This window comes from Tychonema sp. LEGE 07196 (genome assembly GCF_963890365.1).
In the GTDB taxonomy this organism is placed as follows: Bacteria; Cyanobacteriota; Cyanobacteriia; order Cyanobacteriales; family Microcoleaceae; genus Microcoleus.
In genome coordinates this window covers 1-43,872 of the sequence record NZ_CAWPRX010000192.1, presented here as the reverse complement: position 1 = coordinate 43,872, position 43,872 = coordinate 1, and the positions used below count along the sequence as shown (strand labels likewise).

Annotated in this window: 42 protein-coding genes and 1 pseudogene; 17 read left to right on the top strand and 26 right to left on the bottom strand. The window is 45.5% G+C overall.

What is annotated here, in order from left to right; translation table 11 throughout:
* Positions 1–72: 72 nt before the first annotated feature.
* The 10 genes and pseudogenes from AACV78_RS22935 to AACV78_RS22890 form a co-directional block, all read right to left on the bottom strand.
* A pseudogene (locus AACV78_RS22935) lies at positions 73–279 on the bottom strand (reverse transcriptase N-terminal domain-containing protein); the annotation flags it as partial.
* A gap of 620 nt (positions 280–899) precedes the next feature.
* Entirely contained in the window at positions 900–2,006 is a 1,107-nt protein-coding gene (locus AACV78_RS22930) for an RNA-guided endonuclease InsQ/TnpB family protein (RefSeq protein ID WP_228042415.1), read from the bottom strand.
* Positions 2,007–2,357: 351 nt separating this feature from the next.
* The gene (locus AACV78_RS22925) at positions 2,358–2,981 is read right to left on the bottom strand and encodes a cell division protein SepF (protein ID WP_194011439.1); all 624 of its coding nucleotides are present in this window, start codon (positions 2,979–2,981) and stop codon (positions 2,358–2,360) included.
* A 77-nt stretch (positions 2,982–3,058) separates the two neighbouring features.
* Positions 3,059–3,736 (bottom strand): YggS family pyridoxal phosphate-dependent enzyme, encoded by a 678-nt coding sequence (locus AACV78_RS22920; protein ID WP_194011440.1) that lies wholly within the window; start codon positions 3,734–3,736, stop codon positions 3,059–3,061.
* Between the two features lie 294 nt (positions 3,737–4,030).
* Positions 4,031–4,300, bottom strand: a complete 270-nt coding sequence (gene pipX / locus AACV78_RS22915; RefSeq protein ID WP_194011441.1) for a transcriptional coactivator PipX — start codon at positions 4,298–4,300, stop codon at positions 4,031–4,033.
* Positions 4,301–4,335: 35 nt separating this feature from the next.
* Positions 4,336–4,596: a 4'-phosphopantetheinyl transferase superfamily protein gene (locus AACV78_RS22910; protein WP_228042417.1), complete on the bottom strand. Its 261-nt coding sequence runs from the start codon at positions 4,594–4,596 to the stop codon at positions 4,336–4,338.
* Between the two features lie 213 nt (positions 4,597–4,809).
* On the bottom strand, positions 4,810–5,805 hold the full coding sequence (locus AACV78_RS22905; protein ID WP_194011442.1) for an energy-coupling factor transporter transmembrane component T family protein: 996 nt from the start codon (positions 5,803–5,805) through the stop codon (positions 4,810–4,812).
* A 132-nt stretch (positions 5,806–5,937) separates the two neighbouring features.
* A complete protein-coding gene (locus AACV78_RS22900; RefSeq protein ID WP_194011443.1) occupies positions 5,938–6,309 on the bottom strand; it encodes a four helix bundle protein in 372 nt (123 codons plus the stop codon).
* 190 nt (positions 6,310–6,499) lie between these two features.
* Entirely contained in the window at positions 6,500–7,861 is a 1,362-nt protein-coding gene (gene der, locus AACV78_RS22895; protein WP_194011444.1) for a ribosome biogenesis GTPase Der, read from the bottom strand.
* 193 nt (positions 7,862–8,054) lie between these two features.
* Positions 8,055–8,243 (bottom strand): hypothetical protein, encoded by a 189-nt coding sequence (locus tag AACV78_RS22890; RefSeq protein WP_339383778.1) that lies wholly within the window; start codon positions 8,241–8,243, stop codon positions 8,055–8,057.
* Between the two features lie 5 nt (positions 8,244–8,248).
* Between AACV78_RS22890 and AACV78_RS28795 the strand changes: the two genes are divergently transcribed.
* Both AACV78_RS28795 and AACV78_RS22885 read left to right on the top strand, forming a co-directional pair.
* Entirely contained in the window at positions 8,249–8,440 is a 192-nt protein-coding gene (locus AACV78_RS28795) for a nucleoside transporter C-terminal domain-containing protein (RefSeq protein WP_368666970.1), read from the top strand.
* A 349-nt stretch (positions 8,441–8,789) separates the two neighbouring features.
* Positions 8,790–9,332: an acireductone dioxygenase gene (locus AACV78_RS22885; protein ID WP_194011446.1), complete on the top strand. Its 543-nt coding sequence runs from the start codon at positions 8,790–8,792 to the stop codon at positions 9,330–9,332.
* A gap of 376 nt (positions 9,333–9,708) precedes the next feature.
* On the opposite strand, the gene AACV78_RS22880 is transcribed toward AACV78_RS22885, so the two are convergent.
* The 4 genes from AACV78_RS22880 to AACV78_RS22865 form a co-directional block, all read right to left on the bottom strand.
* Positions 9,709–10,518 (bottom strand): CBS domain-containing protein, encoded by an 810-nt coding sequence (locus AACV78_RS22880; protein WP_194011447.1) that lies wholly within the window; start codon positions 10,516–10,518, stop codon positions 9,709–9,711.
* A gap of 74 nt (positions 10,519–10,592) precedes the next feature.
* A complete protein-coding gene (locus AACV78_RS22875; protein WP_194011448.1) occupies positions 10,593–11,063 on the bottom strand; it encodes a DUF732 domain-containing protein in 471 nt (156 codons plus the stop codon).
* A gap of 143 nt (positions 11,064–11,206) precedes the next feature.
* Entirely contained in the window at positions 11,207–11,827 is a 621-nt protein-coding gene (locus tag AACV78_RS22870) for a cupin domain-containing protein (RefSeq protein WP_194011449.1), read from the bottom strand.
* 122 nt (positions 11,828–11,949) lie between these two features.
* Positions 11,950–12,516 carry a sigma-70 family RNA polymerase sigma factor gene (locus AACV78_RS22865; protein WP_194011450.1) on the bottom strand — a complete coding sequence of 189 codons (567 nt, stop codon included), beginning with the start codon at positions 12,514–12,516 and terminating at the stop codon, positions 11,950–11,952.
* 217 nt (positions 12,517–12,733) lie between these two features.
* Here AACV78_RS22865 and AACV78_RS22860 point away from each other — a divergent pair, with 217 nt between their 5' ends.
* The 4 genes from AACV78_RS22860 (at position 12,734) to AACV78_RS22845 (ending at position 18,104) form a co-directional block, all read left to right on the top strand.
* The gene (locus AACV78_RS22860; protein WP_194011451.1) at positions 12,734–13,408 is read left to right on the top strand and encodes a DUF4439 domain-containing protein; all 675 of its coding nucleotides are present in this window, start codon (positions 12,734–12,736) and stop codon (positions 13,406–13,408) included.
* A gap of 208 nt (positions 13,409–13,616) precedes the next feature.
* Positions 13,617–14,831: a DUF4331 family protein gene (locus AACV78_RS22855; RefSeq protein WP_194011452.1), complete on the top strand. Its 1,215-nt coding sequence runs from the start codon at positions 13,617–13,619 to the stop codon at positions 14,829–14,831.
* Positions 14,832–15,058: 227 nt separating this feature from the next.
* Entirely contained in the window at positions 15,059–16,465 is a 1,407-nt protein-coding gene (locus AACV78_RS22850) for a tetratricopeptide repeat protein (protein ID WP_194011453.1), read from the top strand.
* A gap of 118 nt (positions 16,466–16,583) precedes the next feature.
* A complete protein-coding gene (locus tag AACV78_RS22845) occupies positions 16,584–18,104 on the top strand; it encodes a nickel/cobalt transporter (protein ID WP_194011454.1) in 1,521 nt (506 codons plus the stop codon).
* A 470-nt stretch (positions 18,105–18,574) separates the two neighbouring features.
* Here the strand turns inward: AACV78_RS22845 and AACV78_RS22840 are convergent, their stop codons facing one another.
* Together AACV78_RS22840 and AACV78_RS22835 are read right to left on the bottom strand one after the other, a co-directional pair.
* On the bottom strand, positions 18,575–19,012 hold the full coding sequence (locus AACV78_RS22840) for a DUF6918 family protein (protein WP_194011455.1): 438 nt from the start codon (positions 19,010–19,012) through the stop codon (positions 18,575–18,577).
* 376 nt (positions 19,013–19,388) lie between these two features.
* Positions 19,389–19,604 (bottom strand): hypothetical protein, encoded by a 216-nt coding sequence (locus AACV78_RS22835; protein WP_228042414.1) that lies wholly within the window; start codon positions 19,602–19,604, stop codon positions 19,389–19,391.
* Between the two features lie 363 nt (positions 19,605–19,967).
* On the opposite strand from AACV78_RS22835, the gene AACV78_RS22830 reads away from it, so the two are divergent.
* From AACV78_RS22830 to AACV78_RS22820, 3 genes are all read left to right on the top strand, one after another.
* Positions 19,968–21,596, top strand: coding sequence for a Ycf66 family protein (locus AACV78_RS22830; protein ID WP_194011456.1), 1,629 nt, complete (start codon positions 19,968–19,970; stop codon positions 21,594–21,596).
* Between the two features lie 549 nt (positions 21,597–22,145).
* Entirely contained in the window at positions 22,146–23,612 is a 1,467-nt protein-coding gene (gene cobQ / locus AACV78_RS22825; RefSeq protein ID WP_194011457.1) for a cobyric acid synthase CobQ, read from the top strand.
* Positions 23,613–23,687: 75 nt separating this feature from the next.
* Positions 23,688–23,924 (top strand): 2Fe-2S iron-sulfur cluster-binding protein, encoded by a 237-nt coding sequence (locus tag AACV78_RS22820; RefSeq protein WP_194011458.1) that lies wholly within the window; start codon positions 23,688–23,690, stop codon positions 23,922–23,924.
* A gap of 175 nt (positions 23,925–24,099) precedes the next feature.
* Here the strand turns inward: AACV78_RS22820 and AACV78_RS22815 are convergent, their stop codons facing one another.
* Positions 24,100–25,437, bottom strand: a complete 1,338-nt coding sequence (locus tag AACV78_RS22815; RefSeq protein ID WP_194011809.1) for a hypothetical protein — start codon at positions 25,435–25,437, stop codon at positions 24,100–24,102.
* 511 nt (positions 25,438–25,948) lie between these two features.
* Between AACV78_RS22815 and AACV78_RS22810 the strand changes: the two genes are divergently transcribed.
* Entirely contained in the window at positions 25,949–27,649 is a 1,701-nt protein-coding gene (locus AACV78_RS22810) for an ABC-F family ATP-binding cassette domain-containing protein (RefSeq protein ID WP_194011810.1), read from the top strand.
* A gap of 310 nt (positions 27,650–27,959) precedes the next feature.
* On the opposite strand, the gene AACV78_RS22805 is transcribed toward AACV78_RS22810, so the two are convergent.
* From AACV78_RS22805 to AACV78_RS22780, 6 genes are all read right to left on the bottom strand, one after another.
* Positions 27,960–28,388 (bottom strand): hypothetical protein, encoded by a 429-nt coding sequence (locus tag AACV78_RS22805; protein WP_194011811.1) that lies wholly within the window; start codon positions 28,386–28,388, stop codon positions 27,960–27,962.
* A gap of 35 nt (positions 28,389–28,423) precedes the next feature.
* Positions 28,424–29,341 carry a fructosamine kinase family protein gene (locus AACV78_RS22800; protein ID WP_194011812.1) on the bottom strand — a complete coding sequence of 306 codons (918 nt, stop codon included), beginning with the start codon at positions 29,339–29,341 and terminating at the stop codon, positions 28,424–28,426.
* A 437-nt stretch (positions 29,342–29,778) separates the two neighbouring features.
* On the bottom strand, positions 29,779–30,030 hold the full coding sequence (locus AACV78_RS22795) for a TIGR02450 family Trp-rich protein (RefSeq protein ID WP_194011813.1): 252 nt from the start codon (positions 30,028–30,030) through the stop codon (positions 29,779–29,781).
* Positions 30,031–30,456: 426 nt separating this feature from the next.
* The gene (locus tag AACV78_RS22790) at positions 30,457–30,582 is read right to left on the bottom strand and encodes a hypothetical protein (protein ID WP_255513014.1); all 126 of its coding nucleotides are present in this window, start codon (positions 30,580–30,582) and stop codon (positions 30,457–30,459) included.
* A gap of 170 nt (positions 30,583–30,752) precedes the next feature.
* Entirely contained in the window at positions 30,753–30,920 is a 168-nt protein-coding gene (locus AACV78_RS22785) for a hypothetical protein (protein WP_228042412.1), read from the bottom strand.
* A 1,994-nt stretch (positions 30,921–32,914) separates the two neighbouring features.
* Positions 32,915–34,738 carry a caspase family protein gene (locus AACV78_RS22780; protein WP_228042411.1) on the bottom strand — a complete coding sequence of 608 codons (1,824 nt, stop codon included), beginning with the start codon at positions 34,736–34,738 and terminating at the stop codon, positions 32,915–32,917.
* Between the two features lie 292 nt (positions 34,739–35,030).
* Here AACV78_RS22780 and AACV78_RS22775 point away from each other — a divergent pair, with 292 nt between their 5' ends.
* The 6 genes from AACV78_RS22775 (at position 35,031) to AACV78_RS22755 (ending at position 39,720) form a co-directional block, all read left to right on the top strand.
* On the top strand, positions 35,031–35,732 hold the full coding sequence (locus AACV78_RS22775; RefSeq protein ID WP_194011815.1) for a V4R domain-containing protein: 702 nt from the start codon (positions 35,031–35,033) through the stop codon (positions 35,730–35,732).
* 93 nt (positions 35,733–35,825) lie between these two features.
* On the top strand, positions 35,826–36,092 hold the full coding sequence (locus AACV78_RS22770; RefSeq protein ID WP_194011816.1) for a hypothetical protein: 267 nt from the start codon (positions 35,826–35,828) through the stop codon (positions 36,090–36,092).
* A 220-nt stretch (positions 36,093–36,312) separates the two neighbouring features.
* Positions 36,313–36,543, top strand: a complete 231-nt coding sequence (locus tag AACV78_RS28790; protein WP_194011824.1) for a zinc ribbon domain-containing protein — start codon at positions 36,313–36,315, stop codon at positions 36,541–36,543.
* A 106-nt stretch (positions 36,544–36,649) separates the two neighbouring features.
* A complete protein-coding gene (locus tag AACV78_RS22765) occupies positions 36,650–37,123 on the top strand; it encodes a globin family protein (RefSeq protein WP_194011817.1) in 474 nt (157 codons plus the stop codon).
* Between the two features lie 46 nt (positions 37,124–37,169).
* On the top strand, positions 37,170–37,835 hold the full coding sequence (locus AACV78_RS22760; RefSeq protein WP_194011818.1) for a V4R domain-containing protein: 666 nt from the start codon (positions 37,170–37,172) through the stop codon (positions 37,833–37,835).
* A gap of 718 nt (positions 37,836–38,553) precedes the next feature.
* Complete coding sequence (locus AACV78_RS22755; protein WP_194011819.1) at positions 38,554–39,720, top strand: pentapeptide repeat-containing protein; 1,167 nt, start codon at positions 38,554–38,556, stop codon at positions 39,718–39,720.
* 17 nt (positions 39,721–39,737) lie between these two features.
* Here the strand turns inward: AACV78_RS22755 and AACV78_RS22750 are convergent, their stop codons facing one another.
* The 3 genes from AACV78_RS22750 to AACV78_RS22740 form a co-directional block, all read right to left on the bottom strand.
* Positions 39,738–40,208 (bottom strand): globin family protein, encoded by a 471-nt coding sequence (locus tag AACV78_RS22750; RefSeq protein WP_194011820.1) that lies wholly within the window; start codon positions 40,206–40,208, stop codon positions 39,738–39,740.
* A gap of 206 nt (positions 40,209–40,414) precedes the next feature.
* Entirely contained in the window at positions 40,415–40,897 is a 483-nt protein-coding gene (locus AACV78_RS22745) for a 2Fe-2S iron-sulfur cluster-binding protein (protein ID WP_194011821.1), read from the bottom strand.
* A gap of 171 nt (positions 40,898–41,068) precedes the next feature.
* Positions 41,069–41,290 (bottom strand): hypothetical protein, encoded by a 222-nt coding sequence (locus tag AACV78_RS22740; RefSeq protein WP_228042410.1) that lies wholly within the window; start codon positions 41,288–41,290, stop codon positions 41,069–41,071.
* A 93-nt stretch (positions 41,291–41,383) separates the two neighbouring features.
* Here AACV78_RS22740 and AACV78_RS22735 point away from each other — a divergent pair, with 93 nt between their 5' ends.
* On the top strand, positions 41,384–43,318 hold the full coding sequence (locus tag AACV78_RS22735) for a serine/threonine-protein kinase (RefSeq protein WP_194011822.1): 1,935 nt from the start codon (positions 41,384–41,386) through the stop codon (positions 43,316–43,318).
* The last annotated feature ends 554 nt before the right edge of the window (positions 43,319–43,872 follow it).

Below are 43,872 nucleotides of genomic sequence, written 5' to 3'. Positions count from 1 at the left end.
CTTCCCTATTGACCTGCTTTCAGCAGGTGTGACGCTTTCGGATTTCTCCTTGGCGCGTCAACGAGCCGCACTGCCGCAATTATCCTGGGTAACTCTACGCACCGCTAATGCTTTTGCTGCCCAAGAACTTATCAACAGTTTCTGGAGTCTGCGTACTAGCTTGACATCACCACGATTAGACGCTTGATATATCCGCTTTTGCAATTTAAAAACGTTACGCTCTAGCTTTCGCCAGTTGATAGCGTTCCATTCATACATCGGTTTTTCTGCCGTGTTCATAACATATTCATTGCTACTTGTCGCTATACCATCCGTATTACCGTAAGTCCGTTAGCATATCCTCACCATTACAGTGAGGCGTTGGCTTTTGACTCAATCTCTACCATCTGTTACCTGGGAATCCAGATGTTTCGTCTTGGCTGACTGCTCGAAGTATTCGACCTCTCCGAGAGTAATCAGATGGGTTACTTCGTTCCTCATAACCATTGTTTTGTTCCGTTAGGATGTCACCTTTTCACCGAGTTTTTGGGTAACGTAGGTATGCCAATAGAAATCTTCATACCACCCTGTACTAATGCCCTTTTGGGACTCCCAGCGCATAAAGCCTTATTTCGCTGGTTTGCCGTAACGGTGATTCAGGCAGTGACTTCGCATTTGCTATCCATAGGAACTTGCTCACGGGATACCACTTTAGGCTAGTAGTTCTTTCCGCTTTTATCCCCGCTTCACCGATTGAGGGCTAGTCGCTACAGTGGGGGATATGCTTTCACCTCTACGTCTGAGGGGCAGGGCTTAACGATTTCTAGGATACTGACGCTCACCTGCAAGGGTATGAAGTTGTCATCTACAAGGGATTAAAGTGCGAACTCAATCCCGATGGATTACCCTGTAGAAGCCAGTCATCCCCCGATTTCTCGGTTTCGACTGAACGAATCGCACTTTGTTGCAGCATTGCCATCTCTGTCGTGATGAGTGCCACAGTAAGAGCAAGTCCACTCGCGCACATCTAAAGACATTTCCGAGACTTGATGCAAACAAACTGAACAGGTTTTAGAGCTAGGGAACCATCGATCAATTTCTACTAGCTTACCGCCTTTGCGGTCTAATTTGTAGCTCAGGAAATTGACAAAAATTCCCCAACCAGCATCAGAAATAGCTTTAGCTAAGCAATGATTACGAACCATGCCTTTAACATGAAGATTTTCTACTATGACAACTTGGTTTTTGTTGACCAGCTTTGCGCTGAGTTTATGCAGAAAATCATGCCGAAAATTGGCTACCCGTTCGTATATCTTAGCCAGTAATTTTTTAGCTTTTTTGCGAGAATTACTGCCATCCTTTTTACGCGCTAACTTTTGCTGCTTACGCTTGAGATTTTGTTGATGTTTTACAAAATGTTGAGGGTTCTCAAACTTAGAAATCTTAGTGCCATCGGCAACGATTGCAAACTGTTTTAATCCTAAGTCAATCCCAAGGATTTTGCCAGAAGTAGAAAATTCTGGATTTTCACCTTCAATCTCAAATAAAATTGCAGCAAAGTATTTACCTGAAGGGTTTTGGCTAACTGTGACAGTTTTGATTTTTCCGTCAATCGGTCTATGTAATTTTGCTTTGACTACTCCAAGTTTAGGGAACTTGAGTTCAGCGTCAGAAATGACTTGAACATTTTGGGGGTATTGAATCGACTGCTTATGCTTTTTTGACTTGAACTTAGGAAACTGAGCTCTTTTGTCAAAAAAGTTTTTATAGGCAGTCGTGAGATTAAGCGTGGCCGCCTGTAGCACTTGAGTGTAGCAGTCACTTAACCATTCATATTCCTTTTTTAGCCCTGGCAGTAAAGCATTTAATGCAGATTGTCCAAGCCCTTTGCCAGTCTCTTGATAGACTTCAATGGACTTATTAAGCGCGTAATTCCACCACCAACGAGCGCAACCAAAGCTCTGTGCCAGATGCTTGCACTGCCGATCGGTAGGGTATAAACGAACTTTGACAACCTTGCGTAGCATTTAGTTACTGCTAATTCCTAATTAATAGTAAATATTAGATCAAAGGTTTTGCCGATCTGCAAATATCGCAGAGCGAACAAGTGGGCATAGAACCCAATTGTTCTGTACGCTTTTATCCCGGCACTCAACGGACTACCATTAGAGTGCGGGACTTCCCGCTTGTTAGTTAATCTGCAGTCTTGATTCCACAGTTAAGCTGCTTCGCATCTAATTTGACAGTCAATTTTTCTACAATTATTGTGGGATGGGCAGGAGAGCCCGTCTTTGTATTCAATTTAGATGCGTAGCAGCTTATTAGTTGTCAACTGTCAACTGTCAACTGTCAACTGTCAGTTGACAACTGACTACTGACTACTGAGCCATTGGAGCTTGTTCTGCCGGCCAGACAGTCGGTGCAGGAGCAGCAGCAGGGCGGGGTCGTCCTTGGGCTGGGGGCACCTCGTGAACCACACCAGACTGAGTTCTCACCTGCACGCAGCTAGGCGTAAACAAGAAAATGCTTTCGCCAATTCGCTCTTGATGACCGTCAAGGGCGTAAGTACCACCCGCTACAAAGTCTACAGCTCTTTGCGCTTGGTCTGGATCCATCACAGTCAGGTTCAAAACCACAGACTTGCGCTCTTTCAGCGCTCGAATTGCTGCCGGCATCTCTTCAAAAGTGCGCGGCTCCATTACTACTACTTCCGAAATCCCGTTCATAGCTCCAGGCATTCCAATCACGTTATTCATTACTGACCCTACTCCCCCGGTTGGTGCAACAACATCCGTACCTGTAGATCCTACTACTGACCGCTCCCGCATTCTGCGATTTTGGCGGCGTTCTTCTTCTGCTGCAGCGGCTGCAGCGGCGTTCGGTTCGGGCGGTTGGTAGACGGTTTGAAAACGATCTCCATCCGCTTCGTCGTATTCGTAATCGTATTCACTTTCATTGTTGAAGCCTACAAAATCTCGTAGCTTAGAAAAAATGCTCACCATTTAAGCTCCTTCACGACTGTACTGCCCCGACTATACTCGCGTTGCGGGTTAGCCGCGGGTCGCTAACTACTCTATTTTTAACCCAAGTTGTCCTCTCTTCTAGAGCCAAACAAGCTTGTTCCTAGCCGTATCATAGTAGCACCTGCTTGAATTGCCAAATTATAATCTCCCGACATCCCCATCGAGAGCTGCTGCATTTGGATGTGGGGCAAATTTTGCTGCTGGATTTTATTAGCAAGTTCGCGGGTGCTGTTAAACAATTCTAGGATTTGCGCCTCATCTAATCCTAGCGGAGGTATTGTCATCAAACCTTGAATTTTGAGATTCTGACATTTATTCAGTTCTGGGAGGTCGGCAAGCAGTTCTGGGACTGTCCAGCCGTATTTGTCGGGATCTGGCAACATTTTGACTTGCAGGCAGACTTCCCGAGAGCAGGACTGTTCGCCCGCTATGCGATCGAGCCTAGCTGCCAATTTTAAGTTATCCACAGAATGAATCCACTGGAAATGCTCTAGGGCTTTGGCTGCTTTGTTGGCTTGCAAGTGCCCGATGAGGTGCCAGTTGATGCCGGGTAAATCTTGCAGGTGGTTTTGTTTTTCGACAGTCTCTTGAACCTTGCTCTCCCCAAAATCTCGGATGCCCGCCTGGTATGCTTCGCGGATAGCATCAGTCGATACCTGTTTGGTAACGGCAATTAACCGCACTGATTCGGGCAAGTGTTGGCGAATGCTGTTAATTCGAGAGGTAATGGTCATAGTTACTCAATGCTCGGAAGTGGAGGGAAGGAAAGTTAGGAACGAAAATTGATATCAGTAGGGCGTGCTGAATTAATTACACTTGCATATCGCCCCAGGGCCCAATCAGCGTCAAGAGTCTTTTTGTAATTAATGATGCCCGGTTACTTAATTTAAACATCTGCTACACTTCTGTGTTTCCAGAAGCGGCGAGGTAAAGAGAGGCAGAGCCTGGTAACGAGGAATTTCCAATTACGAAATTCCCAATTACCAATGACTAATGACCAATGACTAATGACCAATGACAGATTTTCGCTATTGAAATGTACGCTGGTGAATGGCTTGCAATTGGTCGTAATCTTTGTATTGCCCGTTGCGGCGGAGCGTTCGCAGGCGAATTTCTACCATCAGGCGAGCGTCGGAGCGGCTGATGGGTTCAAATCTCAGGCCGCCTGGGCCGTTTGTCACTAAGAAGAATAGGCGTTGGGCGTATAGTGTGGTGAATAATTCTTGGCTGTCTTCAACCTGGGATACCCTGAAGAGGAGACCGAAGTTTGGATGGTTCAGGTAGGTTTCTGTAGTCATTTATGCTCACAGTCGATCGATTTTAGTTTAAAGATTTAGATTTTAGATTTAAGTTTCGCTGGCGAATCACGGGAGGGGGTTGTTTTCTGGCGGGGTACAAAGGGCGATCGCCCTAGCGGTGCAGTAGTCTCCGTCGTGGCTGAGGCTCGTGCTGCTGCTGTTCCGTGCAGTTGCACGTTTGGAGCACCGCGATCGTCCCGCCGAACGTCCACATCTGCATATCGTATTCCCCGCCATCCGGTGCCTAGAGCTTTGACAACAGCGTCCTTGGCGGCCCAGCAGCTAGCTAGTTGCAGGAAACTCGATTCATTTTACCTTTAATGCTGCTGTGTTGAGAATTTTATTGCCCGCAATCCCTGCGTTCGGCGGGCGTGTAAACTTTTTCGAGGAAGCGATCGCCAAACCGGTCTAATGCGGCGTCAACTACCCATCAATCAATCACTCAATCCCCAAATCTAAAATCTAAAACTTGTTCCCTCGCGAAGTCGAAGAATCTAAAATCTAAAATCCTAACTGTCCCAACCCCAAACCAAGCGGGCGCTCCAGAGAAGGATCAAGCAACCGAGGGCGATCCAGTCTCGGATTTTGAAGTGCAACTGATGCCATTCTACACGGTGTCGATCGGGACTTGTGAAGCCACGAACAGTCATGGCGCTGGCTATTTGTTCGGCTCGCAACAGCAAGTTTTCTAACAGCCGCTCGGCGATGAGCAACCAAACTTGAGCGGCGCGGCGAAATCCGAGTTTTTTCCAGTTTATGGCTCTGGTGCTGACCGATCGCACTAAATTTTGTATTTCTTCCAACACTAGGGGAATGAAGCGCAAAGATAACGTTAATGTTAGCGCTATTTCGGTGACAGGCCAGTGCAAGCGGCGCAGCGGGCTCATTAAATTTTCAATAGCGCAGGTGATTTCTTCGCTGGCTGTGGTGAGTAGATAGAGGTTGGTGCTGTAAATTACTGTGAAAAATAAGGTGCTGACGTTGATAGCTAAATCTATGGATTTGCGGGTGATTGTGATCGGGCCGCCTTTAAATAAAACGTAACGGTAGTTTGTGGGTTGGGGGAGTTTAGTTTGCGGTTGAGATTTGGAATTTTGGGTTGGGGAGTTTGAGCCTAAATTAAAAGGTTTGTACCACGCTTTCGGCTCTGGAGGGGGTGGAAGGGTTGCGGGCTGTTGGGAAAAGGTTAATTCGTCGGCGGGGATGCGGGGCTGGTGTTCTGAGGGGAGTGCATCGGGGGCGATCGCGCTGAGGCAAAATACTAAAAGGCAGAATAGCAGCAGCAGTCCCATTTGCTGTTTCCACACGCGCAGGGGAATGGCTGCGGTTAGTGTCAGTACGATTAACATTCCTACTAGCATCAACCGCCAAGCGGGGTTGGCGAGTATGGGCGCGATTAGGAATGTCATCAACCAGGCTAGTTTGACGCGGGAGTCTACGCGGTGCAGCCAGGTTACGGGTTGTTCTAGGTAAAGTCCTATCGGGAGCGATCGAAGTAAATCCATGTTGCGATTTTAGATTTTAGATTTTAGATTTTAGATTTTAGATTGTTTGAATTGTTTAATTATTTGATTGGACTTTATTTTATTGTTTAATTTTTGAGGGAATTTTTTTTTTGTTGGGGATTTGAGATTGTTTTATTTGCGACTTGCTGTTGGGTTTTTAGCAATTAAAGTTTTGATTGAAGCAACTGTCATTGCTAAAATTTCATTCGTTTCTGACATGATACTCCTCAAATTAGTGACATCTACTAATTTAGCTTCAACTATCAGCTCCATCCAGTAAAGACATTCATCTGCTTCTTCTTCCACTATTCTGAGTTTTGCAATTAAGTCTGCTGTCGATCTAGCGCGACAAGCTGCTCGATAGTTAGCCCCTACAGAAGTTCCTGAACGAATTAACTGCTTGCCAATTACCTCAGAAACGGTATTTTTGGGCAGTGAACTTACTAGCTTAATAAGTCTTAATGCTAGAGCCTTCGTTCTTTGTTTAAACTCTTGTTCGTCCATCTTGGGATTTTAGATTTTAGATTTTAGATTTTTTCATTGGAATTTTAAATTTTAGATTTTAGATTGGGTCTTTGACATTGGGATTTTGCAATTGTTTGATTTTTGATGAAACAAAAAAACGCAATTCATTAATTTTATCATTAAATTGCGTTTTTTCTTCAATCTAAAATCCAAAATCTAAAATCGAAAATTACTTGACTCGGAGTGCTCTGTTTGTTGTGCTGACTTCGGTGGCTCGAACTTTTTTGCCTCTCCACAGCAGCCGCATTGGTGTGCCGGTAAAGCCTAGGTGTTTGCGAAATTGGCTTTCCATGTAACGGCGGTAGTTTTCGGTGAACCGTTTGGGATCGTTGACAAACAATGCAATTGTTGGCGGCTGCGATCGCACTTGGGTTCCGTAATAGATTTTACCTTGTTTTCCTTGGCGGGTAACGGGCGCTGAGTGCCAGCTTGTGGCTTCTTCTATGACTTCGTTAATCACGGCGGTGGGGACGCGACGCTTGTGTTCGTCGGAGGCTTTGTCTACTAATTCAATGATTTTTTCAACTCGCTGTCCGCTCATGGCGCTGACGAAAATCATTTCTGCCCAGTCGAGGAAATAAAGTCTGCTTCTTACTTCTTTTTCGTACTCGTAGATGGTGTCGTTATCCTTTTCTATGGCATCCCATTTGTTGACGACCATGATGCAGGCTCGACCTTCTTGGCTGATGCGATCGGCTAATTTTTGGTCTTGATCCGTAACGCCATCAATTGCGTCAATTACTAGCAGTATAACGTCGGCGCGGCGGATGGCTTTAAAAGCGCGGTTGATGCCGAAGAATTCTGCGCCGTATTCGACGTTTTTCTTTTTGCGAATTCCGGCGGTGTCGATCAGGCGGTAGGTTTGACCGTTGCGTTGTACTATGGTGTCGATCGCGTCGCGGGTTGTGCCGGAAATTGGGCTGACTATGGCGCGGTTTTCTCCGAGAAATGCGTTTAGCAAGCTCGATTTTCCGACGTTAGGACGACCGATAATTGCTACTTTAATTTCATCTACTTCTGGCTCTATTTCTGTGGGAAGGTGAGTCATTAGTTCGTCTAGCAATTCGCCGGTGCCGTTACCGTGAATCCCGGAAATTGGGAAAGGTTCTCCCAGTCCCAATGTCCAAAAGTCTGCTGCTTGCGTGAGTCCGGTATTTTCCGATTCGCACTTGTTGACGGCTAGAATGATGGGGACTTTTTGCAGGCGCAGCCAAGATGCGATGGATTCGTCGCCGCCTGTGAGTCCGGTTTTTCCGTCTACTACAAAAATGGCTGCGCTGGCTTCTGCAAGCGCCGCCAGTGCTTGTTCCCGGATTAATGGCAGAAATTCGGTTTCGTCGTCGAATACTAGCCCGCCTGTGTCTACGATTTGATATTCGCGATCGCCCCAGTATGCTGGTCTGTAGGTGCGATCGCGCGTGATTCCCGGTTCGTCGTGGACGATCGCGTCTTGGCTGTTGGCTAAACGGTTGACGATCGTCGATTTGCCTACATTGGGGCGTCCAATAATAGCAACTATAGGTAGAGGCATAAATGTAGCAGCAATTATGCTGCGCCGTAATTTTGAGCTTTAGTCTCTGATTATAAGGGAATCTGACTGAAATGGACAGACTTATTTCTCTCTTGGGGTTAGCGGTTTTTGTCGCTTTGTCCTAGGCGTTTTCAGTGTCTCGGCGCGCTGTTAAGTGGCTTCCCGTACTTTGGGGAATTGCTTTGCAGCTAATTTAGACAATTTTGATTCTCAAAACTGCTCGTGGTTTGGCGCTATTTAAATTTTTAGGAGATTTAGTTACCCAGTTTCTAATTTTTTTATCTAGCGGAGCAAAGTTTTTATATGGAGAAAAATTGGTGGAGCGTTTTATCGGTTTTGCAGTGTTGCCGACTCTCATTGTTTTCTCTTCGTTTATCACCATAAACGATTTCTGAACGATCGGCAATTATTGCGATTTATGCTTTGTGCAGTTTTTCTAATATTGGCTCCATCGGGATTGAAATTTGGGGGATTGGTGCGATCGCGCCATCGCATCAGGGCGATTTTGCTCGGTTGGGCGCGATCTCAAATCCTCTCTTCATCGGAATAGTAAATTCACTGTTGACCGTTAACTGTTAACAGTTAACCGTTAACATCATGAGGATTGCAACCGGAATTGATATGAGGACGATGATTGCTGGTTCTGTGGCTTGTTTTATGACTGCTTGCATTGCGGGAATGCTGCTGTCAATTTTTTGAGTTTTGTCAGGTGATTGGGGCGGACTCTACTCGCAAGGTTATTAAATAAAAGTTAAAATTTAAGGCTTGATAGTTAAAATATGATATTACCTTAAATGTTCGGGAAGCACAATATCTAATTTGAGCGATCGGCTATTATTGAAAATAAGCAGGAGTTTAGTTTGTCACAACAGTATATAGAAACTGGAAACTAAATTCTTCTCAAAGTCAAATAAATAGGTGGTGTAAGATGGCTGTTCTGCAACTAGAAGACGGTACGACATACAGCGATATTTGCGCGATCGCCAGCAAACTCGCTATTTTAAATATTGAGGTCGATCGCCTGCTAACGAAAAAAAATCCTGCGGTTCAAGAAATTCTCATCCAAGACATTCTCAGCCTCACAGAAAAACAGCAGATCCTTGCAGCATTTAACAGCAAGTTTGAACAGTTAAAGCGCACAAGCGGATGTCAGTGGTGCGACTTAAAAGTGCTGCATCCCGGTTCGCCGCAAATTTACCCGCTCATGACTCAAAGCGATCGCACTCACACCCACGCAGATGCAGAAGTTCTTCATGTGTTAGCTGGCGAATGTGTTTTTGGATTTGTGTATCCTAACGGATCTCAGGTACAGTTAATGTTACAAGCTGAAGAATACATAAAAGTGCCACCCAATACCGAACATTGGTTTTATTTGACTCCGTTGCTTTACTTGAAAGCTGTGCAGTATTACACCACCGCTCAAGGTTGGGTTCCTCAGTATACTAACAGGAAACTAAAAATTAGAAATTAAATTAGATATCGGACGGCGATTGAAATCGCTGCTATACAAACGATGTCCGAGCAGAGAGGGACTAAGAAATTAAGGATTAAATTCTGTCGGCTGCAGTTAGAGTGAAAGATGATGTCAAATCCGTTAGTATCGGAATAGTAAATTAACAGTTAACAGTTAACAGTTAACAGTTAAAATCATGAGGAGTGCAACCGGAATTAATATGAAGTATCGATCGAGCCATCAATCTCATACCAATTTCAAAAAATCATGCAACAGTATTCTTGTCCCCCCCCAAAGCATCGGGGGGGCTAGGGGGGGTCGGAGACTATTGCATGATTTTAGAGAAATGGTATCAAATCTCAAATCAACTAACTTTTAACCTTATTGAAAAAGGCTATAATTCAGTGGTTCTGGTGATTTCAATTTCTTCGCAGCGCTGCAATAACGCTTCTATTTCCTGAGCGAGCAAAATTACTTCCGGCCAAGAAGAACCGTTGATTAAATCTTGGGCGTGAGCTAATTTGTTTCTCAATGCTTCTGCTGACTTTAAAAAACGCTCTCCGTAACGCTTGGATTTGAGCCCCAGCCGATCGATTATTTCGGCATTCGTCAGGATTAAATCTCGCTTGTCGCAGAATTGCAGGTAATCGATTAAGTCAATTGCTTCATTTCGCGATCGCCCCAATCCCCAAAGATGTTTAGCCGCTAAAATACGATCGCCCTTAAGCGAATTTTGCCACGAATCTTGGGGAAAATAGATCCGCACAATCCGCAATAAATTCATTTCTAGCAGCGTCACCAACCCAAACAACAACATCCGCACCGGTGCTTTTTGCAAATCGCCACAGGTGACAATCCCGTTGATGCGGTTGCTTTCTAGTACAAACAATCTCGGTTTTTCTCGCAGCAGCGGCAACAATTCCATCAGGGGAGTCGCGGCGGCGATTAACTGCGACGGGTGAAAAATTTGCTGGTAGTCGCTACATTTACCTGTGATTAAGTGCGATCGTTCTATATAACCGCAAACAGTGCCGTTTTCTTCGATCCCCAGCACATCAAAATCCCTGGCCTCCATCCACGATCGCAATTTGGCTGCATCTTCGTCAGCGGGGACAGACTTTAGCGGTTCCGCCAGGTATTTAACAGTAATGCTGTCTTTGAATAAATCCCGCAAGTCGGCGGAACTTGATTTTAAATGTTTCATCTATTTTAAATTGCACAAAAAATTATCATTGTCGATCGCCTCCTCAATCGGGAAAATTCCCTCTTTCAACTAATTTATTTATTTGCTAATTCCGGGCAATAATGGTTAGCTGCAAGAGTGGTAATAATATCGGCATCAGCCAGAAAACTTTCTTTGACATTTGGATTTTCGATGCTGAGAGATTGTCCGATCGCCTTTAATTTAACTTCCGCCAAAGAAAGTCCCGATTTTGCATCCGCACACATTTTTTTAGCTGCGGCAATTTTTCTACCGGGGGTTCTTTGGATTGCTTGCAGTAAATTGCCGGTTGCTTCTGGAGAGTAGCTTTTTGCTAAGCGTTTGTAGTCTTCAATAAATTTCCCGTCGTTTCCTGTAAGTTGAATAGATTCTTCAGGCGAACACAACTGATTTAAGTTAATCACTTCTCCCGCTGAGTTAACCAAAAAACATCCTTCGTGTTCTTGGGCGATCGCGCTTTTGTCGCTGGGTACAAATTGGATAATAACGGCGCACATCACAGCAGTTAAGCGCCAGTAATTTAGCATAGCATTCACCTTATTTAGTTGGAATTTTAAACCGCTTAAGGACTTTAGTCCTTACTACGAACCTAAATTCGGTTTGTAGTGAGGACGACCGTCCGCAAAACCGCCCGGACTCGCATTCCTTACTACAAACCGAATTGTCGATATCAAACAAGCATTTCATTATTTAGGGAACTTTTCATTAACAGCAAACATCCCCCTTCACTGAGCGGCGAATGTATGGAACCGGGAACCGAATGAATGTAATCCCCTTGATGACAAACTTCCCCTTCTACAATTAAATCTCCTTCTAATACAAAGACTTCTTCCGATGCCGCGTGTCGGTGCAGGGGAAAACTTGCCCCCGGTTCCAGTCGCATCAAGCAGGTGATTTCACGCTTTTTCTTATCAAAAGAAAGCTTGCCGATCCAAACTCCGGGAACTCCATAAGCTTTCCATTTGACATCGCCCGATCGCACAATTAAAGAGCTAGTCTTATTCTCAGTTTTCTCGGTAACAATTGGCGGTAAATTGACTGATTCTGCCGGAGTAGGCGGCAGTTCGGCTATACGCTGCAACAGGCGGTTTTTCAGGTCGGGGGCGACGGGAACTGGAGGGGCTGTGTAGGCGATCGCAGAAATTGCTGATTCCAAGGCCACCCGTTCGCTTTCCAGTTCTGGCGATTTCTCCAATTTCTCTGCAAGTGCGCGACTTTCTGACTCGTCGAGCGTATCGAGAACTTGAAAAGCTGCAAGCATATTAAACTCCTCATCGGGCATCATTTCCATTTTAGATTTTAGATTTTAGATTTGCGATTTTAGAGTGGTTTTTCCGCACTAAATATCGAAAATTGGAGATGCTATAATTTTCGATTGATGTTAGACAATTTAACTTGTGTTTGTTTGACAACCTAAATTTCATCACTCAAAGCTTGACGCAATTTAGAAAGACCCAAACGAATTCTGGTTTTGATTGTACCTGTCGGAATACCAATTTTAGTCGCGATTGCCGCACAAGTCAGCCCTTGGTAGTAGGCGAGTTCGATGGCAATTCGCTGTTCTGCTGGCAGTTTTTCTAGCGCCGCTTTGACTCGTTCCCTGCGTTCTTGGATTATTGCATCTTCCATCGGTTCTGGAAGGCTCGAAGAAGGAATTTTCGCATCTTCCAGACAAGCTTCGGCCGCCCGGCCTGTTCGCTGTAAAACTCGGAGCCTATCGAGGGAACGACTGCGGGTAAGCATGAACAACCATGTATCCGCTCGACTGCGAGAAGGATCGTAAGTTGCTGCTTTTTGCCAAATTTGGGAAAAAACATCTAGTACCACTTCTTCCGCTTCTTCTACCGAACCTAGGATTTTGTAAGCTAGTGCATAACTTTGGCGACCGTAGCGATCGTAAAATTGAGCTAATGCCGTTTGGTCTTTCCGGGCAATCTGCACTAAAAGCAGCGATTCATCGCTGGACTTCTGGCCTGTCATCTCAGTGTACCTAAAAAATTTTGTTTTGAGTGTAGAGATCCAAAATTAAATATTTGGCGTATATCACTATAGAACATAATTGTAAGTCAATTGGGGATGCGATCGTAAGTATGCCTTGACGGGCTAACTCTGTCATGCTTTAAATTGTCATGTTCCCGATTTATATTGCACTTTTGTCACCTTTTTTGTTAACTTTTCAAACCTAGCAATACGTTCTATGCAAAATGAAGAAATAGCTTTATCTGGACAGTCTAAAACTCGCCATACTTATAATTTGCGATCGCGCCGCGCTGCGCTTGCAGGTGGTGCTATTGCCGGGTTAGCTGGTGCTTTGGGCATTTCGCTGCTTGGGGAAAAGGCGATCGCCGCCACTCCCGATGACAACAAAAATGATGCTGCTATTCTCAACAACGCACTTTTTTACGAACATCAGGCAATTTGGGCCTACACTTTTGCAGCAGGGAAGCTCACAAATACTGATGTTGGCAAAGCAGTCTTAGCCCTAGCACTCCGCAATCAAAACGACCACAAAGAGCACCGAGATCTTCTCGCTTCTGCGGTGAAAAGTTTGGGCGCAAATCCCGTTACAGCCAAGTCGAGTTACGACCTTTCATCATACATCAATAAGAAGGAGGGAAATATAGATTCTGATGTAAATATTGCTAAATTAGCCCTGGCTTTAGAGACCGATGCTGCGATCGCCTACACTGTGGAAGCTGCCAAGTTGAAGACTCCGGGTTTGATTACTGCAGGAGCTAGCATCGGCATGGCAGAAGCAGCCCACGCAGCAGCTATTCGCGCTACTTTCAAGGCTTTGGGCATGAATCTGGAAATTGTACCTGCTGCTTTTGTTAGTAGCAAAAACCGCAACAGTTGGGTGCTGACGGTCTAGTTTTTAATATTTAATATTTCTGCACAGATCCAAAATTGCCAAACCTTCGTATACTAACTCGTATACTGATAGCAGAATAATCGGCAACAGCACCAAAGCCCCACAGGTTTAAAGGTTGAAACCTTTTGCTAAAAAAAATACAACCCGCAAGCGCGGGTTATTTGCCATTGATTTGTCCAAAAATCCCATTGAAATAAAGGTGCTAACTGTGAAGCTAACAAAAAAATTTCGTAAAACCATACTAGCTATTGAATTAGCTCTAATTGTTGTATTAACTCCAGGGATAATTGCCGCTTCCGACCACGACGACGGCGAAGTCGATATCAAAGGTCGAACTGTTAATTTAACAGACCTGTACGTATATCGCGAAAAAGACCAAAATTCCAGTGCTGCGGACGGGGATTTAATATTGACAATGAATTCAAATCCTAGGTCTGTAGCGCGCTATCAATATTATTTCAGCACTACAGCCCTCTACCAATTTAACATCTCGCAGGTAGGTGATGTGAATTCTACACCGACTGGACGCGCCGATACTATCTTGCGGTTTGCCTTCAGCCCGCCTAACAATAGAGGTATGCAAGCGGTAGCTATAACTGTAATTCGCGGTGGCTCGGAAACAACTACTAAGACTACAGTTAATGGCGGACTAATTGCCACAACTCCGCTGAATTCTAATGCTGTTTTGAATACAGTACCTGTGAACGGTTCTAACTTGACTGTATTTGCAGGTTTGCGGGAAGATCCATTTTTCTTTGATGTAGAACAATTTTTCCGAGTCCGCGCTGGGGCTTTGGGCACGGGGGCAAAAGTAGGTTTCAAGCCACCCAATCAAGCGATCGACTTTACAAAAGGTTACAACGTCAATACAATTACCGTCCGCGTTCCGAAAGCGTTTTTGCAAGCAGGAACTGGGGCGAATACTTTTGATGTTTGGTCAACAATTTCGATCCGAGATGGAGTTGGCGGTTTCAAACAATTCGAGCGCTTGGCGAGACCTGCAATTAACGAGGGTTTGGTAGTTACTCCCGCGTTTATGGAGGCATTTAATAGTATTTCTCCGAAATTGGATTTGAGCGCTGCTGCTGCTCCGGTACGGCAGGAAGCTGTTGCTACTCTGAATGCTGTGGATCTTTTGGATGGTAGCGATAATGTCGATCCAAATGCGATCGCCCAAGCTTTCTTACCCGATGTCATGCGGATCGATACCACAAAACCCAGCGGCTACGGTAGTGCGACAAATGCTCAAGGAAGTTTGATCGGAGGTCGTATGCTGATGGACGATGTTATTGATATCACCTTGGGAGCTTTGGTGGGTTCTCCGGTTGGCGATAATGTTTCATATAACGGAACTCCCGGAAACGCGGCTCAGGGACACAAGCCGTTAGAACCTAATTTTCCTTATTTGGCTTTGCCGAATTAGTTATTAGTTATTGGTTATTGGTTATTAGTAATTAGTTATTAGTAATTAGTAATTGGTGATTGGTGATTGGTGATTGGTGATTGCTTGTTGGCTAATGACATATAGCGGTTCGATCGCGTGGTGAGGATAGCCCTATGCCCTATGCCCTAGGGTGCCTCATCTTTTTGAGAAATAACTATCTAAAATGCTTTTTTTTACCGCAGATGAACGTTGATTAACGGGGATGTATGAAAACTAAAACAGGACAAATAATAAAATCTGATGTTTTTTGGTGGTGGTTATTGATAGCAGTTCCTGTTGTGGGTATTGCTGTTATTAATATTCCCCCAAATCTGCGTTTTATTTCTGATTTATTTGCGGAGAAAACTCCGGCTAATCTTGATGCAAATTACCGCTACCATTTTTTTGAAGCTCTGAGAAATAATCCTAATCAAAAGGAAGCTATTCAGCAAGAAATTGCTTTTTACCAGCAGCGATTGGCTGTGGATTCCCGCAGCGGTTTGAATCGGGCTGCGTTGGCGGGAGTTTATCTGAAAATGGCGCGCGCAACTGGGGAGGGTGGTTGGTTTTTATTGGCGGAACAGGCGGCCGAAAGGTCGATCGCCGATTTGCCTTTTGACAACAAAGGTGCGCTGTTGGTTTTAGCTCGAATTGCTGAAGCGAGACACGATTTTGCTAGTGCTTTGCGCTTGGCTAAACAGGTGGGTTTTAATAATGAAGATGCGATCGCCCTTTCGGTTACATCTAACTTGGCGATGGGAAAAGTTAGTGAGGCAAACACAGCCGCAGAAACCTTAGTTAATCGGATTCCTAACTTAGGTTCTCTCACATTAAGAGCGTTAGTGAGAGAGGCGCAGGGCCGAGATGCTGAGGTTTTGCAGGATTACCGACAAGCAATGGTGGCGGAGGAACCAGGAGAGATTGCGGGATCGGCGCGGGCCCGATCGCTCTTAGGTCGCTTTTACGCCCGCCGCGGCCAGTTTGTGCAGGCGAAAGCGCTATTTTTGGAATCGCTGCGGTTGGTGCCTCGAAACCCGCTGGCGCTGATTTATTTGGCGGATTTGGAAACCAACCAAGGCAATTATCGGGAAGCGGAGGCTAGTTACAGTAAGGTTTCTGCCTATGCTGGGGGTGCTGCGACGGTGTACGATCGCCTTGTGGATCGCGGTATGGCGAGGGTGAAGGAGTTGCAGGGAGATGCCAGATCCTCCAAGCGACTGCGCGACAAAGCAGAAGCGGGGCTGCGACAGGAACAGGCTTCTGGAGCTCGCGGTTTCGGACACCGGCGCGATTTGGCGAGTTTGCTGTTGGAAAAAGGTCGATCGCAGGATGTCGCCGAAGCGCTGCTGTTAATGCAGGATGAGGTAAAAATCCGCAGGGATGCTGTGACGTTGGATATTTACGCCAAGGCGCTTTCTAGCGCTGGGGAATGGCAAAAAGCCGATCGGGTGATGGCCGAAATAATGCGATCGGGCATTCGCGATGCGGGTATATTTTACCGGGCTGGTGCGATCGCCCGCACATTAGGAAAAGATGCTGAATCTCGCGCTTATTTTCAAAAGGCTAAAGAAACAGATCCGAGTTTTGACGGGCGTGAGGGCAAAACATTAGGTTTAGGAAGTTTTGAATTTTAACTAATAACGAGTACCTACTACAAAATCTCAAGCTATTAGTCAGGGAATAAATCCCCCGATCGCCTCCTAAAAAACCCACAATATTTCACAAAATCAACTTGTTTTAAAATTTACAAATATGCCCAAAAAGTTACGCAAATCCTACAAATACCTCATTCTTTTATCCCTCACCCTATTACTATTTCTCACAACATCAACCAAACCAGTTTACTCGCACTGGTCAGACTTGTCCGTCGCAGAAATAATCGTCAACGATTTCCAAACCGAAGTAACATTAACCTTTCCAACCGGCTTAACAAAATTCGCCGACGACAATCGAGACGGCCAGCTACAAGCATCCGAAGTTCGCAGCCACAAAAAAGAGCTAGAAAAGTTTTTAAGCCAACAAATTAGCATCACCAACAGCAGCAAACTTCAAGGTTTATTAACAGTAAATCCGCTCGAATTAGCCAGTAAAACCGCCCATTTGATCCAGCAAACCCATACCCACAGCACCTTAATCTTAAACTACACTTGGCCCGCTTCTAGTGGAATTTCCAAACACGAAAAATTGCGAATTAACTACAATCTATTTTTACCCGGAGTGGCTACAGCTAGCTGTCAAGCTACCATCGTGGAAGCCGGTGCTGTCAAAAGCTTTGTATTTACACCCCAAAACCGGGAGTTTTTGTTAACAGGAAATGAATCTATCTGGGATACAGGTTGGAGTTTGCTGCTAGCAGTAGCCGGAGCATTTGTCTGGGGATGCGTGCACGCCATGTCGCCCGGACATGGAAAAACTATAGTCGGCGCTTATTTGGTAGGTTCGCGGGCTACTCCGATGCACGCTTTATTTTTAGCAGCAACAACCACAATAACTCACACTGCGGGCGTGTTTGCAGTCGGCGGAATTACTCTTTTTGCTTCCAACTTAATCGAACCAGAAAAACTCGATCCTTGGCTGAGTTTAATCTCAGGCTTATTAGTAGCAGTCATCGGCTTTAAGTTACTTTCCGAAAGAATCAAAACAAGGTTAGTAGCGAGGACGACAGTCCGCAAAAAATCAAAAAATCAAATTCTTACCACGATCGGCTTAAATAACTTCCTAGAAAAAATCAGGTTCGTAGTGAGGAGTTTAGTTCGCAAAAAAACCAGGAATGTCGTCCTGAATACGAACCTTGAAGAACCAGTAAATCTGCTAAATAGAGGAACTTGGGAAAGAGAATTTAAGCCAGTAAAATCAGATATTTCTCAGCACTACCACCATCACGGAGACGGCCGCTTGCACTCGCATTTGCCCCCCGGTGCTGACGGCGATCCAATTACTTGGAAAAGCTTATTATTGTTGGGAATTTCGGGGGGATTGTTGCCTTGTCCTTCTGCTTTGGTGATGCTGTTGAGCGCGTCTGCTTTGGGAAATGTAGGTTTGGGAATGGGGCTAGTGGTAGCCTTTAGTTTGGGATTGGCTTTGGTGCTTAGCGCGATCGGATTAATCTTAGTTTATGCGAAACGGAATTTTGATAAGCTACCAAAACAGATAACAGCCGTGAAGTTTCTGCCGGCTTTGAGCGCGATGTTAGTAATGTTTTTGGGATTGGGAATTTCGGGACAAGCAATCTGGAAAATATGGGCGGCGAATCAATGGGTAGCTGGCGGATAATACAATTTTAGATCCTAGGTTGCGTCAGTTTTGATGATGTTGCGAGCCGATGTCCAATCGATTACCATAACAAGGTGCGCGCGTGCGGACAATATCGCGCAATAGGTGGCGGACTGAAGTCCGCACTACGAACCTATTTTATCGTTGTCAATCTACCAGACGCGATATGAATAACCAAAAATCTCTCTGCTGATTCATATCGTTTCCGGTTGCATCGGAATGATGTTAACAGTCAACAGTTAACAGTTAACAGTCAGTAGGGGCGGTGGACGGTGCGGGCGGGCCCTCTTAACAGTCAACAGTCAACAGTCAACAGTTAATTTACTATTTCGGTGCAACCGGAATTGATATGACTTGACAAACTAATATTAGTTCCAACCCTACAAAGTCGCGAGATTGAACTAATTTGGCAGAGATTCTTCGCCCAGAACAGCATTGAAATGGGTGGGAATTTCCCACCCATTCAAGATTCAGGTCGCAGTATGTTTATTAATAATTTTGGCTAAATCCGGTATGCCATTTTCTACGTAAGTCTTAGCTGATGGGCGGAGTTTGGCATAGGCACCTTTAACAACTGCTCTTGTGCTGTTATCGGCTTTTTTGTCACTGATTTGGAGCAATTGGTTTGCTACTTCAGCTTTTCTTTCAGCAAAATATTCGACTGGGTTGCCATTGTTTACGGCTTCAGTCCACATGGGGTCGAGTGCGATCGAGATTTCCGGCAGAATTTGATCGACGACTTGAGCGCAATAGTCAGCCCGTATCCCTTTGACAGTAGAGTAGGCGGCTTTCAGAGCCAAACCGCCCAATCCCGGCGCTGCTGCAACTTGTTTTTCTATCAACTGTACGCAGTCATCAACAAAATTGTCTCTGTTGTTTTCATTCAATAAAATATCGCTAAGTGCCATTTTTGCTCTCCTTAATTTAACAGTGAATGTGTTTATTAGCTTCAAGTTCCTTCAGAAAATTATATATCTATTTCGATCCTTTACTGAAGTTTGCACAAGCATTTTAAGCCTTGAGTGTTGATAACTGGCAACCTAATGTTAAGATTTGTCTGAGGTTGTGGCAATTAAGATGCGATCGGCTATTCCTGATTTACCTACTGTTCGATCGCTGGAAACGCAAATCCTGATTAATTGATAATCAGGACTGAAGTCTGAAGGATGAAACCTCTAAATTGTCAAGACTAAAATACAAAACAGAACAGCTTGCCAAAAATATGAGAGAGAGGCTGTGCCTTTAGTTCGATCGCACTTGCACCTCTCATTTTTCGCCTCTGAATTAGGATTCGACGTTCTGCTGTGCGGACAAAGGTGCTCCAACCTGGGGCAGTTGTATAGTTTGTGTCGGCAGATCGCTCGATCGCAATACAAGATTTTTCGGTAGCTTGGAGGCAGTGCCGACTCCAGCAAAAATTTGAAGCGATAAGGTTAAAGCCGCAGCTAACAACAATTTTTCTAACATGACACTACCTCCAATATCTATGCCCCTAGGCATAATTCCTCCGACACCTATACCCTACAGAACATCTTCTACCGCAAGTGCGATCGTACCGGCACAGTTAAGTGACACGTATCACCACTGAGTAGGGGGTGAGACCAAGAAGGGGTGAGAAGCGCTTCGACTTCGCTCCGAGGGTAAAGAGGTGGAGATGGGGAAAGTAGAGAAAATCTTCACGCTTGAGCTTTACGGTCAACATCCACCCGTTAAATCCTTTAAATCCGTTCAATCCAGGACACTAATCCGCTGCCGAAATTGTTTCCAAATAGATAATTGGTCTAGAGAAAGAAGCCGTTGAGTGTCTCACAAAGGTAGAATTAGCGCGTAGAAGTTATTTGACAAAGCGGAGGTACCGACAAGATGCTTGCATACATTCTGGCGTTAGCGGTCGGTCTAGGCAGTTTCAGTATTTACATGGCGGCCTTCTTTTTTCCAGAAGTTCACCGCAAAAGTGATTTTACCTGGAGCGGGGTAGGACTTTTTTATGCGTTAATTTTATGGACTTGTGCGGGGCGAATTACTGGTGCTCTCCTGCTGGGTCAAATGGCGGGCGTAGCTATGTTGGGCTGGTTGGCTTGGGAAACCCTGACTTTACGCAGGCTGGTGACACCCGTCGCTCAGCAAACGCCGATTCCCGTGCCGGCGAATTTGGCCGGGGCCATAGGCGGGCCGCTATCGGGTTTGTTTGGTAAAAAACCAGAGCCCGCAGGGAAAAAACCTAAGTTTGTTCGATCGCCCAAACCGAAAACTGATGTAGTTCCAGCACCCGCTGTGAATCCGACTGAGGTAAAGGTAAAAGAACAACCGGCAACTCCCTCAATCGCTGAAGAAATTGCCGAAAGCGCGATCGGGTCTGACTTGACCATTCCCCAAGACAAAACACCTGCAATTGCAGAAATACCAGTATTTTCCGTGGAAACTCCTGCTGTTGAGACTTCACCAGACCCAGCAGAATCAGCCACCAGCTTCACTCCTCTACCTCTACCTATAGAATTTTCAGAAATTGCCGCCCCAGCAACTGTGGAGCCAGCAGAGGCTAAGCCAGAGCCTCAACGGCAGCCTGAAACAGACGATTTTGAGGAGATTTGGAGGGCGAAGGCTAAAGAGTCCGAGTCTGTTGTTAGTTCGACAGCCTCAACGGTGACACCAACGGCGACACCAACGGCGACACCAACGGCGACACCAACTCCAGCCAAAACAGCTAAAAAATCCGGCGGTTTCGCAAGTCTGTTCGGTAATATCAAAAATAGTATCGGCGATATTTTGGGACGGGGTGCGAGTAAAAACAAGTCTGATAAAAATACTCCGGGGACAACAGCCAAAAAGACTCCCGATCCGATCGCGTCCGATAAAAATAGTCCGGCGACAACAGCGAAACAAACTCCCGATCCGATCGCGCCGGAACCTAAAATAACAGCAATTCCTACACCGGATATCGATCGGGTTCTCGAATCTGAATTAGCCGAAGTCACGCAAGAAGTGAAAGCCGAAACCAGCAACACAGCCGTTGAAACCAGCCAAGCAGTGCCATTTCCCACCGATTTAGAAGCAATGGCCGAGTTGATGGTGGCCGAAGCCGCGAGTGTTCCCAAAATAGAGGAAACTCCAGTTTTAGATACAGCCTCCCCCCAAACTAAGACAGCGCCGTTGATTCCAGAAACAGCGGAGACAGCAGTGGATGAAGCGGAAACAGCCTCCGGCGTCACGGAAGCAGAAGCCCCTGCTGTATCTATAGAAATGACTGTGGTGGAAGTGGCGGAGCCTGTAGAGGTAGAAATACCGGGAGAACCGGGGTTGAGCGTGCAAGTGGAAACGATTTCAGTATCAAAAATCTCGATCGAATCCACAGAAGAAAAACCATCTTCCCAGGAAGAACCACCGGAATTGATTCGCCCAAATCCCCCCGCTTCCGAGCCAGTCGAAGCTGCTAAACCTCCCGTAGAATCAAAATTTGACAATATATCCGGCGAAGATCAGCCATCATCTTAAGCCAAAAAGCCAAAGGTAGAAACCAGAATTTTTTTGATTCTGGTTTCTACTTTTTGCTTTTAAGACTTATATCATGTCCGGTCAATTACCATAGCAAAAACAGAATAGGGCATACCTCACCACGCGCTCGAACCGCTATAACACTTTGAGGAATGCAGGTTTACCTCGGTTGCAGACTTGCATTCGACACATATCAAATTTTAGATCGGTCGATCGCTCGGACAGGAAATTATATCGTTTCCGCTGGCATCGTCAGGTGATTTAACCTTATTAGTACACAGAGTACACAGAGTCCGAGAATATATATCTGAATCATTCCGATGCTACCGGATTTGATATTACCCGCAGGTAGCAAGAAACCGGGTTTTTTCCCGAAAATATCTCGCACTCACCCCCAACTTCAGTAAAAAAGCCGATTTCTAGGAGTCAGGGTGCGATCGCGAACTGATACTATTTTTTTAAAGATGTATTGATGACTTCTTCCCTCGAACCTCTTCCCTCGAACCTCGAACCTCTTCCCTCGAACCTCTTCCTCCTCCCCTGAATATTATGAAAGCAATTATGGTCGTGGGAACAACATCTCACGCAGGAAAATCTTTACTCGTTTCAGCATTGTGTCGCATCTTTTCTCGATCGGGCTGGCGGGTAACTCCGTTTAAAGGTCAGAATATGGCACTGAATTCCTATGTCACAGCCAGCGGCGGAGAGATTGGCTACGCTCAAGCAGTACAAGCTTGGGCTGCGGGCGTGGCACCTTGGGTAGAAATGAATCCGATTTTGCTCAAGCCGCAAGGAGACATGACTTCTCAATTGATTGTCAAGGGCCGGGCGATCGCCAACGTGCGAGCATCTCAATATTACGAAAAATATTTCGATTTAGGCTGGCAAGCGATTCGCGAATCCTTAGAATTTCTCAGACAAGAATTTGACATGGTTGTTTGTGAAGGAGCCGGCAGCCCTGCTGAGATTAATCTCAAACACCGCGATTTAACAAATATGCGAGTGGCTAAACATTTAAACGCTCGCACTTTGCTAGTCGTTGATATCGATCGCGGCGGCGCTTTCGCTCACATCATCGGTACTTTGGAATTACTCGATCCCGACGAACGAGCTTTAATTAAAGGATTCATTATTAATAAGTTCCGAGGACAAAAATCAATCTTAGATCCGGGGCTGACTTGGCTGGAAGAAAGAACGGGAATCCCGGTAGTTGGGGTGATTCCTTGGATAGACGAAGTGTTTCCCTCCGAGGATTCTCTCGATTTGCTCGATCGGCGTTCTCCAAACACTCAAACCGACCTAAATATTTCCATCATCCGCTTGCCCCGAATTTCCAATTTTACCGACTTTGACCCGCTGGAGTCGGAAACTAGCCTCACCGTCAAATACGTTAGCCCAAAAGACCAGTTAGGCCATCCAGATGCCGTGATTTTACCGGGTTCTAAAACCACAATTTCCGATTTGCAGGTACTGCGCCAAACAGGTATGGCAAAAGCTATTCAAAATTACTTAGTAGCTGGCGGTACAGTCATGGGAATTTGCGGCGGCTTTCAGATGCTGGGACAAAGTATCAGCGATAAACAAGGGCTGGAGGGACAACAGGGAGAATTTGAAGGATTGGGATTGCTGCCGTTAAAAACTGCGATCGCCCCGGACAAAATTGCCCGCCAGCGTGTCGTAACATCTAACTATCCTCAACCGGGTTTACCAGTTTCAGGTTACGAAATTCACCAAGGAAGAACGCAAATGCTACAGTCAGATTTGACTCAACCGCTATTTGACGATCCGACTTTAGGAATTGTCAACACTGCTCAATCAGTTTGGGGCACATACCTGCACGGCATCTTTGATAATGGAGCTTGGCGGCGAGCTTGGTTAAACTACTTGCGCCAGCAGCGGGGACTTCGTGCATTACCTACAGGTATTCCGAATTACCGGGAACACCGAGAAGCTTTGTTAGAGACTTTAGCGGATACGGTGGAAAAACATTTAGATATGAACCAGATTTTAGGTTAATTAGTTAACTGTTGACTGTTGACTGTTGACTGTTAACTGTTAACTGTTGTTTGTTAGAGTTGAGGTTAAAATTAAATGACAAAAGTTTGCTTTTTACCAGATAATGTGACAGTAGAAGCAGAAGCGGGAGAGCTTTTGCTAGATGTAGCAAAACGTGCGGGGGTTTCCATTCCTACGGGCTGTCTGATGGGCTCTTGTCACGCTTGCGAAGTAGAAATTGACGGCGGCGAGACGATTTGTGCTTGTATTTCCGGCATCCCTTCCGGGAAAAAGCAAGTAACAATTAATTTGTATGTTGACCCTGCTTGGTAATTAGGCAGTTGGTGGTTGGCAGAAAAGCAGCTAATACCAATTTCATCAAGTTATGCTACTATCGAAACTTTGACTCCCCCCCCTATTAATAAGGGGGGGTTGGGGGGGGTAGATATGTAGCGCTATTTTATGAATTTGGTATAACAATCTCCCAGAATTGATTTCAAACCTTTAATTATTTTTGCCATTCTTGCTGTTTTTTCCGAGCAGATTGCAGCCATTTTTGAGATTCGGAATAAACAGTTGTTCCGGCTTTTACGGATTCTAATTGATTGATAATTTGTTGCAACTGGTCCAGAGAGTTACCGGAATTTTGACTGGGAGAATTCACATTATTTTGCAAGTTGGCAAACAATGTTTTAGCTTCTTGCAAAGCTTTTACAGACTCTTTTTCTGATTGCAATCTAATCTGAGAAATCCCTAAATTCTTCTGATATTCTGCCAGTTTGGTTTGAGCGTCGAGATAGCCCGGATTATCGACAGGAACCATTTTTAGTCGGTTAATTCCTTCTTCCCACAATCCTGCTATTTGCTCCCACTGGGCGGCTGGATGCGGCGGTTTTTGGGAAGCGACGGCGGCGGAAAGAGCAAATTCTTTTGCTGCTTCGATTAAGTTGTCGGCGCGCGCGGAACCGGTGGCGATTCCTCCCATTGCTTGAAAGTCTCTTTCTGCTGCTTGAAGTTTTTGCTTAGCCGTTTTTCCGGCGAGGGTGTCGGCGGGAATTTGATTGAGTCTATCGATCGCACTTTGCCAATTTCCACTCGCTTTTTGCCTCTCGGTTGCCGTTTTTCCTTCCTCGTACTGCTGTTTTGCCGCATTGAGACTTTCTTCGGCTCGATTTAACTCAGTAAAAGCATTTTTTTGCTGGAAAATTTGAGCATCCATCCGCCCGATATTTTTGCGGGCTGCTTGAAATTCATCGAATGTAAACCGCCAAGTGCAGCCGAAAAAAGAGCAGTACCTCTGCGGGTAATAGCCGAGAAACCACACCGGCAAAGCATCGAGGTGTTTTTGAGCTTGTTTGGCTTTAGTTTCGCCCAAATCGAAATCAGCAACAGCAGTCGCTTTGTTAACCAGTTGATCGGATTGTTCCACAAGGGCGATCGCCTCTCGGTAATTATAATCCATACTGATAAAACTCGGCAGCAATAATACCGGCATTGTCTTCGCCACGGGCCAGCGAATCATCGGAAAAGGCAAGTTAATCAGCCAAATTATCCCCGCCCCAGCGCCCACCAAACCGCCAGCAAAGATGATTTTATCAAATAATCCGGGCGCGCGGTTGGCTTTGACAGCAGCTTTGAGAGCTTGTTCGCTGAAGTTGGGAAATTCGTTTTTGAAGGTATCGCGAATTTCTTCTTTTGATGCGAAAGTTCCGTTTTGCGATCGCAATTTCTCCAACCGCTTGATTACTATCCCCCGGTACACTGAACCCGCTAGCGCATCACCCGCCGCGCACTTGTCAACTTCCGCCCGCAAAATGTCAAAAGCTCGATCGGTAAGACGCCCCATAAAACTCACCTATTCCTTTTGATTATTCTACAATTTGTCAGCCGAAATAATTGTTAAAATATATAAATTTCACCTAAAATATCTCAATTAATTTCAGCTCAAATCCTTTAATCATCTAATTCTGTTAGGAGTTACGCACAAGACTAAAGAAACCGGGTTTTTTACCCAATTTGTAGGCGAAAATGCAGGATTTTAGTAAAAAAACCCGATTTTTGTAAAACACCCGGTTTCTGACAGCCGCGATCGAATCTAAAATTCGATCGCACTCACACAGCAAAGAAACCGGGTTTTTCAGGAATTTTTGGCTTTGTAGGAAGTATTTTGCTAAAAAACCCGGTTTCTGCCTACCCTGCGTCCAAAATCTAAAATCTAAAATCCAAAATTCGATCGCCCATTCAAACCTAAAAATTTGGTAATGACTAAATTTAATTAAAATTTGTTAAGATTAACTCGACCTCAGCGCCGGTATTCCATCCGCCGCTAAACCAGCCCTTCCCCAGTCTCGATAACAATGCTGCGACTCGAACACATCAGTAAAATTTACCCCACAGGCGTCGTACTCAAAGATGTCACCTGGGAAGTCAAACCGGGCGATCGCATCGGCTTAGTAGGCGTTAACGGTGCCGGCAAATCCACCCAACTCAAAATCATCGCCGGCGAAATCGAACCCACCTCCGGCGAAGTCATTCGCCCCGCCAGCCTCCACATCGCCTACCTCTCCCAAGAATTTGAAATCGATCCCACCCGCACAGTCAAAGAAGAATTTTGGCGCGCCTTCAGCGAAGCCAACGAAGTCCACGAATCCTTGATGCAAGTCCACCGAGACTTGGAAAACTCCAACCCAGAAAATCTCGACCAACTGATCAACAAAATGGATCGGTTGCAACGGCAATTTGAAGGCTTAAACGGCTACGGTTTGGAAGCTCAAATCGAGAAAATTCTGCCCGAAATCGGATTTGAGATGGAAGATGGCGATCGATTAGTCAGCGCCTTCAGCGGCGGCTGGCAAATGCGGATGAGTTTGGGCAAAATTCTCCTGCAAAAACCCGACATCTTACTGCTAGACGAACCTACCAACCACCTCGACTTAGAAACGATCGAATGGCTGGAAGTATACCTCAAAGGGCTGACAACCCCGATGGTAATCGTATCCCACGACCGCGAATTTCTCGATCGGCTTTGCACCCAAATCGTCGAAACCGAACGCGGCGTTTCCAGCACCTACCTCGGCAACTACTCATCCTACCTGCAACAAAAAGCAGAAGCCAGAGAAGCCCAACTCAGCGCCTACGAAAGCCAGCAAAAAGAACTAGAAAAACAGCAAGCTTTCGTTGAAAAATTCCGCGCCAGCGCCACGCGCAGCACCCAAGCCAAAAGCCGCGAGAAACAGCTAGACAAAATCGAACGCATCGAAGCCCCCACCGGCGGCTTAAAAACCCTGCATTTCCGCTTTCCCCCCGCCCCTCGCAGCGGCCGGGAAGTCGCCATAATTGAAAACTTGGTGCACACCTACGGCGAAAAAATCCTATTTTTGGGAGCAGATTTATTAATTGAAAGAGGCGATCGCATAGCATTTCTCGGCCCCAACGGCGCAGGCAAATCAACCCTATTGCGCCTGATTATGGGTTTAGAACAACCAACCGAAGGCACAGTCAAAATGGGAGGCCACAACGTCATCCCCGGTTACTTTGAACAAAATCAAGCTGAAGCCTTAGACTTGAATAAAAGCGTGATGCAAACCATTCACGACGAAGTACCCGACTGGAAAAATGAAGAAGTTCGCACCTTATTGGGGCGGTTCTTATTTACCGGCGAAACAGTATTCAAACACGTCGGCGCTCTCAGCGGCGGAGAAAAAGCCCGCCTAGCTTTAGCAAAGATGCTGCTGGAACCCGTGAACTTGCTAATTTTGGACGAACCGACAAATCACCTCGACATTCCCGCCAAGGAGATGATGGAAGAGGCAATTCAGAACTACGACGGCACCGTAATCATCGTTTCGCACGATCGCTATTTTATTTCCCAAGTCGCCAACAAAATAGTAGAAGTTAGAGACGGAGAGTTTCGGACTTATCTGGGAGATTACCATTACTACCTAGATAAAATAACCGAAGAAAAAGAACAAGCCAAGTTAGCAAAACTTGAAGCAGAGAAAACGGCTAAAAAAGCAGAAAAAGAAGCCAAGAAAAAAGCCGCAGCCAAACAAAAGTAAGTAATCTCATGTCCGCTCGATGACTGTCACAAAAACGGTTTGTAGTGCGGACACTGACTGATATCAATTCCGGTTCACTTATACATGATGTTAACTGTTGACTGTTAACTGTTGACTGTTAACTGTTAACTGTTGACTGTTGACTGTTAACAGTGAATTTACTATTCCGATGAAGAGAGGATTTGATATGACGCGCGCGCGATCCGCGAGATCCGTCAATCGACCGGACATGATACTACTTGACTGCTACGGACACTTCTGGGCCGTATCCCTACAAATATTTAGCTGTAGGGTGCGGCGGATACATCTTTTAGCGATCGCCCCGGCCACCTGATTTCCGCTTAAAAAAAGGCTTTTCGGAACTCAGACACTGCCGCAAATCATCACCTAAATTTCTAGGAAAACCATAATCGGCCACATACTTCATCAACTGATTGATCTTGCCGAATAAGATAGTATCTGTATCTTGTTGCAACAGAAATGTATCGTCAAATCCGTTGATGGTGTAAAAGTTTTCGCGGTGAATATCCGCAGCAACGGAAGCCACCGTAACTCCATTAGAAGAAAAGCCTCTGAAGCAGATTCTATTTTCTTTTTCAGCAATCTGAATGTATCGAGAACCGCCGCCGTGATAGACACCAACCTGTAAGGGTAAAGCAGCTAAACAATTTTTAGCCCCGATGCTGGTCAAAAACAAAACTGTAAATCCCAATTTTGTGAAACAGTGCCAAAACTTCATTGTTGATTCCTTCTAATCCAGCTAATACTGAAACCTTAAACCAAAATTTTATTAATCATTTGATTCGCCTGCGACTCATAACCCCCGCCAAACAAATTAAAATGATTCAAAACATGATATAAATTGTAAAGCATTTTGCGTTTTTCATAGCCAGAATCCAGCAACCAAACTTCATTATAACCCCGATAAAACGCTGCCGAAAAACCGCCGAAGAGTTCACTCATCGCCACATCAACCTCTCTGTCGCCCCAATAAGCAGCCGGGTCAAAAATTACCGGTTCTCCCGTCGCAGTTACCGACGCATTTCCTCCCCACAAATCCCCGTGAACCAGCGAAGGTTGAGGCTTGTAACCCTCCAACAACTTCGGAATAGCTGCTAGCAACCTTTCCCCCCGACTGAAATTTCCGCCCCGACGATTGGCCAACTTTAACTGATAACCAATCCGATGTTCGGCCCAAAATTCTGCCCAGTCAGCAGTCCATTGATTAATTTGAGGAGTTGAGCCGATCGTATTATCGACATCCCAACCAAAACGTCCGCCCACAACGGCAAAATCACCCTCTTCTCCCCCCTTTGGCCCAGGTGGATTCGGGGGGATGTATTTGTGCATTTGAGCCAGTTTGCGCCCCATTTCTGACCAAGCTATCTCGCCTCCGCCACCTCGCAAATCCAGCCATTCCAACACAATATAAGCAGAATTGCCTTCTGTTCCCCAGCAAATCGGTTGAGGAACGCGAATCGTCTGAGTTTCTGCCATTTGCTGCAAACCCAGAGTCTCAGCTTCAAACATCGCCACTTGGGAAGCTTGATTTATTTTCGCGAAATAAGTGCGCTTACTGCTGCTGATAGCATAGCCTTGGTTGATGCAGCCGCCGCTGACTGAATGGCGGTTGTCGATGGAAAATGTTTCTCCGGTTGCTTCAGAGATGTGCGCGGCAATTTTGTCCCACATAGCATCAAATTGTCTTGAGGGCGATCGCAATTAGTGTATCAGCAATCAGCACAGAATTCACTACACAGACAAGTGATAAGTAGTGCATTTTGTCAAAGACAGAGTAAAATGCTTGACTCTCAAAGTCATGGATGGCAAGCGCTGCATCTTGTTACAAGACTTTACCTTATTGCCGATCGCCCTCGCGCGCACCCTGCATTTATCCGGGAAAAATCATTTTTTCAAACCAATATATATAGTTAATTTTTTTTGCAGATGACAGCTTACAAATAACCCTTATCGACCGAACCCGAACAGGCTGCATTTCCTCTTGAATACTTTATCTTGACAATAGTTATTAACATTCAAAAAATATAGCAGTGGCGAGACAGGCTTCTAAATATACTGATTATTCTGTATCATTTAAAAAATCCGACTATCCCCCAAAGCGCTGTCTTTTAGTCTGCTGTTTCTAAGTCCTTTAATTCTTGCGTAGACTGCCATCCAGCTTCCCAGAGCGATCGATCTTTGAGCTGTCTGGCATTCAACCAAAAACGGACATTAGGATCGCAAGCCGCCACCATTTCCGCAAATACCCATTTACCTTCGTTTTTTCTGTTGACTACCTGGAAGTGCCGCCACCCCCAAGTTTTTTGGTGAGAAGTCCATCGGGAACCAACTAAATAAGGAAATTTTTGTTTCTTCGGCACAGTATTTTCGTTAACAAATATCTGACAAAGCAAGTTAATTGCAATAACTTCTTCTACTCTATTATATTAATCCTACATTCCCCACGAGCGAAAAACCTCTTCCCTCATCTTTCGCTGAACGGGAGCTTACAGGACAGTCAAGCTAAACTCTCTCTGTAATATATAGCGGTTCTCAAGCGTGGTGAGATATGCCCTATTGCCCACCCTTCGACTTCGCGATCGGACAAGATGCCCTATGCCCTATGGCCTATGCCCTATGCCGCATAGTACCTCATCTTGCTGAGAAAGGCTATATATGTGTTTATTGTAACTTGCAGCAGTTTCGCCTCCAAGCTCAAAATTAAGGGCAGTTCAGTGACTGCCCCTGTAATTAGATATACCTATGGAATAGGGTTCTTTTTTTGGGTCGATCGACAAATAGCAAATTTATGCAGCTCGAACTCGATCGTGAATCTCAAATCTAAAAGCAAATAACCTTGGTTGTAGTTGTGCGCCATCATCCGTTCTGCGAAACTGACTCAAATCTACTTTTTTAGCAGTTTTGACGTTCATCTCCTGCTTTTACCAAAGCGGTAGGCCACTTTGTCAGCAGGCGTTTTTCCGGGCCCAACTCTCCCTACAAACATTGTTTCAATCTCGATCCTATCTCCTTGACGCTATACAGCTCAACAAAAACCACTTTTAAGTAAGATTGACTGATTTATGTACTCTGTCGCTACCCCTTAATGACTTCCGTGTGAAGGCTTTTGGCCCGATAAATCCATTGGAAGTTGGGGAAGCCGGAGTCGTACCGCATTTGTTTGCAGCCAGAGAGTGATGGCGTGCTTCCGCTGCGGAGTCACGTACTCGCCCGGTCTGATCACGCCAGCACAGACACCGATGTTTTTCATAAGGGTTTCTCGCTCCGATGAACTTGCACCCTGTAGCAACCTGACTTGGGCTTTGATAAAATCCACGTTCATAGCAAAAAGTAAAATTAACTAAAGAACTCAGTTAAATAGCGATGCTTAGATTCCAGTTGTAACTCTAAAACCAATTGATACCAATCGAATTGATTCAATATCCCCAGGATGGGGATCGGGTGTCTAGAGCTAACCAACTTTATTTACTTTATCTGTTTTTGCCAGCAAAAGTGTCACTATGCTAGCAGTTTTGACAGAATTATTTATAATTAAGAACTGTTACAAATTTGGCTCACCTCCCACAATAATGCAGAGTTTAGTGCTAGCGCTACTCTCTTGAACTCAAAAAGTTCGGCATTACCTCGCGATCCATCCTTTTCTAGGTTTTATCCTCCCCCCTTGGGAAGGGATCGATCGCCGAACCTTCCTTTTCGATCGCCCCCATGAACACCCAGACACTGCTACCTTACCTTATTGATTTAGAGCCGTCCTATATTTAGCTCTCAACTATAACTTAAGGCATACGTATTGTTACTTGGGCTACCACAAGCGAGCAAGTTTTGATTCTGATTGCTCAATGATATATTTTTTCGCTTTTGTTGCAAAGGTCTGATTATTGTTAATTAAGGAAGCTTAGTAATTTTTGTCATCGAAAAATCGCTGTTGGCGAATCTAGACATTCTGCGCTAATGGGGATGAATCTGTTTTCCCGATTAATGGCGGGGATCGCCGACTACAACTACCGATCGCCCTTCATTTGTATAATTAATCACAAACCCCTCGATCCTAATAATTTTAAAATAGCACCAGTTCAAATAGGCTTCCATCTAGCGATAGCTGCTCCTACTCAAAAATATAAGTAAAACAAATCAACAGGCCAATACCCGCACGCTCTAGGTTGAGGGTACAGAATTATTTTTCGCCTTGAGTATGTGATATCAATTCCGATTGCACTCACACATTATGTTAACAGTCAACAGTCAACAGTGAATTTACTGTGGTGATGCTAATTTATTTGATATAATATCAGTTTAAAATGTCAAATATATAGCGATTCAATATATCCGCTAGATTTGCAATAAAAGGTTTTTGGTCAGGATTTTATTCCTTCCATGTGTGTTAACTAAAGTCTTCACTACGAGCCAGTATTAATGACTGTAATTGTAGAAAAAATACGACACAATTAAATCAAGATTTAAGTGTATTTACAGTTTAAACCAACTAAAAATAACTAATATTTAATGGTTTAATTCACAAGCTAAATCAACTCATTTAGACAAAAAAAATATTTTCACGACTTCCCGCAGGCGAGGATAAAAACCTGGTTGAGACTTTTTTTATACTGAAAAAACCAATATTTATATTAATTACGTTTGCACTCATACATGATGTTAACTGTTAACAGTCAACAGTCAACAGTCAACAGTGAATTTACTATTCCGATGAAGAGAGGATTTGATATTATGAGACAAACCCGGTTTATTTGCCTAAGTCCTGATTTCTTTTAAACACATCGTTACCGCTATCCTTCGGGTTGAAAAAAACAGGTTTTCTACTGTGGACGGGCGCGTCAATCGGGAGGAACTCATTTCGATCGCGCTTAAATGTTTTCTTGAAGCGCGATCGCGCAATAGCTCGAAGATATGGTATAATCAAGCAAGCGAAAACTGCACGGTCAACAGGTTGCGCGATTAATGTTCCCTGTCGATCGAGTTCCAGGACGTGAGTTAAAGATATTAATTAACCAGTTCGTCGGAGATTGTTGGCTCAACAAAAAAACATCGCTCCGACAGCATATAAAATCCCCTCTGGCAAAATTGACGGAGGGGAAATTGTGGATAGAATTATGGGTATTAATCGCTCTGTAGGTATTCTCTTGCAGTGTTAAGAGCGATCGGGCGATCGACCTACCTCAACTTAGTCGCTAAAATAATTTCCCGGCGGAAACCGGGAAATTATCAACTAAATCAACCTTTTTTCTATCATTTCAGCTTAGCTTTCCAATTGGCGATCGCCTTTTGAGCCGGCTGATAACTCTTAGTACCCGACGGTATCAGCGAAGCAGTTTCAACCGCATCTTTCAGCTTTCCTTGAGAGCCGCGCAACTGAGCAATTTTCAGAATAGCTTCGCTCCACTCTCCAATCAACTGCTGAGCTTGTTCATACTTCGGTTGACCAGCCTTAATTTTACTAGCTTGCTGGATGCCTTTAACGTAAGAAGAGGCAACTCCCCGCTTAATTTGACCCTTAGCCGCCGATAGCAAAGCAGTATTTACCTGCTGCTCTTTTGATAGCTCTTCCCACTGAGCGATCGCCTCTTTTGACTGATTGTAAACCGCCTTATTGACATCAGGCATCAATTTAGCCGCTGCGATCGCCCCGGTAAAGTCGCCCCGAGTCGCCCGCCCGTTAGCAATATCCAAAATCGTCAAACTCCAGCGCTCAATATCCTCCTGAGCCTGTGGGTAGAGCGGATCGCTAGCCGCAATCGTTCGAGCCTTAACTACCGCTCGATTAAAACTAGAAGCCGAACCATCCTTAAGGAAAGTTTTCGCCTCAGCCCACACCTGCTGGCTTGACTCAGTTTGCTTAGTTCCACTCGCGGCTTCCACCGCCTGCGGTTGCTTCTGCGGCAAAATAGCAGCAGTAGATTTTTTAGGCGGAGGATTTTGGGCATTCTCAACAGGCGATGGAGGCTCTGATTCCTGCTGGCCGACAAAAATCGATCGGTTCGTCAGAAAAACACCCAACAGCAGCACCAAAGCCGTAGCTCCACTCCACAAAACTAGCTGCTGCAAAAACGACTTGTCCGAGCCGCTGTTATCCGCATCCTGCGGAGGTACCGAGTTCGGTCGATCGTTCCCCCCACCAGCAGCAGGGACAACATTTGGCGGCGACACAGGCGGCTTCTCAACCGGCGCATCAATCGCATTGTTAGTAGCCTCCGGCCGATCGATGCTAGCCGTAGCCACTCCGACTTGTGGGCGATCGAACCCCTCAGCCACACCAACGGCCATATTCCCATTCCGTCCCGCCAGCGCCGCAGTTGGCACCCCATTCGCATCCGGCAAAATCACCAAATGAGCCTTTCCTGGAGGATTCACCACCATCAAAGGTTCTTGTTTCGGGCGCAAATGGTGGTCGCACAGCTCCGGGAGCCGATCGCTCAAGAAACGGTCTAAACCCTTAAGCGTCATGCACTGTCCCGATCGCAGACCCTCCAAAAGCGCCGTCGTAAAAAATCCCTGACGCAAAGCCGAAGTTTCCCGCGAAACTTGATTCGGGCGGCAAGAAAGCACCGTCGGGATTTCTAACTCCCGCGCCACCTCGGCCGTTTGAGCGCCGATCGTTTCCCCCGCCTTCACAATCTGGCTGCGGTTCATATCAACCAGCACCAACACCGTTTCCGTAGGAGCCTTTTTCAGAGTATTCAACAGGAACTCTACCGAAATCCCCGTACCCTCAATGTCCGCCGGATTTCCATCCGCCGGCATCAAATAATCCTTCCCTTCATAGCTGACACCGTAGCCGCTAAAAAAACACCAGAGTATATCTCCCTGTTGCAAGTGTTCCGCGCACAGGTTTTGCGTCAACCTCAGAATATTTTCGCGATTCGGATAGGTTGATTGACCCCACAGCGACGGCGAGCTATCCGTCATCAGCAGACATCCCTCCGGCGCAAAACCAGCCTCCTCAGTCAAAAAACCGTACAGTGCCTCTGCATCCTCTTGGGCATAACTCAAAGGCTGGAGTAACTGATATTGATTGATGCCTATTGCAATACAAGCGTGATGTTTCATCGCCATATACCCTATACATATAGTGAACAGCTTGCACAAAACGATAACACATAGTCGTTTAACGTTATATCCGCTTTTGCTTTCTAGCCTCCGACAGCAGTTTTCCCCAAGCCGAAGTCCCAAAAAGCACCCCAATTCAACATCCTCAAAGTTTCACAGCTTAATATATTCCACTCAAAAACTATCCTCTATAGCTCTATTCAGAAAAATGACGTTAAATTGGATACACAGGCCGCTCTATTTGTTCTATTTGATTCTAATTTTTTGCAAACTACACAAAACAGGAGTAACCCGCTAAATGGTCTCTACAGTTCAAAAAGAAATTGCCACCCCCAGCGAGTCCCCACTCAAGAAAAAATTTCCTAAAAGCCATAACCATTATAGGTTTCAGGATTTCTTTGTCTTCGATCGCCAGTTTGGAACAATCAACGACTGGGGTAAGTCGCGCAACATTTTTACCAGCGAAGACTTCATCATCGGCTTGGTAGAAGGACTCGAAGAAGAAGTAGGCCCTGCTTCTTCTGTAATCATGTATACTATTGGTTGTCAGTGGGGACTCCAAGATTCCGAATTTTTTCAAAAATGGTTTAGTGCCGAATTCGACCAGAACATTCGCCAGTCAAATCTCATGTTTCTGCTAGAAACTTGGTGGTGGCCGTTCACAGCTCAAGGTTGGGGTCGTTGGGAAGTGGACATGAGCGATCGCAAAAACGGGTGCATCTTCATCAACCTCTTTGACTCAGCAGTTGCTCGCACGTTGGGCGACGTGGGCAAACCAGTCTGTCACCTATACGCCGGTTTGTTTGCAGGTTTCTTCGGAGCTCTAGTCAAAAAGCCTCTAAGCTGCATAGAACTCCAATGTTACTCAATGGGAGAAACCTATTGTAAATTCCTCCTCGGCAACCCAGATAAAATTGATGCAGCAGCATTCTGGCTTAACGAAGGTGCTAACGCCCGCGATATTGAAAATCGACTGCAAAACGGTGAAATGTTGCGCTAAACAACCTGGAAAGGCACATAACCTGCCCTGCCTTTCCTCCCACCAATTCGCGATCGAAAGTGCGACGGTGGACCTCTCCAGGCAGGAAGAAAGATGAAAAGTCAAACTTTATGGTTGGACAAGTCTGTCCAAGACTTCTTTAATAACTACAATTGGCTGGGAAAACCTTTAGAAACCCAAAATGGCTCCACTCCCCGTCAAGTCCTGACTTTAACCCGATCGGTAGCCGAATTTTTTCAAGCTATTTCTTGGGAAGGAATTCCTCAAGTTGGATCCTTGCCCCTACCGCCACCCTTGCCAGTAATTTCTATTTCCGAACCAGCCGAAGTCACCATTGACGACCTATTCGACCTCTTTTAATCTGTTTGGGGAAGAGAAAACAAAAAAATTCTATCTTCCCCCTTCCTTCTTCCAACTTCCATTTGTCTTCTTCCTTCTTCATTCCTCCTTCCTTTTAGAGAATAAATTCTATGGTGTGAGACATGACACAGAAAGCATTCAAGTACCGATTCTATTAGTGATGCCAGTTGGAAGAATTAATCACGCAACTTGAATATAAGTGTGAGTGATACCGTAGGACATTAGGACATTTGTCAAAATTGACCGATGGTTTTCTAGCTATAGGCGGTGCCGGAATTACGGTAATATTGTAGATAAGTTACCAGTAAATACCAGAAAGTGGGATTTTCCTAAATGCGGGGCCAACCATGACCGCGATATTAATTCAGCTATAAATATTTGGGCGGCAGGTCTTGCCGCTTCAGTCTGTAGAGCGAACGTAAAACTTAACAAAAATACTTCTGTCGGGTAGTTAGTTGCCTGGAAACAGAAAGTCTCAGAAGTAATTCTTGCAATCAAGAGTCCGTTTACGCGCTTGGAGTATGTCAACAATAACCGATTACCACTAAATTAAAATTATGCACCCTGAAATTGAGGCGCTGCTGGATCAGGCAGAAAACCGTTTTTTAAAAGGCGAAGAACTCATAGCTTTTAAGCGTCAAATTGCAACCCTCTCCCAGCGCTTAAAAATTTATGAATTTTTGCGAGAGAAGGAAGCAAGCATCTTCCAACCAATCGCCAACCAGCTACAAGAAGCATTCCCAGATGAAAAATCAGAAACCCTAGAACGATCGCTCAAACACTGGCTCTTAGTCTTGCGGTACAGTTCTATGGCCATGCTGCTCAACGATCGAGATTTTCTCGAACAGCGACTCCTCGACTGGGTTTCCGGCATCGTCGAAGCCCACCACACTCAAAAGATCGAAATAAGTATTTGCAATATGCTGCAAACTCGCTTAAAAGAACTACTTTCCGAGCAAGCCAGAGCTATATTGCAACCATTCTTTGACCAAGCACAGTCAATGATTATCGATCGAGATAACGAAGAATAGGCAAATTCCCAATTCCCAATTCCCAATTCCTAATTCCTAATTTCCCATGATTAATATTGCCGACCTGCTCAAACAGCCCCGACTCCCTGGAAACTACTTTGCTAGCGATGCCTACGTCCGAGGCGATCTTGAACTCGGGCTGCTGGAGAACCGCCGGGGCGATCGGCTCATAGCCCTCCCAGAAACACTAATTCAAGCCATTTATATCGGCTTAGAACAAGAAACCGGTCAAGCCTCCCGACTCGTCCTTTTTAACTGCGGTCGCTGGTGGGGAAAAAACTTCTACGTGCGTTTTTGCGAAGAAGTCAGCGAATACTACGGTCAGCCAGTTTCCGAAATGGAAATGGTAGAATTTCTTCAGTCCCTGCAACAGTGCTGGAAAACTCACGGATGGGGAACATTTCAGCTTGACCCCAGCTATTCCGAACAGGGATTTTTAATAGTAAAAATTACTAACTCTCTGTTTGCCAAAACAGCCCCCAAATCCAAGTGGCCAGCCTGTTTTTTAGAAGCAGGAATCTTAAGTTCCTTCTTTACTCAGCTTACAGGTAGAGAACTCCACTGCCTGCAAACCTCTTGCGAATCCTTGGGTTCTGACTGCAACCGCTTTATTTTAGGGATACGCGATCGCCTGCAACCAGCAGATTTAATGCTCGAAGAAGGAGAAACGCACGAAGCTATTATTAGTAAACTTTGCAACCCCAAAAACTGACTTATTATCACAGCTATTAGTTTGTTTCTAATAGCTGTGATAATATTTTAAATTTTCGGTCAATAAAAACTAATATCATCTCCGAAAAGGGCGATCGCAATCAGATGGGCTCGATCGAAAGCAATGCAAGTCCTCTAATGATGAGGACTTGCATTCCTCATTACCAACTTTTATAGATTGCGGCAAATTGAGCCGACGTGGTATGATCGCTGCTAGAGTGGGGAACGCGGGCCTAAAATTTTATTTTTTAGGAGACTGCTATCAGAGGGAGCATCTAAGTTTTGCATTTGTAGTCCTGCCCCCCGCACAGCATAGGTTATACAACACTCGCTCTTGGCGGACAGCACTCAACTAAAACAATATTTTTACACAGCCGGAGATGATCCAATATTCAGATGGACTTTATCATGTCTGGTAAATTACCATAACAAAAATATTTCGTAGTGCGGTTTAGTCCGCAGCCTGAGAGCGGACTTTAGTCCGCACTACGAATCAATCTTATTGTTGTCAATCTACTGCAAACGAGATTATTCTTCCACCATTGCATCTACAAAAATATCTAAAAAGTAAGTTAAATTATAAAAAAGCTACAGAGTTTTAAAAATGGTTTTAGCCATCACAAAAAAATGGAAACTCGCAGCTAGACAATTCATAACTTACCCAACAAACTCATAAAACTTAAAAGCAATCACAACCTCAATTTTTTTGATCTAACTTAATGGACGCCAATGAACTTCTAAATCGATATGCAGCCGGCGAAAGAGATTTTAGACAGGCAAACCTGCGCGGCATTGTGTTGAGTCCGATCGATTTATTCCGTTCCAGCGATGCTCCAACTCTACGTTTGGACAACCTCAACGAACACCAGCAGCGACCCTACTTAATTGGTGCCAATCTCAGTGGGGCCGACCTCACCAAAGCCCATCTGAGCCGAGCCAACCTCAGCAAAGCCGACCTCAGCGGAGCCAACCTCACCGGAGCAAACCTCATGGCTGCAAGTCTGAGCGGAGCCAACCTCACCGGAGCCAACCTCACCGGAGCCAACCTCAGTGGTGCTCACCTGAATTGGGCAAACCTGACTGGAGCAATTCTCCTCAAGGCTAGTCTCATAGGTGCAGATATGAGCGCGGCAAAACTCTCCAAAGTCGTTCTGTGCCAGGCCAATCTCAGTAAAGCCTATCTGATTAAAGCTAATCTCAACGGGGCAAACTTGAAAGATGCAGACTTGAGTCTAGCCAGTCTCAAAGAAGCAGACTTGAGCCAAGCGCAGCTCACCGGAGCTGAATTGTCCAAAGCCAATCTAGCCGGAGCCAACCTCACCGGTGCCAACCTCACCGGTGCCAACCTTTTGAAAGCTAACCTCAGACGAGCCAACCTCACTCAAGCCTATTTAAACGGCGCGTGTTTGAGCGAATCAGACCTCACCGAAGCTTGCTTGGAAAGAGCCAACTTGTGCAAAGCAGACCTCAGCAAAACCTACCTGAGAAAGATTGCTTTGAATGGCTGTCACTTAAGCGGTATCAACCTCAGCAACGCAGACTTGACTGGTGTAGATTTGAGTGGCAAACTTTTAACTGGAATCAATATGGCAGAGGCATTGTTGAACGAAGCTAACTTCAGCGGTGCTTATCTGATGGAAGCCAACTTGAGCGGGGCCAACCTCAGCAAAGCCAACTTGAGCGGAGCCTACCTGATTAGTGCCAATCTTTCTAATTCTTGCCTACACGAAATTGATTTGAGTAAAGCTAACCTGAGTAAAGCCAACTTACGGAAAGCTGACTTGACAGGAGCTAACCTCCGGGGAGCCATTCTCACTGAGGCGAATTTGACTGGAGCAAAATTGATTGGAGTCATTCTTCCTAACGGCAAAATTTATCGCGGTTAAGGTGTTAACTCCCTTGATTATTTGCCCAGTAAGGTGCGGTTCATGTCCAGAATAGGAAAAAATAGGTTGGTTTCTTCAGTCGTGAGATATTGTTTGAGTACCTTTTTCATCACATCGTAGGTCACGGTCGCAATATTTCTAACTTGAACAGCGCCTAAAATAGTTTGCAACCAAAGCAATAGTCGATCGCGCAACCGTTCAGTATCATTAATCAACAGTGCTGCTGTCGAATGCCTCAACACCCGCAGAATATCTCCACGGCACTTTTCAGTCACATCTTGAGTCCCCCGACGAAATAAATTAGGGTCGAGAGACCGCATTTGTGCTTCCACTTGCCGCATAATTTCTGTTTCAGAGGCTTGAATTTTTTTATAAGCACTCATCCGGTGATTCAAAGACTGAAAGTAGTCTTTCAAAAATTGGAGCTCGTCAGCAGTGGCGTAGCGTCCGTCTGCTTCCGTACTTAAACGCGCAAGTTGGCTCAGCATATAATTTTTTTATTTTGGGCAACAATCTGTTTAAATACAACATATCAAGTTTTGACGCTAATTGGGGCAGCTTCCCCCATCCGCAATTAGATTAATACCAATTTCATAAAGTAGCGCTAGATATTACCCCCCCAACTCCCCCCAAAGCATCGGGGGGCTAAGACTTCATGAGCATATCTTTAGAAAAATGGTATAACATTGGTAATTTACGCTTCTTTAGTCCGAACTAAATATTGTCCTACTTGGAAGCGGGTTTCATTAAGCTGTGCAACGATCGAACGAGTAATCAACTTTCCCGATTCCACAACTACTTTACCCGTAATTGGGTGTAGCAAATCTTGCTGGGCCCGGCGGCCGATCAGAGCTTCCACATTTTCGATAGCATTGATGTACATCCCCGCAGGTATCTGTACAACCACACCCTCGCCGATAATTTGCGCCTGACAAGCAAGTCGCGAATTGGCTTGAGCTGTAGTAATGACTTCCAACGTCCTCCTCTCGCGGCGGTTGATGTCAGACAAGCCTTCCATGCCGTCTTTAATGTAAACGTGGCAGGTAGCGCACATTCCCCGCCCTCCGCATTCCTTGAGAACGTCTAAGTCTTTGGAAAGTAAGGCAGACAGGATATTCGATCGGGTTTCCACTGCCATTTCTTCGGCAATTGGATCTAGTCTAATAATTTTAACCATATTGATTTTTCATTCTGTCCAATTAAGTATGCAAGCGTGAAATATTTAAAGTTCAAACAATTTGGGGTGACTCGTAAAAACGTTAAGATGGTTTGACAGCATTGGCTTCCGGTTCTCGAACCCTGATTGCATAACCGCGAGTGCTGTTTTGGTAATCGCTGTTGAGTCGCCCTATTTCCCAACGTAAGCTGCGATGGCTAAAACCGGAGACGGTTTCTCGAAAGCCTTAAACAAACTGTAATACTCGCGATCGACTAAAATAGCAGCCACAGGCAGTTCCAGATCGGGCATCCGAATCAGGCAATATTGATACGGATTCCGAAGCTCAAGGATTTTAGTAGGTGCGATTGCGCGATCGCCTTTACTGAGCCGAGAATGAACCTGAGATAACATAGCAGTAACTGGCGATCGATTCAAAGTTTGAATTCTGGTCAGAATTTTTTACATATTTTAATACTAGCTCAAGCATTTCCTATAATTAGACAGATGCAACATTCTAAATACCGTATTTTAGGGCTAGTCGGACAAGGGCAATTCGGTCGGGTATTTTGTGCCAGCGTTCGAGAAACTCCCGCCAAAGACTCCCGCCTCACCAGCCAACTGGTTGCTCTCAAAGAACTCAGCCATCAAAAAGCCCCAACTAGCGAATTCTTGCGAGAGCTGTGGTTTCTGATCACCTTGCAGCACCCCAACATTGTCACCTGCCGAGCTCTAGAACACACAGCTACAGGCAGGTACTTGGTCATGGACTACTGCGAGGGCGGAACCCTCCGCAACCTGCTCAAACAAGACCGTCCCTTGCGGCTGCTCGAAGGTTTGCAGCTAGTCATGGAAGTTTTAACAGGCTTAGACTACGCCCACCGCCGAGGTGTAGTTCACTGCGACGTAAAACCAGAAAATATTCTCCTAACTCTAGGCTCCAGAGGTTGGTCGCCACGCCTGTCTGACTTTGGTATCGCCCGCCGGCTGCCAGAAATCGGTACAACTCGCCTCCACCAAGAACTTTCTCCAGACGCTACCGTAGGTTCCCCTGCTTACATGGCCCCAGAGCGGTTTTACGGTCTTTATTCCCCCATGTCAGATATATATGCAGTGGGAATTCTGTTGTTTGAGTTGCTAATGGGCTACCGCCCTTTCGGTGGAACTCCCGGAGACTTGAGGTGGGCGCACCTGAATCAACGCTTGCAACTTCCCGACGCTATTCCTGAACCTTTACAAGCAATAGTCAAAAAATCTTTGGAAAAGCTTCCGGCCCGGCGTTTTGCCAGTGCTTCCCAAATGGCTCAAGCTCTGCGGCTGATCCTGTACGATCCCGCTGTCAGGCAATTGGGCGACTGCATAGTTCCTTGGGAAAATCCCGCAACCCGGGACACTAAAAGTCTGAAGTCCGACACTGATTCTTTGACCCAAGTCGAAGAGAAAGAACCATCAGGGCAGGCTATTAATTTACTTCAGACTGTGCGTTATGCGGTTTCGCAGCCAAAGCCGCTGATACTTTCTGCACCGCTGACGGCTTTGATTGCGACTGAGAAGTATCTCTACGCTGCAGTAGATAAAGATGTGAAGGTTTGGTATCAGCCGGAAAATCCGCTAGTTACCGAAGAAATGCCGACTTCTATATCTATGCCGGAAACCGTGCGTGGCATTTTACCTACTTCCCACGGCTGCTGCGTTCTGACTCCACAAAAAATTTACTGGATGGGCGATCGATCTTGGGAACCTCAGTGCTTGCTGGATACGGGTTTAAGGCAAGGTGCGGATGCTTTTAAAGCTGCTGTTGATTCTCACGGCCGCTGGTTGACAGTGGCTGTTCCGGGAGAACTGCGCTTTTATGCTTTAGGTGCAAACAGTGCCGAGGGCAATCTAGAACAAGCTCCCAGGTCGATCGCTACTGTACCGTTCGCGGAACACTATTTACCTGAATTAATGTTTTTGGATGGGCGACACGTCTTAGCCATTTGGCCGGACAACGAACCGAAAAATCCCCAAACTATTTTTAGGGTTTACACTCGTCGCGGCAATTCGGTGGGCTCTGTGCGGTTGTCTGCCAGCGTCGGAGAGATGCTGCTGACACCTGAGCCTTATACTTTGCTGGGAATTCCTCAATCTGGGAAAGCGGCTGTGTTGTTGATGAAATTGTGGCCGCTCAAGGTGGCTCGTATTCCCTTGGAAAGTTTGCCCGTCTCTGCTTGTGTGGCTAATTGGGGATGGGTTTTGGCGGATGTTGCGGGGCAGATTCTCGTTTTAAACAGTCAAGGCACTCAAGTAGGAAATTTTAGCAGCCCCGCTACACCTAGGGCGATCGCTCCTTGGGGGAAGACGGGTTTGGTGATTGCTACGAATACTGATTCGGAGGGTCACTTACACTTTTTAGATGTAGGCGTTGAGGAGGCTAGCTCGATATCGAACCTCAAAGGCTGATAACTAACTTAACTATCAGGTGTTTCGGGGTTGTTTGAATTAAGGAGAGTTTAGTTGCGGGTGATTTTGGTCTAACGGGACACGGCACGCGGGCGATCGGGTTAATCCTACGTCCAATCCCCCTTTCGTCAAGTCCAGCGAGTGCGCGCACTACTTATATATATGAGTGAGGTTCACCAACCACCTGCTTGCGTGATGGTGAACCGTGCGATCGGTCGTCACACCCTAGCCCCTGCGCGATCGGGAAATTAAGTGCGATCGTCTTTTACCTTGCGAAGAATTTTATATGCCCTTGATGACAGACCAGCCAAAAAGCCTGTTGGCAGTGGAAGAAGGACGTGTTGGGGGCAAAGAGGAGTGAGCTAGGGGATGGAAACAAAACTCAGCAGTGGAAAACTTTGCTGTATATAGTTTTCAAGACAGGCAAAAAACTTTGCAAAAAAGCTTGACAACTCAGGGGAGAGTTGATATATTAATAAAGCGCCAAAGAGAAGGCGGTTGACACCGCGGACTTAAGGCAAAAAACTGAACCTAGAAAAAAGAATAGTTTGAAA

Excerpts from the sequence above, each read along its gene's own strand:
- AACV78_RS22930 (WP_228042415.1), bottom strand. The coding sequence starts at position 2,006 with ATGCTACGCAAGGTTGTCAAAGTTCGTTTATACCCTACCGATCGGCAG.
- AACV78_RS22925 (WP_194011439.1), bottom strand. The coding sequence starts at position 2,981 with ATGGTGAGCATTTTTTCTAAGCTACGAGATTTTGTAGGCTTCAACAAT.
- AACV78_RS22920 (WP_194011440.1), bottom strand. The coding sequence starts at position 3,736 with ATGACCATTACCTCTCGAATTAACAGCATTCGCCAACACTTGCCCGAA.
- pipX (WP_194011441.1), bottom strand. The coding sequence starts at position 4,300 with ATGACTACAGAAACCTACCTGAACCATCCAAACTTCGGTCTCCTCTTC.
- AACV78_RS22905 (WP_194011442.1), bottom strand. The coding sequence starts at position 5,805 with ATGGATTTACTTCGATCGCTCCCGATAGGACTTTACCTAGAACAACCC.
- AACV78_RS22900 (WP_194011443.1), bottom strand. The coding sequence starts at position 6,309 with ATGGACGAACAAGAGTTTAAACAAAGAACGAAGGCTCTAGCATTAAGA.
- der (WP_194011444.1), bottom strand. The coding sequence starts at position 7,861 with ATGCCTCTACCTATAGTTGCTATTATTGGACGCCCCAATGTAGGCAAA.
- AACV78_RS22890 (WP_339383778.1), bottom strand. The coding sequence starts at position 8,243 with ATGGTGATAAACGAAGAGAAAACAATGAGAGTCGGCAACACTGCAAAA.
- AACV78_RS22885 (WP_194011446.1), top strand. The coding sequence starts at position 8,790 with ATGGCTGTTCTGCAACTAGAAGACGGTACGACATACAGCGATATTTGC.
- AACV78_RS22880 (WP_194011447.1), bottom strand. The coding sequence starts at position 10,518 with ATGAAACATTTAAAATCAAGTTCCGCCGACTTGCGGGATTTATTCAAA.
- AACV78_RS22875 (WP_194011448.1), bottom strand. The coding sequence starts at position 11,063 with ATGCTAAATTACTGGCGCTTAACTGCTGTGATGTGCGCCGTTATTATC.
- AACV78_RS22870 (WP_194011449.1), bottom strand. The coding sequence starts at position 11,827 with ATGGAAATGATGCCCGATGAGGAGTTTAATATGCTTGCAGCTTTTCAA.
- AACV78_RS22865 (WP_194011450.1), bottom strand. The coding sequence starts at position 12,516 with ATGACAGGCCAGAAGTCCAGCGATGAATCGCTGCTTTTAGTGCAGATT.
- AACV78_RS22860 (WP_194011451.1), top strand. The coding sequence starts at position 12,734 with ATGCAAAATGAAGAAATAGCTTTATCTGGACAGTCTAAAACTCGCCAT.
- AACV78_RS22850 (WP_194011453.1), top strand. The coding sequence starts at position 15,059 with ATGAAAACTAAAACAGGACAAATAATAAAATCTGATGTTTTTTGGTGG.
- AACV78_RS22845 (WP_194011454.1), top strand. The coding sequence starts at position 16,584 with ATGCCCAAAAAGTTACGCAAATCCTACAAATACCTCATTCTTTTATCC.
- AACV78_RS22840 (WP_194011455.1), bottom strand. The coding sequence starts at position 19,012 with ATGGCACTTAGCGATATTTTATTGAATGAAAACAACAGAGACAATTTT.
- AACV78_RS22835 (WP_228042414.1), bottom strand. The coding sequence starts at position 19,604 with ATGCCTAGGGGCATAGATATTGGAGGTAGTGTCATGTTAGAAAAATTG.
- AACV78_RS22830 (WP_194011456.1), top strand. The coding sequence starts at position 19,968 with ATGCTTGCATACATTCTGGCGTTAGCGGTCGGTCTAGGCAGTTTCAGT.
- cobQ (WP_194011457.1), top strand. The coding sequence starts at position 22,146 with ATGAAAGCAATTATGGTCGTGGGAACAACATCTCACGCAGGAAAATCT.
- AACV78_RS22820 (WP_194011458.1), top strand. The coding sequence starts at position 23,688 with ATGACAAAAGTTTGCTTTTTACCAGATAATGTGACAGTAGAAGCAGAA.
- AACV78_RS22815 (WP_194011809.1), bottom strand. The coding sequence starts at position 25,437 with ATGGGGCGTCTTACCGATCGAGCTTTTGACATTTTGCGGGCGGAAGTT.
- AACV78_RS22810 (WP_194011810.1), top strand. The coding sequence starts at position 25,949 with ATGCTGCGACTCGAACACATCAGTAAAATTTACCCCACAGGCGTCGTA.
- AACV78_RS22805 (WP_194011811.1), bottom strand. The coding sequence starts at position 28,388 with ATGAAGTTTTGGCACTGTTTCACAAAATTGGGATTTACAGTTTTGTTT.
- AACV78_RS22800 (WP_194011812.1), bottom strand. The coding sequence starts at position 29,341 with ATGTGGGACAAAATTGCCGCGCACATCTCTGAAGCAACCGGAGAAACA.
- AACV78_RS22790 (WP_255513014.1), bottom strand. The coding sequence starts at position 30,582 with ATGAACGTCAAAACTGCTAAAAAAGTAGATTTGAGTCAGTTTCGCAGA.
- AACV78_RS22785 (WP_228042412.1), bottom strand. The coding sequence starts at position 30,920 with ATGAAAAACATCGGTGTCTGTGCTGGCGTGATCAGACCGGGCGAGTAC.
- AACV78_RS22780 (WP_228042411.1), bottom strand. The coding sequence starts at position 34,738 with ATGGCGATGAAACATCACGCTTGTATTGCAATAGGCATCAATCAATAT.
- AACV78_RS22775 (WP_194011815.1), top strand. The coding sequence starts at position 35,031 with ATGGTCTCTACAGTTCAAAAAGAAATTGCCACCCCCAGCGAGTCCCCA.
- AACV78_RS22770 (WP_194011816.1), top strand. The coding sequence starts at position 35,826 with ATGAAAAGTCAAACTTTATGGTTGGACAAGTCTGTCCAAGACTTCTTT.
- AACV78_RS22765 (WP_194011817.1), top strand. The coding sequence starts at position 36,650 with ATGCACCCTGAAATTGAGGCGCTGCTGGATCAGGCAGAAAACCGTTTT.
- AACV78_RS22760 (WP_194011818.1), top strand. The coding sequence starts at position 37,170 with ATGATTAATATTGCCGACCTGCTCAAACAGCCCCGACTCCCTGGAAAC.
- AACV78_RS22755 (WP_194011819.1), top strand. The coding sequence starts at position 38,554 with ATGGACGCCAATGAACTTCTAAATCGATATGCAGCCGGCGAAAGAGAT.
- AACV78_RS22750 (WP_194011820.1), bottom strand. The coding sequence starts at position 40,208 with ATGCTGAGCCAACTTGCGCGTTTAAGTACGGAAGCAGACGGACGCTAC.
- AACV78_RS22745 (WP_194011821.1), bottom strand. The coding sequence starts at position 40,897 with ATGGTTAAAATTATTAGACTAGATCCAATTGCCGAAGAAATGGCAGTG.
- AACV78_RS22740 (WP_228042410.1), bottom strand. The coding sequence starts at position 41,290 with ATGTTATCTCAGGTTCATTCTCGGCTCAGTAAAGGCGATCGCGCAATC.
- AACV78_RS22735 (WP_194011822.1), top strand. The coding sequence starts at position 41,384 with ATGCAACATTCTAAATACCGTATTTTAGGGCTAGTCGGACAAGGGCAA.